This is a genomic window from Cyanobium sp. WAJ14-Wanaka (genome assembly GCF_024345375.1).
GTDB lineage: Bacteria > Cyanobacteriota > Cyanobacteriia > PCC-6307 > Cyanobiaceae > Cyanobium_A.
This window is the reverse complement of record NZ_JAGQAZ010000002.1, coordinates 452280-507572: the sequence shown is the minus strand read 5'-3', so window position 1 is coordinate 507572 and position 55293 is coordinate 452280. Positions and strand designations below refer to the sequence as shown.

General features: G+C 63.1%; 56 protein-coding genes, 2 tRNA genes, 1 other RNA gene, 1 pseudogene and 1 riboswitch (2 of these 61 running past the window's edge). Of the genes and pseudogenes, 27 read left to right on the top strand and 33 right to left on the bottom strand.

What is annotated here, in order from left to right:
• On the top strand, positions 1-250 hold the end of the coding sequence (locus KBY49_RS09235; RefSeq protein WP_254934487.1) for an FAD-binding oxidoreductase. It extends 965 nt beyond the left edge of the window; 250 of the gene's 1215 nt are visible here — the last part of the coding sequence; its start codon lies beyond the left edge, outside the window; it ends in the stop codon at positions 248-250.
• Here KBY49_RS09235 and KBY49_RS09230 read toward each other — a convergent pair.
• Complete coding sequence (locus KBY49_RS09230; protein ID WP_254934486.1) at positions 180-1124, bottom strand: alpha/beta fold hydrolase; 945 nt, start codon at positions 1122-1124, stop codon at positions 180-182. The genes KBY49_RS09235 and KBY49_RS09230 overlap by 71 nt on opposite strands.
• Positions 1125-1149: 25 nt before the next feature.
• Here KBY49_RS09230 and KBY49_RS09225 point away from each other — a divergent pair, with 25 nt between their 5' ends.
• Entirely contained in the window at positions 1150-1497 is a 348-nt protein-coding gene (locus KBY49_RS09225) for a hypothetical protein (RefSeq protein ID WP_396099729.1), read from the top strand.
• Here KBY49_RS09225 and KBY49_RS09220 read toward each other — a convergent pair.
• Positions 1457-2011, bottom strand: a complete 555-nt coding sequence (locus KBY49_RS09220; protein ID WP_254934485.1) for an isoprenylcysteine carboxylmethyltransferase family protein — start codon at positions 2009-2011, stop codon at positions 1457-1459. The two genes, KBY49_RS09225 and KBY49_RS09220, sit on opposite strands and share 41 nt — an antisense overlap.
• Before the next feature lie 89 nt (positions 2012-2100).
• Between KBY49_RS09220 and KBY49_RS09215 the strand changes: the two genes are divergently transcribed.
• Together KBY49_RS09215 and KBY49_RS09210 are read left to right on the top strand one after the other, a co-directional pair.
• Positions 2101-2241: a hypothetical protein gene (locus KBY49_RS09215; RefSeq protein WP_254934484.1), complete on the top strand. Its 141-nt coding sequence runs from the start codon at positions 2101-2103 to the stop codon at positions 2239-2241.
• Positions 2241-4757: a glycogen/starch/alpha-glucan phosphorylase gene (locus KBY49_RS09210; RefSeq protein ID WP_254934483.1), complete on the top strand. Its 2517-nt coding sequence runs from the start codon at positions 2241-2243 to the stop codon at positions 4755-4757. Before KBY49_RS09215 ends, KBY49_RS09210 begins: the two co-directional genes overlap by 1 nt.
• On the opposite strand, the gene KBY49_RS09205 is transcribed toward KBY49_RS09210, so the two are convergent.
• From KBY49_RS09205 to KBY49_RS09195, 3 genes are all read right to left on the bottom strand, one after another.
• Positions 4754-5275, bottom strand: a complete 522-nt coding sequence (locus KBY49_RS09205) for a hypothetical protein (protein ID WP_254934482.1) — start codon at positions 5273-5275, stop codon at positions 4754-4756. The genes KBY49_RS09210 and KBY49_RS09205 overlap by 4 nt on opposite strands.
• A 36-nt stretch (positions 5276-5311) precedes the next feature.
• On the bottom strand, positions 5312-5656 hold the full coding sequence (locus KBY49_RS09200) for a hypothetical protein (RefSeq protein ID WP_254934481.1): 345 nt from the start codon (positions 5654-5656) through the stop codon (positions 5312-5314).
• Between the two features lie 96 nt (positions 5657-5752).
• Positions 5753-5826, bottom strand: a tRNA-Arg gene (locus KBY49_RS09195).
• Positions 5827-5859: 33 nt separating this feature from the next.
• Here KBY49_RS09195 and rnpB point away from each other — a divergent pair.
• An RNA gene (gene rnpB, locus KBY49_RS09190) (RNase P RNA component class A) lies at positions 5860-6276 on the top strand.
• 6 nt (positions 6277-6282) lie between these two features.
• The gene (gene rnc / locus KBY49_RS09185; protein ID WP_254934480.1) at positions 6283-7050 is read left to right on the top strand and encodes a ribonuclease III; all 768 of its coding nucleotides are present in this window, start codon (positions 6283-6285) and stop codon (positions 7048-7050) included.
• Here rnc and KBY49_RS09180 read toward each other — a convergent pair.
• The gene (locus KBY49_RS09180; RefSeq protein WP_254934479.1) at positions 7028-7207 is read right to left on the bottom strand and encodes an NAD(P)H dehydrogenase subunit NdhS; all 180 of its coding nucleotides are present in this window, start codon (positions 7205-7207) and stop codon (positions 7028-7030) included. The genes rnc and KBY49_RS09180 overlap by 23 nt on opposite strands.
• A 52-nt stretch (positions 7208-7259) precedes the next feature.
• On the opposite strand from KBY49_RS09180, the gene rimM reads away from it, so the two are divergent.
• Together rimM and KBY49_RS09170 are read left to right on the top strand one after the other, a co-directional pair.
• On the top strand, positions 7260-7799 hold the full coding sequence (gene rimM, locus KBY49_RS09175; protein ID WP_254934478.1) for a ribosome maturation factor RimM: 540 nt from the start codon (positions 7260-7262) through the stop codon (positions 7797-7799).
• 45 nt (positions 7800-7844) lie between these two features.
• Positions 7845-9302 carry a mannose-1-phosphate guanylyltransferase/mannose-6-phosphate isomerase gene (locus KBY49_RS09170; RefSeq protein ID WP_254934477.1) on the top strand — a complete coding sequence of 486 codons (1458 nt, stop codon included), beginning with the start codon at positions 7845-7847 and terminating at the stop codon, positions 9300-9302.
• On the opposite strand, the gene glmS is transcribed toward KBY49_RS09170, so the two are convergent.
• Both glmS and psaC read right to left on the bottom strand, forming a co-directional pair.
• Positions 9289-11205, bottom strand: coding sequence for a glutamine--fructose-6-phosphate transaminase (isomerizing) (gene glmS / locus KBY49_RS09165; RefSeq protein ID WP_254934650.1), 1917 nt, complete (start codon positions 11203-11205; stop codon positions 9289-9291). The genes KBY49_RS09170 and glmS overlap by 14 nt on opposite strands.
• A gap of 86 nt (positions 11206-11291) precedes the next feature.
• Positions 11292-11537: a photosystem I iron-sulfur center protein PsaC gene (gene psaC / locus KBY49_RS09160; RefSeq protein WP_007099573.1), complete on the bottom strand. Its 246-nt coding sequence runs from the start codon at positions 11535-11537 to the stop codon at positions 11292-11294.
• 161 nt (positions 11538-11698) lie between these two features.
• Between psaC and acpP the strand changes: the two genes are divergently transcribed.
• From acpP to KBY49_RS09130, 6 genes are read left to right on the top strand one after another with little or no spacing between them, the layout of a single operon-like run.
• On the top strand, positions 11699-11941 hold the full coding sequence (gene acpP / locus KBY49_RS09155; protein WP_254934476.1) for an acyl carrier protein: 243 nt from the start codon (positions 11699-11701) through the stop codon (positions 11939-11941).
• A gap of 8 nt (positions 11942-11949) precedes the next feature.
• Complete coding sequence (gene fabF, locus KBY49_RS09150) at positions 11950-13197, top strand: beta-ketoacyl-ACP synthase II (RefSeq protein ID WP_254934475.1); 1248 nt, start codon at positions 11950-11952, stop codon at positions 13195-13197.
• Positions 13198-13232: 35 nt separating this feature from the next.
• Positions 13233-15239 carry a transketolase gene (tkt, locus tag KBY49_RS09145; protein WP_254934474.1) on the top strand — a complete coding sequence of 669 codons (2007 nt, stop codon included), beginning with the start codon at positions 13233-13235 and terminating at the stop codon, positions 15237-15239.
• Positions 15236-15703, top strand: coding sequence for a GtrA family protein (locus KBY49_RS09140; RefSeq protein WP_254934473.1), 468 nt, complete (start codon positions 15236-15238; stop codon positions 15701-15703). Before tkt ends, KBY49_RS09140 begins: the two co-directional genes overlap by 4 nt.
• Entirely contained in the window at positions 15703-16398 is a 696-nt protein-coding gene (locus KBY49_RS09135) for a glycosyltransferase family 2 protein (protein ID WP_254934472.1), read from the top strand. Before KBY49_RS09140 ends, KBY49_RS09135 begins: the two co-directional genes overlap by 1 nt.
• Complete coding sequence (locus tag KBY49_RS09130; protein WP_254934471.1) at positions 16388-18214, top strand: hypothetical protein; 1827 nt, start codon at positions 16388-16390, stop codon at positions 18212-18214. Before KBY49_RS09135 ends, KBY49_RS09130 begins: the two co-directional genes overlap by 11 nt.
• A gap of 24 nt (positions 18215-18238) precedes the next feature.
• Here the strand turns inward: KBY49_RS09130 and thiC are convergent, their stop codons facing one another.
• From thiC to ruvB, 6 genes are all read right to left on the bottom strand, one after another.
• Positions 18239-19621 carry a phosphomethylpyrimidine synthase ThiC gene (gene thiC / locus KBY49_RS09125; protein ID WP_254934470.1) on the bottom strand — a complete coding sequence of 461 codons (1383 nt, stop codon included), beginning with the start codon at positions 19619-19621 and terminating at the stop codon, positions 18239-18241.
• Positions 19622-19663: 42 nt separating this feature from the next.
• Positions 19664-19767: riboswitch (TPP riboswitch) on the bottom strand.
• A 29-nt stretch (positions 19768-19796) separates the two neighbouring features.
• Positions 19797-20387 carry a HEAT repeat domain-containing protein gene (locus KBY49_RS09120; RefSeq protein WP_254934469.1) on the bottom strand — a complete coding sequence of 197 codons (591 nt, stop codon included), beginning with the start codon at positions 20385-20387 and terminating at the stop codon, positions 19797-19799.
• Positions 20368-20613, bottom strand: coding sequence for a DUF3188 domain-containing protein (locus KBY49_RS09115; RefSeq protein ID WP_254934468.1), 246 nt, complete (start codon positions 20611-20613; stop codon positions 20368-20370). The genes KBY49_RS09120 and KBY49_RS09115 overlap by 20 nt, the downstream gene beginning before the upstream one ends.
• The gene (locus KBY49_RS09110; protein ID WP_254934467.1) at positions 20610-21851 is read right to left on the bottom strand and encodes an amidohydrolase; all 1242 of its coding nucleotides are present in this window, start codon (positions 21849-21851) and stop codon (positions 20610-20612) included. The genes KBY49_RS09115 and KBY49_RS09110 overlap by 4 nt, the downstream gene beginning before the upstream one ends.
• Positions 21851-22600, bottom strand: coding sequence for a tetratricopeptide repeat protein (locus KBY49_RS09105; RefSeq protein ID WP_254934649.1), 750 nt, complete (start codon positions 22598-22600; stop codon positions 21851-21853). Before KBY49_RS09105 ends, KBY49_RS09110 begins: the two co-directional genes overlap by 1 nt.
• Before the next feature lie 17 nt (positions 22601-22617).
• Entirely contained in the window at positions 22618-23688 is a 1071-nt protein-coding gene (gene ruvB, locus KBY49_RS09100; RefSeq protein ID WP_254934466.1) for a Holliday junction branch migration DNA helicase RuvB, read from the bottom strand.
• A gap of 62 nt (positions 23689-23750) precedes the next feature.
• Here ruvB and smpB point away from each other — a divergent pair, with 62 nt between their 5' ends.
• Entirely contained in the window at positions 23751-24248 is a 498-nt protein-coding gene (smpB, locus tag KBY49_RS09095) for an SsrA-binding protein SmpB (RefSeq protein WP_254934465.1), read from the top strand.
• Here the strand turns inward: smpB and KBY49_RS09090 are convergent.
• A complete protein-coding gene (locus KBY49_RS09090) occupies positions 24245-26212 on the bottom strand; it encodes a protein kinase domain-containing protein (protein WP_254934464.1) in 1968 nt (655 codons plus the stop codon). The genes smpB and KBY49_RS09090 overlap by 4 nt on opposite strands.
• Positions 26212-27240, bottom strand: coding sequence for a cysteine synthase A (locus KBY49_RS09085; protein ID WP_254934463.1), 1029 nt, complete (start codon positions 27238-27240; stop codon positions 26212-26214). Before KBY49_RS09085 ends, KBY49_RS09090 begins: the two co-directional genes overlap by 1 nt.
• Positions 27241-27306: 66 nt before the next feature.
• On the opposite strand from KBY49_RS09085, the gene egtB reads away from it, so the two are divergent.
• From egtB to KBY49_RS09070, 3 genes are read left to right on the top strand one after another with little or no spacing between them, the layout of a single operon-like run.
• Entirely contained in the window at positions 27307-28608 is a 1302-nt protein-coding gene (gene egtB / locus KBY49_RS09080; RefSeq protein ID WP_254934462.1) for an ergothioneine biosynthesis protein EgtB, read from the top strand.
• A gap of 19 nt (positions 28609-28627) precedes the next feature.
• Positions 28628-29599 (top strand): L-histidine N(alpha)-methyltransferase, encoded by a 972-nt coding sequence (gene egtD / locus KBY49_RS09075; protein WP_254934461.1) that lies wholly within the window; start codon positions 28628-28630, stop codon positions 29597-29599.
• 18 nt (positions 29600-29617) lie between these two features.
• Positions 29618-29848, top strand: coding sequence for a hercynine metabolism small protein (locus KBY49_RS09070; protein WP_254934460.1), 231 nt, complete (start codon positions 29618-29620; stop codon positions 29846-29848).
• A 3-nt stretch (positions 29849-29851) separates the two neighbouring features.
• On the opposite strand, the gene KBY49_RS09065 is transcribed toward KBY49_RS09070, so the two are convergent.
• The 7 genes from KBY49_RS09065 to KBY49_RS09035 form a co-directional block, all read right to left on the bottom strand.
• Positions 29852-30115 (bottom strand): hypothetical protein, encoded by a 264-nt coding sequence (locus KBY49_RS09065; RefSeq protein WP_048016474.1) that lies wholly within the window; start codon positions 30113-30115, stop codon positions 29852-29854.
• A 43-nt stretch (positions 30116-30158) separates the two neighbouring features.
• Entirely contained in the window at positions 30159-31655 is a 1497-nt protein-coding gene (gene lysS, locus KBY49_RS09060; RefSeq protein WP_254934459.1) for a lysine--tRNA ligase, read from the bottom strand.
• A 39-nt stretch (positions 31656-31694) separates the two neighbouring features.
• The gene (rpaB, locus tag KBY49_RS09055; RefSeq protein WP_254934458.1) at positions 31695-32498 is read right to left on the bottom strand and encodes a response regulator transcription factor RpaB; all 804 of its coding nucleotides are present in this window, start codon (positions 32496-32498) and stop codon (positions 31695-31697) included.
• 164 nt (positions 32499-32662) lie between these two features.
• Positions 32663-33991 (bottom strand): ABC transporter substrate-binding protein, encoded by a 1329-nt coding sequence (locus tag KBY49_RS09050; protein WP_254934457.1) that lies wholly within the window; start codon positions 33989-33991, stop codon positions 32663-32665.
• Complete coding sequence (locus tag KBY49_RS09045) at positions 33988-34554, bottom strand: rod shape-determining protein MreD (RefSeq protein WP_254934456.1); 567 nt, start codon at positions 34552-34554, stop codon at positions 33988-33990. The genes KBY49_RS09050 and KBY49_RS09045 overlap by 4 nt, the downstream gene beginning before the upstream one ends.
• Positions 34551-35297: a rod shape-determining protein MreC gene (gene mreC / locus KBY49_RS09040; protein ID WP_254934455.1), complete on the bottom strand. Its 747-nt coding sequence runs from the start codon at positions 35295-35297 to the stop codon at positions 34551-34553. Before mreC ends, KBY49_RS09045 begins: the two co-directional genes overlap by 4 nt.
• 5 nt (positions 35298-35302) lie before the next feature.
• Positions 35303-36349 (bottom strand): rod shape-determining protein, encoded by a 1047-nt coding sequence (locus KBY49_RS09035; protein WP_254934454.1) that lies wholly within the window; start codon positions 36347-36349, stop codon positions 35303-35305.
• Between the two features lie 127 nt (positions 36350-36476).
• Here KBY49_RS09035 and KBY49_RS09030 point away from each other — a divergent pair, with 127 nt between their 5' ends.
• Entirely contained in the window at positions 36477-36875 is a 399-nt protein-coding gene (locus tag KBY49_RS09030; RefSeq protein WP_254934453.1) for a single-stranded DNA-binding protein, read from the top strand.
• A gap of 5 nt (positions 36876-36880) precedes the next feature.
• Here KBY49_RS09030 and KBY49_RS09025 read toward each other — a convergent pair whose 3' ends face one another.
• Together KBY49_RS09025 and ahcY are read right to left on the bottom strand one after the other, a co-directional pair.
• Positions 36881-37516: a DedA family protein gene (locus KBY49_RS09025; RefSeq protein ID WP_254934452.1), complete on the bottom strand. Its 636-nt coding sequence runs from the start codon at positions 37514-37516 to the stop codon at positions 36881-36883.
• 8 nt (positions 37517-37524) lie between these two features.
• Positions 37525-38952, bottom strand: a complete 1428-nt coding sequence (gene ahcY / locus KBY49_RS09020) for an adenosylhomocysteinase (protein ID WP_254934451.1) — start codon at positions 38950-38952, stop codon at positions 37525-37527.
• 122 nt (positions 38953-39074) lie between these two features.
• Between ahcY and tsaE the strand changes: the two genes are divergently transcribed.
• Positions 39075-39527, top strand: a complete 453-nt coding sequence (tsaE, locus tag KBY49_RS09015; RefSeq protein ID WP_315857021.1) for a tRNA (adenosine(37)-N6)-threonylcarbamoyltransferase complex ATPase subunit type 1 TsaE — start codon at positions 39075-39077, stop codon at positions 39525-39527.
• Here tsaE and mutT read toward each other — a convergent pair.
• From mutT to mgtE, 3 genes and pseudogenes are all read right to left on the bottom strand, one after another.
• A pseudogene (mutT, locus tag KBY49_RS09010) lies at positions 39524-39910 on the bottom strand (8-oxo-dGTP diphosphatase MutT); the annotation flags it as partial. The gene tsaE and the pseudogene mutT overlap by 4 nt on opposite strands.
• A 25-nt stretch (positions 39911-39935) precedes the next feature.
• Positions 39936-40955, bottom strand: a complete 1020-nt coding sequence (locus KBY49_RS09005; protein ID WP_254934647.1) for an RpoD/SigA family RNA polymerase sigma factor — start codon at positions 40953-40955, stop codon at positions 39936-39938.
• A gap of 109 nt (positions 40956-41064) precedes the next feature.
• Entirely contained in the window at positions 41065-42441 is a 1377-nt protein-coding gene (mgtE, locus tag KBY49_RS09000; RefSeq protein WP_254934450.1) for a magnesium transporter, read from the bottom strand.
• 90 nt (positions 42442-42531) lie between these two features.
• Here mgtE and KBY49_RS08995 point away from each other — a divergent pair, with 90 nt between their 5' ends.
• Complete coding sequence (locus tag KBY49_RS08995) at positions 42532-43017, top strand: glutathione peroxidase (protein WP_254934449.1); 486 nt, start codon at positions 42532-42534, stop codon at positions 43015-43017.
• Between the two features lie 20 nt (positions 43018-43037).
• Here the strand turns inward: KBY49_RS08995 and KBY49_RS08990 are convergent, their stop codons facing one another.
• Positions 43038-43364: an SH3 domain-containing protein gene (locus tag KBY49_RS08990; protein WP_254934448.1), complete on the bottom strand. Its 327-nt coding sequence runs from the start codon at positions 43362-43364 to the stop codon at positions 43038-43040.
• Between the two features lie 5 nt (positions 43365-43369).
• Positions 43370-45328, bottom strand: a complete 1959-nt coding sequence (gyrB, locus tag KBY49_RS08985) for a DNA topoisomerase (ATP-hydrolyzing) subunit B (RefSeq protein WP_254934447.1) — start codon at positions 45326-45328, stop codon at positions 43370-43372.
• A 114-nt stretch (positions 45329-45442) separates the two neighbouring features.
• Between gyrB and miaA the strand changes: the two genes are divergently transcribed.
• The 5 genes from miaA (at position 45443) to KBY49_RS08960 (ending at position 49888) form a co-directional block, all read left to right on the top strand.
• Positions 45443-46351 (top strand): tRNA (adenosine(37)-N6)-dimethylallyltransferase MiaA, encoded by a 909-nt coding sequence (miaA, locus tag KBY49_RS08980; RefSeq protein ID WP_254934446.1) that lies wholly within the window; start codon positions 45443-45445, stop codon positions 46349-46351.
• 63 nt (positions 46352-46414) lie between these two features.
• The gene (gene infC, locus KBY49_RS08975; protein WP_261346442.1) at positions 46415-46987 is read left to right on the top strand and encodes a translation initiation factor IF-3; all 573 of its coding nucleotides are present in this window, start codon (positions 46415-46417) and stop codon (positions 46985-46987) included.
• A gap of 74 nt (positions 46988-47061) precedes the next feature.
• Positions 47062-48051, top strand: coding sequence for a GntR family transcriptional regulator (locus KBY49_RS08970; protein WP_254934445.1), 990 nt, complete (start codon positions 47062-47064; stop codon positions 48049-48051).
• Between the two features lie 22 nt (positions 48052-48073).
• Positions 48074-48832, top strand: coding sequence for a serine O-acetyltransferase (gene cysE, locus KBY49_RS08965; protein WP_254934444.1), 759 nt, complete (start codon positions 48074-48076; stop codon positions 48830-48832).
• A 15-nt stretch (positions 48833-48847) separates the two neighbouring features.
• A complete protein-coding gene (locus KBY49_RS08960; RefSeq protein WP_254934443.1) occupies positions 48848-49888 on the top strand; it encodes a glycosyltransferase in 1041 nt (346 codons plus the stop codon).
• On the opposite strand, the gene secA is transcribed toward KBY49_RS08960, so the two are convergent.
• Together secA and KBY49_RS08950 are read right to left on the bottom strand one after the other, a co-directional pair.
• Positions 49889-52714 carry a preprotein translocase subunit SecA gene (gene secA, locus KBY49_RS08955; RefSeq protein ID WP_254934442.1) on the bottom strand — a complete coding sequence of 942 codons (2826 nt, stop codon included), beginning with the start codon at positions 52712-52714 and terminating at the stop codon, positions 49889-49891.
• 90 nt (positions 52715-52804) lie between these two features.
• Positions 52805-52876 (bottom strand) — tRNA-Gly (locus KBY49_RS08950).
• 293 nt (positions 52877-53169) lie between these two features.
• Between KBY49_RS08950 and KBY49_RS08945 the strand changes: the two genes are divergently transcribed.
• Positions 53170-54549 carry a glycosyltransferase gene (locus KBY49_RS08945; protein WP_254934441.1) on the top strand — a complete coding sequence of 460 codons (1380 nt, stop codon included), beginning with the start codon at positions 53170-53172 and terminating at the stop codon, positions 54547-54549.
• Between the two features lie 35 nt (positions 54550-54584).
• Here the strand turns inward: KBY49_RS08945 and KBY49_RS08940 are convergent, their stop codons facing one another.
• A protein-coding gene (locus KBY49_RS08940) for an ABC transporter permease (RefSeq protein ID WP_254934440.1) crosses the window boundary here: on the bottom strand, positions 54585-55293 show its 3' portion. 74 nt of this gene lie beyond the right edge of the window; only the last 709 of its 783 coding nucleotides appear in the window; its start codon lies beyond the right edge, outside the window; its stop codon occupies positions 54585-54587.

Below are 55293 nucleotides of genomic sequence, written 5' to 3'. Positions count from 1 at the left end.
TGGCCTGGGTTATGCCTGGTGCGACAAGCATTCGGCTACGGCCATGCCGGCCTACCGGGTGGAGGCCCTGCGGCGGCTCTGCACGGAGCTGGGGGGTTACCTCAACGTGCTTAAGCAACCGCCCACCAGCAGGATTCCAGCCTGGCTGGATACCCCGGCGCGGCCCATGGTCGAAGCGATCAAGCGCCAGTTCGATCCAAAGCAACAGCTGGCCCGGGGCCGCCTGCCTGGGGTTCAGCCACTGCCCTAGGCAGGCCAGGAAGCCCCGCCAGCCAGTCGAGCAGGGCGGCATTGACCTGCTCTGGCACCTCATCGTGGGGGCAGTGGCCCGCCTCCAGCACCACCTCCTTGGTGCCCTCGGGCGCATGGCGCTGGAATACCGAACGCCGGCCCACCGCATTGATCCAGGGGTCACGGATCCCCCAAAGCAACAACAGGGGCGAGCGCAGCTCGGCAAACAATTCATCGAGGGGCTGGCCCTGGGGAATATCAAACACGGTGCGGAACACGCCAAAGGCGCCCGGATCGAGTGATGGCAGGCGAATTGCCTCCACCAGGGCATCGTCGACGTTGGTTTTGTCGATATAAACCTGGTTGAGGGTGCGGCGAATCGTGGCGGGGCGGCGCAGGTTTTCAAATAGCAGCCTTTGCAGCACCGGGCTTTTCAGCAGGGCCCCACCAATTGTTTGGCGGGCAATCGCCCCCCAGCCCTTGGGCGGTGCCTTCTCGTCGCTGAAGGGGCCCGCCGCATTCAGCAGCACCACCCCGGCCGACTGCTCCGCCAGGGCTGCCCCAGCTGCCAGGGCGGCAAAGCCCCCCAGGGAATTGCCCACCAGCACCGTGGGCCGGCCGATCTGTTCAGCCACATAGGCGCAAAGTTGGTCGCGCCAGAGCGCTCCGCCGTAGCTGAGCTCAGCCGGCTTGGCGCTGCGGCCAAAGCCCAGTAGGTCGATGGCGTGCACCTCATGGCGCTCGGCCAACACTGGGATGTTGTGGCGCCAATGGTCGGTGGAGGCGCCAAAGCCATGCACCAGCAGGATCGCCGGGCCCTCGGGCTGGGCAGGTGCCGCCGTCACGGCATAGACAGGATGGCCGGCGTAGCTCCAGGGCTGCGGATTCGACACAGGAGCCACCACGCAGGTCGCCAGGGTGGTTGATGCTAGGGAGATCCGCAGCGCACCATTGCCCCTCACCAGCCCGGACTGGATCCCCTTCCTGCCGGGGATCGCCCTCTGGGCCCTGGCGCTCTATCTGCCCTTGAGCGTCCCCCTTGCCCGCCTGGAGGAAGTGCTAGCGGCAGGCTCCCTGCCGGAGGCGGTCCAGCAGGTGGTGCTGGTGATCAGCAGCCTGCTGCTAGCCCTCACCATCGGGGTGCTGGCGGACCTCGCCCTGAGCTGGGCCCTTGGCCCCGACTGGGCCAGCAGCCTCGGCCTGATCGCCGCCGGCTGGGGGTTGTTCACAGCACTCGCCAGTCGAGCCAGGGAAGGTGGGGAATAATGGCCGGCGTGCGGCGGCGGTAATCCAGATAGCTGGGGTGAACCGCCGCCAGGGCCCGCTCCTCCCGGCGCGCCTTGCCACCCAGCACGGCCGCCAGACCCAGCAACAAGCCCAGATGCAAAAGGCTGCCCAGGGCCATGGCCACCCCCAGCGAGCACAACAGCACCGCTTGATAGAGGGGATGGCGGCAGCGGCCATAGGCACCGCTGATCACCAGAGGGGCGCCCGGGATCGGATCGGGCAGGGGCGTAAGGCTGGCTCCGAGCCCCAAGAATGCCTGGGCCGCCAGGGTTAGGCCCACCAAGAAGAGAACAGCTCCGCCGAGGGCCAGCGGCAGGGGCCAGGCATAGCCAAAGGCTCCCGGGGCCGGCCAGGGGGGCAGCAGGTGCGCCGTGATTAGGCCCAACTGGGCCAGCAGCCACCACTCGCCATGGCGGTTGTCGAACCAGCCGGCCCAGGTGAAGCCCCAGGCAGTGCGCCAGTTAGGGGCGCAGCCATCCTTTTTGTTCGGCATCGCTGAGCTGGCCGGAAAGCGCCAGCCTGAGAAAGCAGCAGTCTGAGAAAGCAGCAGTCTGAGCAGGATCGCCCCCAGGCAATTTTGATGTGCTGTTCACCACCAAAGGGCCTTTGATCCGCAATTTCCATGGCCACCCGTGGCACATTCATCGCCTGACCCATGTCTTCCCAGCTGAGCCGGCGATGAACAATCAAATCGACCGCTGGCGCTGGGAGCTTGCAGCCTGATGACCACACCACGCAACCTGCGCCTGCCCACCCCGGGCTGCTTCGCCGACCCTGACCGCAGCGGCCTCGCTGCGGAAGACGTGTTCGACGGCATGACCGAACACCTTTTTTTCACCCTCGGGAAACTGGCAACCACCGCCAGCCGCCATGACCTCTACATGGCCCTCAGCTTCGCGGTGCGCGACCGGCTGATGACCCGCTACCTGGCGGGTATCGAAGCGCTCAGCGCCACTCCCACCCGCGTGGTGGCCTACCTATCGGCCGAATTCCTGATCGGTCCCCAGCTGGGCAACAACCTGCTGATGCTGGGCATCCAAGAGGAGGCGGCAGAGGCCCTGCGCCGTTTTGGCATCGACGACATCAACGACATCCTCGACGTAGAAGAGGAGCCGGGCCTGGGCAATGGGGGCCTCGGGCGGCTGGCGGCCTGCTTCCTCGAATCCCTGGCATCCCTGGAAATCCCTGCCACCGGCTACGGAATTCGCTACGAATTCGGCATCTTCGACCAGCTAATTCGTGACGGCTGGCAGGTTGAAATCACCGACAAATGGCTCAAGGGTGGATGGCCCTGGGAAATCCCCCACCCAGACCAGGCCTGCTTTGTGGGCTTTGGCGGCCGTTCCGAAAGCTACAAAGACGAGCAGGGCGCCTACCGGGTGCGCTGGATCCCTGAAGAACATGCGATTGGCATCCCCCACGATGTGCCCGTCCTGGGTTATCGGGTCAACACCTGCGACCGGCTGCGGCTGTGGCGGGCCGATGCCACCGAATCGTTTGACTTTTACGCCTTCAACAGCGGCGACTACTACGGCGCCGTCGAAGAGAAGGTGGGTTCGGAAACCCTCTCGAAGGTGCTGTATCCCAACGATGGCACCGATGAGGGCCGGCGCCTGCGCCTCAAGCAGCAGCACTTCTTCGTTTCCTGCTCCCTGCAGGACATGATCCGCAACCTCGATGCCCGGGGCATCCCAATCACCGACTTCCCCGACCACTGGGCGGTCCAGCTGAACGACACCCACCCCTCGATTGCGGTGGCCGAGCTGATGCGGCTACTGATCGACGACAAGCACCTCGAGTGGGATGCGGCCTGGGACATCACCAGCCGCTCCCTGGCTTACACCAACCACACCCTGCTGCCGGAAGCCCTGGAGAAGTGGGGCCTGCCCCTGTTTGGCTCCCTGCTGCCGAGGCACCTGGAGCTGATCTATGAGATCAACAACCGCTTCCTCCAACAGGTTCGGCTCAAGTACCCCGCCAATGAGGCGATCCTGCGCAAGGTTTCGATCATTGATGAGGACGGCACCAAGGCCGTGCGCATGGCCCATCTGGCCACGGTGGCCTCGCACCACGTCAACGGCGTGGCCGCCCTGCACAGCGACCTGGTCAAAAGTGAGCTGTTCCCCGAATTTGCGGCCCTCTGGCCGGAGAAATTCACCAATGTGACCAATGGGGTCACCCCCAGGCGCTGGATCGCCCTGGCCAACCCCCAGCTCTCAGCTCTGCTCAATGAGGCCATCGGCGATGGCTGGGTCAACGACCTCGACCAGCTCAAGGGCCTGGAGCGCTTCAGCGAAGACAGTGCCTTCCTGGAGCGTTGGGGCGCCACCAAGCTGGCGGTGAAGACCCATCTCAGCAACTACATCCATCGCCACAACGGAGTTTTGGTGGATCCGGCCTCGCTCTTCGACGTGCAGGTAAAGCGGATCCACGAATACAAGCGCCAGCACCTCAATGCCCTGCAGGTGATTGCCCACTACCTGCGCATCAAGAACGGCACCGCCGGAGATGCCGCCCCCCGCACCGTGATCTTTGGCGGCAAGGCCGCCCCGGGTTACGCCATGGCCAAGCTGATTATTCGCCTGATCAACGGCATCGCCGAAACGATCAATGCCGACCCCGAGATGGAGGGTCGGCTGAAGGTGATCTTCCTGGCGGATTACAACGTCAAGCTGGGGGAAAGGGTCTATCCCGCCTCCGATCTTTCGGAGCAGATCTCCACCGCCGGCAAGGAGGCCTCCGGCACCGGCAACATGAAATTTGCCATGAATGGGGCGCTCACCATCGGCACCCTCGATGGCGCCAACGTGGAAATTCGTGAGCAGGTGGGAGCTGAAAACTTCTTCCTGTTTGGCAAAACCGCAGAGGAAATTGCCGCCCTGGGCAGTGCCGGCTACCGCCCCTGGGAGCTGATTGGCAGCATGCCCGAGCTGACCGAGATCCTGCGGTTGATCGAGCAGGGCCACTTCAGCCATGGCGACAGCGACCTATTCCGGCAGCTGCTGCAAAACCTCACCGGCAGCGATCCCTTCTTTGTGCTGACCGATTTCAACGACTACCTGCGTGCCCAGGGGGAAGTGGACCAGGCCTGGCTCAACCGGCCCCACTGGAACCGGATGTCGCTGTTGAACACCGCCCGCACTGGCTTTTTCTCCTCCGATCGCTCGATCAAGGATTACGCCAAGCGGATTTGGAAGGCCGAGAGCTACCCGGTCACGATCACCTCCGAACTCGACTAGTTCGGCAGGTCCGGGGTTTGGTGCAGCAGGCGGTTCAAGCGCAGCCGGTCCGCATTGAGTGGATCGGGGGCCAGTTCGCCGGCCAACTCCCGGAAGGCCTGCTCCACTTCCTCGGGCACCCGCACATCAAAGATGCGCTCCATCAGGGCCTCGATCGAAAAGAGGTGGGCATTGATGTTTTCCAGGTCAGCCATGGCCTGCTGGAGCTGGTCGGGCCCATCTTCAGCCGATTCAGAGCTGGCTTGATGGCTCTCTGCAGCGATCGCCCTCGGGGCCGGGGCCAGGTTGGCCGCACCCTCCTGATCTTTATTTAGCTCTTCCTGCTTCTCGTCTTGCTTTTGGAGCTCTTCGCGTTTCTGGAGTTCTTCCATCACCCGGCCCGCCAGGGTGCGAAAAGATTGCAAGGCAGCCCAATTGAGCTCCTGCTGCTGGCGCAGGGTGGGATTTTCACGGATCAATCGGTCGTGTTCCCGATAAAACCGTTGGCAATCAGGGCATTGGCAGGGCTCTTCTGGCACCGCAGTCCCTAGACCTTTGAAGGACCATCATGGCATTCAGGCGGCCAGGGGTCCGTCATCAAGGAAGTTATCGCCGTAGGCATCGCCTAGGTCATCGGTCAAGTCACTGGCTGCGGGCAGCGGAATCTCGATAGTGGTGACCACGTTGATCACGTCGCGCAACCGCATCGAATCGGCAAACCAACCCATGGCCTGCTCCACATCCCCGCGCTTTTCAGCATCGGTGGCCTGTTCTTCGTGGGCCTCAGCCAGCAACGCCAACCAACAGAGGCAACGGGCCTGCACCACCGAGAGATCGAGCTCATCGGGCTGGCTATCGGCAATCCGCTCACTTTCCTGTTGCACCAGCAAACGCAGGCGCAGATCGTGGAGCTGGGTCATCGCAGTGAAACGATTCTCCTTACGCTAGCGGCGGTGACCGAAATGGCCAAGCCACCACCGGTAGCGGTGGCTACCGAGTTGCTAGCAAGCTGATTACGGGGCTGGCGGGACTCGAACCCACGACCTACGGTTTAGGAAACCGTCGCTCTATCCGGCTGAGCTACAGCCCCCCGCGGAAAACCCGCAGGGGCATTATGGGATGTGAAAGCAGGCGAGGTGGTCGCGATCAAGGTGGGCAGGCCCTTGGGCCCAGCCACACTTGATTGAGGAAAGTCCGGGCTCCCCAATGGCCAGGCTTGCTGGGTAACGCCCAGTGCGGGTGACCGTGAGGAGAGTGCCACAGAAACACACCGCCGATGGCCCGGGTTTACCCGTGGCACAGGTAAGGGTGCAAGGGTGCGGTAAGAGCGCACCAGCAGCATCGAGAGGTGCTGGCTAGGTAAACCCCGGCTAGGAGCAAGGCCCAGGGACAACGGTTGGCCATGGAACCAGTCCCGACAAAAGTGCGCCGCTTGAGGCCACCGGCAACGGTGGTCCTAGACAGATGATCACCCCCAAGGTGCAAGGCTTTTGCCACGGACCAAGGTGAACAGAACCCGGCTTATGTCCTGCTTTCACCCCATTAAATGAACCCAGATCGCCGCCAGCAACTGGTTGCCTTTCTGCAGACGCTTGGGGTCGATCCCCTCGCCCCTGGCGGGCCCGGCGCTGCGGATCAGGCCCTGGCGCCGGTGGAGGAGGCCCTGACCCACAGCTCCACCGGCAGGGTCCAAAACCACGAGCGGTTGGAATTTTTAGGCGATGCGGTGCTGCGGCTGGCGGCCTCGGATTTTCTGCAGCAGCAGCATGGCGAGCTGAGCGTGGGGCGCTGCTCAGCCCTACGGGCCCAACTGGTCAGTGACCGCTGGCTGGCCGAGCTGGGGGAGCGCTGCGGCATTGATGCGGTGCTGCAGCTGGGGCCGATGGCCAGCGGCGACCTGGCGGGTAAAGCCACCGTGCGGGCCGAGTGTGCAGAAGCCCTGATCGGTGCCCTCTATGAGGCCTGGGGCGGCAGAGACGGTGGCGGGCTACAACCCGTGCACCAATGGCTCACGCCCCACTGGCAGGCAGCAAGCCGGGAGCTCCTGGCCGATCCCGACCTACACAACTGGAAATCGGCCCTACAGGAATGGAGCCAGGCCCAGGCCGCAGGTTTGCCCAGCTACAGCTGCAGCGAACAAAGCCAGGTGCATGCCGATCCAAAACGGTTTCGCTGCACGGTGGCGATCAATGGCGAGCAAAGGGGCGAGGGATCCGGGCCCTCTAGGCGCGCCGCCGAACAGGACGCGGCCCGGGTGGCCATCGCATCGATCCGCAAAGGCGGCCCTGGGCTCAGGCCTGCTCGAGGGTCTTGAGCGGCAGGGTCACCAGCTTGTCCCAGTTGCCACCCTCAAACAGCACCGCGGCCCGGCTGCCGCTGATCCGCTGCACAAAGCCCTTGTAGCCGTTGTAAATCGAGCGGCCATCGCGCACCACCACCGTGGAACCGGGAAGGATCGGCAGAGCGGCCATGGAAGCCAAGGGGACGTGTTGCCATTATCGACTTAACCAAGGCCGGCTGGCGATGGAAAACGGTCAAAGTGCCGACTTGAACGAAGAGTTGATGGTGGTGGGCAAGCTGGTGGCGGCCCAAGGGCTCAAGGGTGAGCTGCGCATTTTGCCCCTGAGCGATTTTTCCCAGCGCTTCACCGAGGCGGGTCAACGCTGGTTGCAACGCCGCCAGGATCCCCCGCGCAGCATCGAGCTAATCAGCGGCAGACAGCTGCCGGGCAAGGAGCTTTTTGTGGTGCGATTGGCCGGGGTGGAGAGCCGAGAAGCCGCTGAAGCCCTGGTGGGGGAGCAGCTCCTGGTGCCCGCCAACGATCGCCCCCAGCTGGCCGAGGGGGAATTTCACCTGCTCGATCTGGTGGGGCTTGAGGTGCGGCTCGAGGGCGAAAAGATTGGCACCATCAGCGACCTGATCCACGCCGGCAACGATCTGCTGGAAATCGACCTGGGCGTGCGCAAGATCCTGGTGCCCTTTGTGGAGGCGATCGTGCCCCAGGTGGAGATCAAGGCCGGCTGGGTGGCAATCACTCCACCGCCTGGCTTGCTGGAGCTCTAGGCCCAAGAACCGTTTGAATGGTGCTGCCTCCAGCAACCGGCCGCCGTGAGCACCCTGGTACCCGTAATCCTCTGCGGTGGCACCGGCACCCGGCTGTGGCCCCTGTCTAGGGCCAGCTATCCCAAGCAGTATTGGCCCCTCGCTGGCGCCGGGGATGAAACCCTGCTCCAGCAAACCCAGCTGCGGCTTAAGGGCCTCGCGGGCCTGGCGCCGCCGCTGCTGATCTGCAACGAAGACCACCGCTTCATCGTGGCCGAGCAAATGCGCCAGATCGACGTGGAACCGGCGGCGATCCTGCTCGAACCGATTGGTCGTAACACCGCACCGGCCGTGGCGGTGGCAGCACTGCAGGCCACGGCCTGGGGCGAGGACCCACTGCTTTTGATCCTGGCCGCAGACCACGTGATCCGCGATGCCGCCCAATTCCGCCGCACCGTGGCCGCCGGCATGGCTGCCGCAGAAAACGGCCAACTGGTGACCTTTGGCATCGTGCCGACTGCCCCGGAAACGGGCTATGGCTACATCGAGGCGACCGAACCCCTCCCGACCGGCTCAGGCGACCAGGCCCCCATACCGATTGCCCGGTTCGTGGAAAAACCCGACCGCGCCACGGCCGAGCAGTTTTTGGCCAGCGGTCGCTTCACCTGGAACAGCGGCATGTTCCTGTTTAAGGCCAGCACCATCCTGGCGGAGCTGGAACGCCTGGTACCCGAGGTGGTGGGCGCCTGTCGGGCCGCCATCGCCAACGATTCGGCGGACCTGGAATTTTTAAGGCTGGAGCGGGAAGCCTTCGCCAACTGCCCCAACATCGCCATCGACGTGGCCGTGATGGAGCAGACCCAACTCGGTGCCGTGCTGCCCCTGGCCGCCGGCTGGAGTGATGTGGGCAGCTGGAGTGCCCTCTGGGAAACCGCCGACCAGGACGGCGAGGGCAACGTGCTGCGGGGCCGGGTAATCAGCGAAGGCAGCCGCAACTGCTACCTGCGCAGCGAACACCGGCTGGTAGTAGGCCTGGGCGTGGAGGATCTGGTGGTGGTCGAAACCGACGACGTGGTGCTGGTCGCCCACCGCGATCGGGCCCAGGAGATCAAGGGGATCGTCGGGCAGCTGGAGCGCAGCGGGGCACCGGAAAGCAAGGCCCATCGCCGCATCTACCGGCCCTGGGGCCACTACGACGGCGTCACCGAAGGGGAGCGCTGGCAGGTGAAAAAAATCGAGGTAAAGCCGGGTGCCAGCCTGTCGCTACAGATGCACCACCACCGGGCGGAGCACTGGATCGTGGTCAAGGGCACGGCGGTGGTGGAAAAAGATGGCTCCCAGGAGCTGGTGGGTGAAAACCAGAGCACCTACATCCCCCTGGGCTGCAAGCACCGGCTTTCAAACCCCGGCCAAATCCCCGTGCAGCTGATCGAGGTGCAGAGCGGCCCCTACCTGGGCGAAGACGACATCGTGCGCTTTGAGGATCGCTACGGCCGCACCGACCCAGTGCCTACTCCACGGTGACGCTCTTGGCCAGGTTGCGGGGTTGATCCACATCCAGGCCCCGATGGGCAGCGATGTGATAACTCAGCAGCTGCATTGGAATCACCGTCAGCAGGGGGCTCAAGAGCTCATCCACCACCGGCACCGGCAGCAGCTCATCAAACAAATCGGTGTCTGGGCCAACGGGAGCCACACCAATCAAACGGGCATCACGGGCCTTGGCCTCCTGGGCGTTGCTGAGCACCTTGTCGAAGACAGTGCCTGGCACCGCAATCGACACCACCGGCACTTTGGCATCGAGCAGGGCGATCGGACCATGCTTCATCTCACCGGCGGGATAGCCCTCGGCGTGGATGTAGCTGATTTCCTTGAGCTTTAGGGCCCCTTCCAGGGCAATCGGGAAGTTGATGCCCCGCCCCAGGAAGATCACATCCTGGGTGCCCTCAAATTGGTGGGCCAGCTGGGCGCAGCGGCGATCGCAATCCTGCACCAGTTGCTCGAGCTGTTGGGGGATCAGGCGTAGCTGGGCCACCAGGGAATGGAGTTGCCCAAGCCTGGCTGGGTCTTGCCCTTGGCGCCGCTCGGCAAAAGCCAGGGCCAGGGCGTAGAAGGCCAACAGTTGGCCCAGGAAGGTTTTGGTGGCGGCCACACCCACCTCAATGCCCGCTCCGATATCGAGGATGTGGGGCACCAGCCGGCCCAGGGAGCTCTCGGGGCGGTTGGTGATCCCCAGGAACCTGGGGGCAAAGGCGGGATCTGCCGCCCGCTGGCGGCGCTCCTGCTCCATGGCCAAGGCAGCCAGGGTGTCGGCCGTTTCTCCCGATTGGGTTACCCCGATCGTGAGGGTGTTGGGCGCCAGCGGCGGCGGCGAATAGCGAAATTCACTGGCGTAAAACACGCTGGTGGGGATGCCGGCCAGTTGCTCCAGCAGGTAGGCCCCCACCTGGGCCGCATGGCGACTGGTGCCACAGGCCAGGATCTGGATGCGCTCCACCCCCTCGTAAACCGACTCATCCAGCGGAAGGGCCACCAGGGCGTCTTCTGGCAGATGGCGGGCCACCCAAAGTGCCGCCGTTTCGGGCTGCTCGTGGATCTCCTTGAGCATGAAGTGGCGGAAACTGCGCTTGTCGGCCACATGCTCGGTGCCGCTGAGCAGGCTGGGGCTGCGCTGCACCCGCTCGCCTGCCGCGTCGTAGAGCTCAATCCCCAAGGGCGTCAGCAGGGCCACCTCGCCGTCCTCCATCGGCAGGATTGTGCGGGTGAATCCCGCCAGGGCGGGGGTGTCGCTGGCGCAGAGAAATTCACCCTCGCCAAGGCCAATCAGCAGCGGCGCCGCCCTGCGGGCCACCACCAGGGCCCCCGGGGCCCCAGCCCAAACCACCGCCAGGGCATAGGCCCCATGCAGCAGGGGCAACACCTCCTGCACCGCCTGCAATAGCAGGCTGCCGCCGCCAACCCTGCCGGCTGCCAGCCCGTCGCCGCCCTGGAGCCGGGCCAGCTGGCGGGCCAGGAGATGGGGAATCACCTCGGTGTCGGTCTCGGAGAGGAAAACCACCCCCTCCGCCTGCAGTTCTTCCCTGAGGCTGCGGTGGTTCTCGATGATTCCGTTCTGCACCACCGCCAACTGGCCGCTGCCATCTAGGTGGGGGTGGGCGTTGCGCTCTTCTGGTTTGCCGTGGGTGGCCCAGCGGGTATGGCCAATGCCGCAGTGGCCGGGGGCCCCATGGGCCTCGAAGCGGGCCGTGAGGTTTACGAGCTTGCCTTCGGCCTTGAGGCAATGGAGCTGGCCGGCGTTGCTGCCGGCTTGCAAATCAATGGTGGCGATGCCCGCGGAGTCGTAGCCCCGATATTCCAGCTGGCGCAGGCCCTCCAACAACTGGGGGGCCGCCTCCCGCGAACCAATTAGGGCAACGATGCCGCACATAGGGGGTATATCTACAAAAAAGCCCGGCACTGCGGCCGGGCTTGAGCTTATGGGAGCTTGGCGTTGAGTTCGCCAGATGGCCCGAATTAATAGGCGAGACCCATCGAGCGGCTGGTCTCGTCGCCGAGGTAGACGCGAATGCTGAGGAAGTCGGTGGGGCAGGCGGTTTCGCAGCGCTTGCAGCCCACACAGTCTTCGGTGCGGGGCGAAGAGGCGATCTGGCCCGCCTTACAGCCGTCCCAGGGCACCATTTCGAGCACGTCTAGGGGGCAAGCACGAACGCACTGGGTGCAGCCGATGCAGGTGTCGTAGATCTTGACGGCGTGGGACATGTGCCTCGGTACGGAGTTGCCGGGAACAGACGGCGAGGGTTCCAAATTACCGAGAGCGCCCACCTTCTATCTGCGGCCCAGCTGAGGCCGTCACCCTTGTTCATACGCCGGGGTGAACTGGACAGAACGACCCGTAGAGTGCATCGACTCTCACAGCGGCCATGTCCCAGGAAGCGATCTACGAGAAAGTGCGCTCGATCGTTGCCGAGCAGCTCAGCGTTGACGCTGAGGAAGTGAAGCCCGAATCAAACTTTCAGAATGACCTGGGTGCCGACTCCCTCGACACCGTCGAGCTGGTGATGGCCCTGGAAGAGGCTTTCGACATCGAAATCCCCGACGAAGCTGCTGAAGGCATCACCACCGTTGGTGACGCCGTCAAGTTCATCCAGGAAAAGCAGGCCTGAGCCGCTCCATGGTGCAGGGTCTCCACCGCGTCGTCGTCACTGGCCTGGGCGCGGTCACACCAATTGGCAACGACGTTTCCAGCTACTGGGAAGGGTTGAGCACGGGCCGCAATGGCGTGGCAGCGATCACCCTGTTCGACGCCTCCCGGCACGCCTGTCGCTTCGCCGCCGAAGTGAAGGGTTTTGATCCCTCGGGTTGGCTTGAACCCAAGGAAGCAAAGCGCTGGGATCGCTTCTGCCAGTTCGGGGTGGTGGCGGCCAAGCAGGCCATTGCCCACGCGGGCCTCACCATTGATGAGAGCAACCAGCACCGGGTAGGTACGGCCATCGGCTCGGGCGTGGGTGGGCTGTTGATGATGGAAACCCAGGCCCAGGTGATGAGCGAACGGGGGCCCGATCGGGTCAGCCCGTTCTGCGTGCCGATGATGATCCCCAACATGGCCACGGGCCTGGCCGCCATTGCCCTGGGGGCCAAGGGTCCCAGCAGCGCCGTGGCCACCGCCTGCGCCGCCGGCTCCAACGCCATCGGCGACGCCTTCCGGCTGATCCAGATGGGTTACGCCGATGTAATGGTCTGCGGGGGCGCCGAATCGGCGATCACGCCCTTGGGCGTGGCTGGGTTTGCCAGTGCCAAGGCCCTTTCCTTCCGCAACGACGACCCCGCCACGGCCAGCCGCCCCTTCGATGCGGAGCGCAATGGCTTTGTGATCGGTGAGGGCGCTGGAATTGTGGTGCTCGAAAGTCTGGAGCACGCCCAGGCCCGAGGCGCCCAGGTGCTTGCTGAGGTGGTGGGTTATGGCATGACCTGCGATGCCCACCACATCACCTCCCCCTCCCCCGGCGGCGTGGGTGGGGCTGAAGCAATGCGCCTGGCCATCCAGGACGCTGGCTTGGAAGCCAAGGACGTCGACTACGTCAACGCCCATGGCACCAGCACCCAGGCCAACGACAGCAACGAGAGCTCGGCGATCAAAAGCGCCCTGGGCGAGCGGGCTTACCAAATCCCGGTGAGTTCCACCAAGTCAATGACCGGCCACCTTCTCGGTGGCAGTGGCGGCATTGAGGCGGTTGCTGCCGTTCTGGCGATGGAGCACGGCCTTGTGCCGCCTACCATCAATTACCAAAATCCCGATCCCAACTGTGATCTGGATGTCGTTCCCAACCAGGCCCGGGAACACAAACTAAACGTGGTGCTCTCCAATTCCTTTGGTTTTGGTGGCCACAACGTCTGCCTGGCCTTCCGCCGCATGGCGTAAGCCAAGCCACTCCTTCCCCCTAACCCCGTCGTCCCATGGTTGCTGCCCCATCCACCTCTGTTGAGTCGCTCTGCGTCAACAGCATTCGCTTTCTGGCGATCGACGCCGTCAACAAGTCGAATTCGGGGCACCCGGGGCTGCCCATGGGTTGCGCACCCATGGCATTTGCCCTCTGGGACAAGGTTCTTCAGCACAACCCCAAGAACCCCAAGTGGTTCAACCGCGACCGCTTCGTGCTCTCGGCCGGCCACGGCTGCATGTTGCTCTACGCCCTGCTGCACCTGAGCGGCTATGACTCCGTCTCGATCGAGGACATCAAGCAGTTCCGCCAGTGGGGATCGGCCACCCCAGGCCACCCGGAAACATTTGAAACCGCGGGCGTCGAAGTAACCACAGGCCCCCTCGGCCAGGGCATCTCCAACGCCGTGGGCCTGGCCCTGGCGGAGGCCCACCTGGCCGCAAAATTCAACAAGCCTGGCCTCAAGCTCGTCGATCACCACACCTTCGTGATCATGGGTGACGGCTGTCATCAGGAGGGTGTTTCCAGTGAGGCCGCCTCCCTGGCCGGCCACCTGGGCCTGGGCAAGCTGATCGCCCTCTACGACGACAACCACATCACCATCGACGGAAACACCAACGTTTCCTTCACAGAGGATGTGCTCAAGCGCTACGACGCCTACGGCTGGCACACCATCCACGTGAAGGATGGCAACACCGATGTGGCCGCCATTGCCAAAGCCATCGAGGAAGCCAAGGCCGTCACCGATCGGCCCTCGATGATCAAGGTGACCACCACGATCGGCTACGGCTCCCCCAACAAAGCCAACACCGCCGGCGTCCACGGCGCCGCCCTCGGTGCTGAGGAAGCAGCCCTAACCCGTAAGGCCCTTGACTGGAACTACGGCGACTTTGAAGTACCCCAGGAGGCCTACGACCACTGGCGTCAGGCGATTAACCGCGGCGCAGCCCTTGAATCCGAGTGGAACCAAACCCTGGCTGATTACCGCAGCCAATATTCCGCGGAAGCCGCTGAATTCGAGCGCCAGCTGCGGGGCGAACTGCCCGCCAACTGGGACGCCAGCCTGCCCAGCTATGGCGCCGATGACAAGGGACTGGCCACCCGCCAGCACTCCTACAACTGCCTGAACGCCTTTGGTCCTGGCCTGCCGGAATTGATCGGCGGTTCCGCCGACCTCACCCACTCCAACCTGACCGACATCAAGGGGGAGAAGGGCTTCCAGAAGGGATCCGAGGCCAATCGCTACCTGCACTTCGGGGTGCGCGAGCACGCCATGGCGGCGATCATGAATGGCATCGCCTATCACGGCAGCGGCCTGATCCCCTACGGCGGCACCTTCGCCGTGTTCGCTGGCTACATGGTGGGCGCCATGCGTCTTTCCGCCCTCAGCGAACTGGGTGTGATCTATGTGCTCACCCACGACTCGATTGGCCTGGGTGAGGACGGCCCGACCCACCAGCCGATCGAAACCCTGGCCAGCCTGCGGGCGATCCCCAACATGCTGGTGATCCGCCCCGGTGATGGCAACGAAACCAGCGGCGCTTACCAGGTGGCAATCACCAACCGCAAGCGGCCCACGGTGATGTTCCTCAGCCGCCAGGCAATGGCCAACCAGGCCAACTCCAAGGCAGCCCATGTGGCCAAGGGTGGTTACATCCTGGAAGACAGCAACGGCAGCCCCGACCTGATCCTGATCGGCTCAGGCACGGAGCTGGAGCTCTGCACCAAGGCAGCAACCCAACTGCGCGCCGAAGGTAAAAACGTGCGGGTGGTTTCGATGCCCTGCGTTGAGCTGTTTGAAGAGCAGGATGCCGCCTACCGCGAAAGCGTGCTGCCCGCGGCCTGCCGCAAGCGCCTGGTGGTGGAGGCCTCCAGCTCCTTTGGCTGGCATAAGTACACCGGCTTCGATGGCGACACCGTCTCGATCGATCGCTTTGGTGCCTCTGCCCCAGGCCCCCTAGTGCTCGAGAAGTTCGGCTTCACCGTCGAAAACGTGGTGGCCAAGGCGAAAGCCCTGGGTTGAGCCCCGAGGCCAACAGCATCTCTTCCCCCACGCCGGAGAGCAACGGCTGGCACCGCAAGGTGCGCAGCCGTTTTTTCACATGGCGCCCCAGCGGAAGTGGTCGTAAACGGCGGTTTGGAGCCGCCGGCGTGGCCAACGTGCTGGTCACGAATCTGCTGCTGCAGCTGCTGCTCTGGGAGCACAGCCTGCCGGCCTGGCTATGCACCCTCACCAGCCAACTGGTGAACGGCGGCATCGGTTATGTGCTGTACGGCAAATGGGTGTTCAAGGCCAGCGGCCTACGCCAGAGCCAGCCAGCCCTGCGCTATGCGCTCAGCCAGGCCCTGCTCTGGCTGCTGAACTGGGCCCTGATCAGCGGCGGCCATCAGTTGGCACTCAATCGGAATTTTGCCGCGCTGCTGGCCGTGCCGCCGCTTGCCGTAATGTCGTACCTTATTCAGAAGCAGTGGATCTTCAGGAGCTGATGAAACTCAGCGTCATCATTCCCTGTTACAACGAGGTTCACACCATTGCGTCGCTGCTGCAGGCCGTTCGCCAGGCACCGGTGCAGGACATGGAGCTGGTGGTGGTCGACGATGGCTCCACCGATGGAACACGGGACATCCTGCAGGCCATGTCACAACGCCATGAACCCGACTTGCGCATCCTGTTTCATGCGATGAATCAGGGTAAAGGCGCAGCCTTGCGCACCGGCTTTCAAGCCGCCACAGGCGACATCTGCATCGTGCAGGATGCCGACCTGGAATATGACCCCCAGGAATTTCCCCTAGTGATCGGTCCCATCCTCGACAACAAAGCCGATGTGGTGTTCGGCAGTCGCTTCCAGGGTGGACGACCGCATCGCGTGGTCTACTTCTGGCACAGCATGGGCAATTCGTTCCTGACCCTGCTCAGCAACATGTTCACGGATCTGAATCTCACCGACATGGAGACCTGCTACAAGGCCTTCAGACGGGAAATCATTCAATCCATCCAAATCCGGGAGAACAGATTCGGGTTCGAACCGGAGGTCACCGCCAAGGTGGCAAAAATGCACTGCCGCATCTATGAAGTAGGCATCTCCTATTACGGCCGCACCTACGACGAAGGCAAGAAGATCGGCTGGAAAGATGGTGTTCGAGCTATTTGGTGCATTGTGAAATACAATCTTGGACGCTGACGATAAGCGGCAGTTGCTCAGACTGCCCCCCAAGCAGCTTTACGCATGGCTTGCCGGAATCCTGGGCTGCCTGTTCAGCTTTGGCTTGGGGGCCAGAGGCATCCTGGGTCGGCTGTTTACCTGGATTCCAGGTGATCAGGGTGATGCAGCACTGAACAATTGGATCCTGGAACGCAACCTGCAATACGGATTGCAGGGGGGCCAAGGGCTGAACCTCACGGCTCTGTTCACCACCAACACCTTCTGGCCCGAGACCAACACCCTGGCCTGGAGTGACAACTGGCTGGCCCTGACTCCGGTCTACAGCCTGCTGCGGTTGGCCGCACCTCCAGGTCAGGCTTTTGCGCTGCTGATCACCCTGTGCATCAGCGCCAATGTGGCCGCCTGCTACAGGCTCTGCCGACACGCCACATCGCGGAGCGGCGATCGCCTGCTCGCCGCCTGCCTGGCCGGCTTCAGTCTCACGATGCTGGCGCGTCTGGGACACGCTCAGTTGATGCCGGCCTTTGCCGGCGTCCTGGCCATCGATGCCGCCCTCGCCGCCATGAGCCGTGAAGCAGCAACAGGGAGGGTGGATCCGGCCTCCAACCCCAGCGCTGCCGCGCGCCGAACTGGCGCACCGCAATGGCGGCTCCTGATCCACGCGGATGGTGCTCTCACCGCCCTGTTGTGGCTGTTGCTGCAACTGGCGATCGGCTTCTACCAGGGGGTGTTCTTCGCCGTGGCGAGCGCCTGTCTGCTGGCAGCAGTCCTGTGCCAACCCTGGATGACGCGGTGCACGGTACTCCGATTCACATGGAGCGGCCTCACCCAGGCAGCCCAGCGCACCAACCTGGTGCTGCGCCTGGTGGGCCTGGGCGTGCTGGTGGGGCTGAACGGCGTCATCTACCGCCAATACCTCCTGTTCTCTCGGCAGGTGGGGCGCCGGCCCTGGGATGAAGTCGCCAGCATGATTCCCAAGGTGTGGTCCTTCGGGTTCAACAGCCTGTCGAATCCGAGCAGCGTGTCGTTGCCAGCGCCGATCCAATCGATCGATGGCACCAGCTACCCAGGTGCATTCTGGGAACACTCACTTTTTCCCGGCTACACCTATGCCCTATTGCTGGGCCTTGGCATCTGGCTGGGGTGGCGCAGCCTGAAGGCCAACGGAGAGGGCTGGCCGTGGCCGTTGATGCTGCTGGGTCAGACCTGCCTGCTGATGCTGGTGGTGAGCCTCGGGATCGGCGGGCGCCACCAGCTGATCACCGCCTGGGCCCTGCTCTACCAATGGATTCCCGGCTTCTCAGCCCTGCGGGCGGTCAGTCGGATCGGCCTGCCCCTGGTGCTGTTGGCAGCACCGATCCTGGCCTGGACCCTGGCTGAGCTGCAGAGCCGAGTCGATCGCCAGCGGCGGTTGGCCGTTCTGGCAACGCTGCTGGCCCTGTACGTGGCCGGCAACGTGATCACCCCAGGTGTTCCGCGCTTCGCCTCCAGGCCTTACGAAGCTCGGGTGAAGACTGTGAGCCAGCGGGTGAGCCGGCTGGTCCGCAAAGGCGACTGCCGTGCCTTTTATCTGGCTGCCAGCACGCAGACCCTGCCCGCGGCCCTGGATTCCCAGCTGATGGCGATGTGGGCCTCCCTGCGGACCGGCTATCCCACCGTCAGCGGCTACAGCGGCCACACACCGACTGACGGCTGGACCGCGCACATGAGCAAGGACGAGCTACGCAACTGGCTCCGTCAGCGGGGGCTCGACGACAGGGCCGTTGCCTCGGTGTGCTGGATTCCCGCGGACCGCGTCTTCGATCGGGGCGTCCGTCAACCGGACAGCCCCTGATCGCGATCGAACGCGGGGGGAGCGTCAGACCGCCGCCGCCTCCCCGGCCTTCTGCTCCGCCAACATCTTCTCCAAACCGAGTAGATCCTCATCGGTGATCTTGGTTTGCATCGGGCAGTGCTTGGGGCCGCACATCGAACAAAACTCGGCCTGCTTATAGATGTCGGCCGGCAGGGTTTCGTCGTGGTATTCCCGAGCCCGTTCGGGATCAAGCGACAGATCAAACTGCTTGTTCCAGTCGAAGGCGTAGCGGGCCCGGCTCAGTTCGTCGTCGCGGTCGCGGGCACCCGGGCGGTGGCGGGCAATGTCGGCGGCGTGGGCGGCGATCTTGTAGGCGATCAGGCCCTCCCGTACGTCTTCAGCATTGGGCAGACCCAGGTGCTCCTTGGGGGTCACGTAGCAAAGCATGGCCGTGCCGTACCAGCCGGCCATGGCCGCGCCGATGGCGCTGGTGATGTGGTCGTAGCCGGGGGCAATGTCGGTGACAAGGGGGCCGAGCACATAGAAGGGGGCCTCGCTGCACTCCTCCATCTGCTTCTTGACGTTGAACTCGATTTGGTCCATTGGCACATGGCCCGGACCCTCCACCATCACCTGGATGTCGTGCTCCCAGGCGCGGCGGGTTAGCTGGCCCAGGGTTTTCAGCTCAGCCAGCTGGGCGGCATCGGAGGCGTCGTGCTGGCAGCCGGGCCGCAGCGAATCGCCAAGGGAGAAGCTGCAGTCGTAGCGCTTGAAGATTTCGATGATGTCATCGAAATGGGTGAACAGGGGGTTTTGTTTGTGGTGATACAACATCCACTGGGCCAGGATGCCGCCGCCCCGGCTGACGATGCCAGTTAGGCGCCCCTTGACCAGGGGTAGGTGCTCGATCAGCAGGCCGGCGTGGATTGTCTGGTAGTCGACCCCCTGCTGGCAATGCTTTTCGATGATGTGCAGGAAGTCGTCGGCATCGAGCTTCTCGATCGAGCCATGCACGCTCTCGAGGGCCTGGTAGACGGGCACCGTGCCGATAGGTACCGGCGAGGCATTGATGATTGCCGTGCGCACCTCATCGAGGTTGACGCCGCCGGTGGAGAGGTCCATCACCGTGTCGGCGCCGTATTTCACCGCCAGGCGCAGCTTGGCCACCTCCTCATCCAAATCGGAAGCGTTGGGCGAGGCGCCAATGTTGGCGTTGACCTTGCACCTGCTGGCAATGCCGATCGCCATCGGCTTCAGGTTGGGGTGGTTGATGTTGGCCGGGATGATCATCCGGCCCCGGGCCACCTCCTCCATCACCAGGGATTCGGGCAGGTTTTCCAGCTTGGCCACAAAGGCCATTTCCTCAGTGACCACCCCCTTACGGGCGTAGTGCATCTGGGAGACATTGGCTTGGCCGCGACGCTTCTCGATCCAGGCGCTACGCATGACAGGGCTACAAAAAAGGCGGGGCGCAGCCTGAGATGTCTTCACATTCCTGATCCACTTCCCGGCGCCGGCATTACCCGGATCAGGTTCGGAGGGTGTGATCTCAGCCCAAGGCGAAAATTCGCCGGGCACCCCTAGTGACTTCCACAACTTAGCAAGGTTGGCCTGGGGCCGCCTAGGCCTGCAATCCGTTGAGGGCCGCCGCCACCACCCTGTGGTCGGAATCGCTTTGCATCGCTTGCAGGGCCAGACGGGCCTCGCCATGGCCGTTGTCGCGCACCAAGCGGCCAAGGATCTCGGTGCCCCCCACTCGCACGGTGCCATCGCCATCGGCGATGGCCATTTCGGCCAGCTCAAACAGCCAGGCGGCCTCAATCCCGGGCTGCTCCGCCAGGGCCGAAAGGATGCTGCAGCGCACCAGCCACTGCTCGTCGGCGGCAAACACATCCCGCACCAGGGGCCAGGAGCGCTCCAGGGAATGGCTCACCAGGGAATTGGCCGCCTCGGCGCGCACATTGGCGTCATCGTCATGCTGGAGGGCCCGCACCAGGGCCAGCCAGCCAACCTCGCTCTGCTTCACGCCCAGGCCCGCACAGCTCAGGGAGCGCACCATGAACTCCTGCTGCTCCAGCCCCAACAGCAGCAGGGGAATGGCCTGGGCCTCGGGCAGGGTTCGCAGACCAACCAAAGCGGGCATCGCTCGACTGGGGTCGCCGGAACCAATGGCGTCCCGCAGGGCATCGAGATCAGGGGAGGGATTCGCCATGGGGTTCCTGCTTGTCTTCATCCTGGCGGAGGGCGAGCAGCAACTCGCGGCGCCAGCGGCGGCGGTGCACCCCACTGCTGATCAAAAGGCCGGAGCCAATCAAAAGGGCCGGCAGCGCCTGGAGTTTGTCGACCCCCTGGCGCTGCAGCAGCACCACAACCGCCAGGGCAATCAACAGGGGCGAGGAGAGGGCCAGCAGGCCCTGGAGCAGGGGGCGTTGCTTCATGGCGCTGGCTCCGGCGCTGGTTGGCTGGACCCGGCCATCCAACGCAACAGGCTGGCAGTGAGCACCCTGATGCCCACGGCAATGGCAGCCTCGTCGGGGGCAAAGGTGTTGCTGTGTAAGGGGGTGCAGCCCTGGGGGCCGGCCACCCCCAGGCGAAACATCGTGCCGCGGGTGCCCTCGAGCAGGTGGGCAAAATCCTCGGCCCCCAAAGAGGGTTGATCCAGCCACTGCACCTGGCTGGCCCCCAGCACCTCAGTGGCTGCGGCAGCCACCAACTGGGTGAGCTCGGGATCGTTGTGCACCGGCGGCGAAATGCAGCGATAGCGCACCCGGGCCTGGCCGCCATGGCCTTGGCAAAGGGCCTGGACCGTGTCCTCAATCCAGGCCGGTAGCTGGGCATGGAGCTCGGTGTCGAGGCAGCGCACCGTGCCCAACAGGCGCACGTGGTCGGCAATCACATTGAAGGCCTTGCCGCCCTCAATGCGGCCAAAGCTCACCACCACGGGTTGCAGGGCATCCAGGCGGCGACTGATCGCCTCCTGCAAACCACTCACCACCCGGGCCGCAATCCAAATCGCATCGGTGGATTGGTGGGGTCTGGCGCCATGGCCGCCCTCGCCGATCACCTCCACCTCCAATTCACCCGCCGCCGCGGTCAAGCTGCCGCTGCGCACCCCAACCGTACCCACCGCCAAACTCGGAAAGACATGCACGCCAAATAGGGCGTCCACCCCATCCATCGCCCCGGCATCGCGCATCCAGCTGGCCCCCTGGGCCGTTTCCTCGGCCGGTTGAAACAGCAGCCGCACCCTGGCGCCGAGCTGGCCGAGCTGGCGTTGGTCCAGGTCCGCCAGGAGCTGGGCCACTCCCAGGCCCACCACCGTGTGTAGGTCGTGGCCACAGGCATGCATCAGGCCCTGGTGGATGGAGGCGTAATCCAAGCCACTGCGCTCCTCAATAGGCAGGGCATCCATGTCGACCCGCAGGGCCACCAAAGGAACCCCTTCGCCGCTCGGCCCCAGTTCCGCCACCACCCCCGTGCGGCCCACCCCTTCCTGGACCTGCCAGCCCCAGCGCCGCAACTCGCCGGCCACCAGGGCCGCGGTTTGCTGCTCATGGCCACTGAGTTCGGGGTGGCGGTGGAGATGGCGGCGCAGCTGGATCAAATCCGGCAAAGCCTCCTGGAGGCTCGCCTCAAGGCCAAGCTTTTCCAGTACGGGAGTTGCCAATCCGTTCATCACGCCTCCAGGGCCAGGAAATGGCCAAGGGCCTGCACCGGTTTAGGGGGCCAGCGCCGGGTCTGCAGTAACCATTCTCCCTGGCGATAGCGGGGATCGAGGCCCGAGGCCGCGGCCCAGTTGCTCTCCGCCTCTCCAAAGGCACCCTTTTGCCAGAGCAGGGCCGTCAGGGCAGCGCGAGCATCGGCAAACAGGGGATAGCGGCGGATCAGATTGCGAAGCTCCCTTTCGGCCGAATCCAGCTCCCCCAATTGAAAGGTGGCCAGGGCGAGGCTGGAGCGGGCCATGGCAAAACCGGGTCGCTCATCTGCCGCCGCCTGGAAGGCATCCCGGGCCGCTGGCCAATCGCCCAGGGAACCCTGGACGTTGCCGAGGTTGTAGAGGGCAGAGGCCCGCACTTCGCCGGCTTGTTCTGGCGGCAGGGCCAAAATCCAGCGGTAATCGGCTTCTGCCGCCTGCCACTGGCCCAGGGCCTCCTCGGCGGTGCCCCGGTTGAGGTGGGGGTCGGGGCTTTCGGGCTCCAGCCCAATAGCCTCGGTTTGGTCGGCAATTGCGGCCTCGGGGTCCCCCAGGGCGAGCTGCACATTGCCCCGGTTGCTCCAGGCCGCCGCATCCCTGGGGGCCACCTCGATCACCTGGTCCCAGAGCGCCAGGGCATCGGCAAAGCTGCCCTCGCGGCTGGCTGCCAGGGCCTGGTCAAAGAGCTGGGGGAGGGCCAGCTGGGTCGCCAGCTGCACCGCTAGAAGCATCGCCAAAAGGGAAGGAATCACGCCGCCGCCCAGCCCAGGTGCGCCCGGCCCGCGGGGGTGACGATCCGGCCCCGGGGAGTGCGCTGCAAAAAGCCCAATTGGAGCAGGTAGGGCTCCACCACCGCCTCCAGGGTGGAGGCGTCTTCCCCAAGGCCCGCCGCCAGGGTGTCGAGGCCCACCGGTCCGCCGCCATAGCCCTCAAGCACCAGGGTGAGTAGGCGCCGATCGCTGGCATCCAGGCCCCGCCCATCGACCCGGTGCAGGCTCAGGGCCTCATCCACCAGGGCCTGGCCAATCTGCTGATGGCCGCGCACGGAGGCCACGTCCCGCACCCGCCTAAGCAGGCGATTGGCGATGCGGGGGGTGCCGCGGCAACGGCGGGCCACCTCCAGGGCTGCCTCCTGCTCCAGCTGCAACTCCAAAATTCCGGCTGCCCGTTGCACGATCGCCTGCAGGTCGTCAAGTCCGTAGAACTCCAGCCGCTGGATCAGGCCAAAACGATCCCTGAGGGGCGAACTCAAGGAACCCGCCCGGGTGGTGGCGCCCACCAGGGTGAAGGGGGCCAGGGGCAGGCTGCGGGTGCGGGCCGTGGTGCCCTTGCCCACGGTTAGATCGAGGCGGAAATCCTCCATCGCGGGGTAGAGGATTTCCTCAGCCACCCTGTTAAGCCGGTGGATTTCGTCGATAAACAGCAGCTCCCGGGGCTGCAAATTGACCAGCAGACCCACGATGTCGCGGGGGCGCTCCAGGGCCGGGGCACTGGTTATGCGGCAACGGACCCCCAACTCCTCGGCGAGCACCAGGGCCATGGTGGTTTTGCCCAGGCCGGGGGGGCCATAGAGCAAAACATGGTCTAGGGCCTCTTCACGGCTGCGGGTGGCCTCAATCGCGATGGCCAATACCTGCTTCAACTCGGCCTGGCCGATGTAGTCGGCAAAGCGCTTGGGGCGCAGGCCGTCCTCCCGCTGAATCAACTCCGGATTTGCCCCTGGATTTTCTTCTGAAGCCCCTGGAGTCGGATTCGGATCCACCAGCCGCGGCGTCGGCTTGGCCGGCTCCCGGCCGGCGGTGGAGGAAACGATCGCCATCTAGCGAGGGTAACGGGGGCTCCCTAGGGTCGGAAGTGCAAGGGGACGCTTAGGAAGCAGCAATGGCAAAGGGGGGAGGCAAAAAAAGCGCTAAGGCCCTGCGCGATGCCGCCAACAAATTGCTTTCCGACAACCGGTTCGCGCGCCACCAATACGAGATCCTCGAAACCGTGGAATGCGGCCTGGAGTTGCTGGGCACCGAGGTGAAATCAATTCGGGCCGGCAGCGCCAACCTCCGCGACGGCTTTTGCCTGATCCGTAAGGGCGAGCTGCAACTGCACAACGTGCACATCTCCCCCCACAGCCAAGCTGGCGCCTTCTTCAACCACGAACCCCTGAGGGTGCGCAAGCTGCTGGCCCACCGCAAGGAAATCGACAAGCTGCGCATTGCCCTCGATCAAAAGGGCCTGACCCTGATCCCCCTAAACCTGCACCTGAAAGGTTCCTGGATCAAGGCCACCATCGGCCTGGGCAAGGGCCGAAAACTGCACGACAAGCGCAATGAGGAGCGCCACAAACAGGACATCAAGGACGCAAAGCAGGCAATCGCCAGGCTTTAACCCGGCGGTGCTGCTGGTGGTGCCACTGGTGGTGGTTCGTTGATCGGTGGCAACACCTCAGGCGTTACGGGCGCCACTGGCTGGATCCGGGGGGCTGGCGGATCGGCCCGCAAAGAAAGGGTGATCAGCCCAGGTGCCACCCCCTCATTGGTAACGAGCAGCTGCACCGGAGAGCGGGATTGGGCGCCCAGGCTCACCACCCGCAGCGGACCCTTGGCCTCCAGCAAGTTGCCTTCGGCGCCAAAGACACTCATCTGCATCAATGGGGACCCATTTACCCCCAACACCAACCGGTAACCGGCCGGCAGTCGCACGGGGAACAGGCGTGCTCCACCCGCATCCACCTGGGCCGAGAGAACCCGGGTTTCCAGGGGCTGGGCCTGAATCGCCTCGATCTGCACGTTGGCAAGGCTCTGCTCAGCCGCCGCAAACCAGAGCTGCCGGAAGGGTTCTGGGGGAATGTCTTCGCCGGGGCGCCCCGGTAACAGGTTTTGGGCACTGCCGGAAACCAGCTGGCGCAGCACCGCCGAACTAAGGCCCTGGCTGAGCAGGGAGCTTTGGCGCCGCTGCCAATCGCCTTCGCTATAGGTGCCAAGCCGCTGGCGAATGGCGAGGGGCAACTGCTCCACCCGCGCCAACCACTCCTCTGCCAGCTCGTTCCAAACCTTGCGCAGGGGGGCGTCGTCGAGGGAGTCGCTGGGCAAACGGCCACCCCGCTCGGGGAATTGGGCCAGCAAACCGGCATCCACCAATTTGAGGAACCAGGCCCGGTCGACCTGGAGTGCCCGTAGGCGGTTGAGCAATTGCTGGCGCTGGTCCACCTCCGCCGAGGGCAGGCTGCGGGGCAGCTGCAGGCCCGTTTGGGGGAGGGGCAGGGAAAACTTGCCGCGGCTCAACCACAGCCAACCGAGGGCCGTGCCCACGATCGCTGAGATCACCAGGGCGATAATCACCGGCCAAACCCCACCCTCGGCGGCCCTCTCCCGCTCTTCGCTGCGGCTCTGGTTGCGGCTGGATCTGCGGCTGGGGGCTGGTGCCGAAGCAGGCTCTGGAGAGGGAGCCGGTTCTGGCGGTGCTGCTGGTGCCGGTTCAGGCGCAGGGGTGCTGGCTTCGGGTTGCACCGCAACCGGTGGCACCAAAACCACCGTGCGATCGGCCCGGGGCACCGGACCAGTGCTCTCGGGCATCGGCAGGGTTTGGAAGGCCGCCAGGGCCTGGGCAGCAGAGCCAAAACGCTCGCCAGGATCCCGGCTCAACAGGCGCGCCAACAGGGGCTGGAGCTCCGGGCTCTCCTTCAAGGTGCCGGGCCAGCGCCACTCCAGGCTGAGGGGATCGAGCAGCTGGGCCGGAGCCTCGCCACTGAGCAACACCAAGCTGATCACCCCCAGGGCGTGGAGATCCATCCAGGGCTCCGGACTGCAGCCCCGGGCCAATTCCGGCGGCCCGTAGCCGGGCGTAACGCAGGCCAGGCCGCAAACCAGCCCGAAATCCAGCAGCACCGGCAGGCCATCGCGGTCGCGGCGCAGCAAATTGGCCGGGCAGAGATCGCCATGCACCAGCTCCTGGCCATGGAGCACGGTCAAAACGGGCAGGAGCTGGCGCAGCAGCAATAAAACCTCGCCGGCACCAAACACCAACTGGCGCTCGGATCGGGCCTCAAGCAACTGCTGATAGGTACGGCCCTCCTGCCATTCGCGCACCAACCAGAGCTGGTCTCCAGCAGTTATGGCAGCCCCCAGCCGGGGCACCTGGGGATGGAGCAACCCCTGCAGCCGACTCCACAGCTGCAGGGCCTGGCCCCGATCCTGGTTGGCCCCAAGTTGGCGCAGGGCCACGGGGGAATCACCAGCAAGGGTGTCGGTGGCGCGCCACAGCCTGCCCTGCACCCCGTCGCTGAGGCACTGCTCAAGCCGGTAGCGCTCGGCGATCAACTGGCCCGTCAACATCTCCACAGACAAATCCATCAGCCCGCCTCCAGCCCAAACCTTTGGGGTTGGCGCAGTCCCATGCCCGCCAGCCAGTCGCCGTCGTAGAGGCGGGAGCGGTAGCGATCACCGCTGTCGCAGAGCACGGTCACGATCGTGTGGCCAGGACCCAGGCGCCTGGCCGTTTCTACGGCCGCGGCCACATTGATGCCCACCGAGCCCCCCAAAAACAGCCCCTCCTGCCAGAGCAAGCCGTAGATGGTGTCGAGGGCGGATTGGTCGTCGATGCGCACGGCGTCGTCGATCGGGGCACCCTCCAGGTTGGCGGTGACCCGGCTGTTGCCAATCCCCTCGGTGATCGAACTTCCCGAAATGCTGAGGTCGCCAGACTTTGCCCAGCCATAGAGGCCGCTGCCATGGGGATCGGCCAGGACGCAGCGCACCTTGGGGTTCTGCTCCTTCAGGTAGAGGGCCACCCCGGCATAGGTGCCGCCGGTGCCGGTGGCGGCCACCCAGGCATCGACGCCGCCACCGGTTTGCCGCCAAATCTCCGGGCCGGTGCTGTTGTAGTGGGCGCGGCGGTTGGCCAGGTTGTCGAACTGGTTTGCCCAAACTGCACCGGGGGTTTCCTCGGCAATGCGGCCGGAGAGTTTTACGTAGTTGTTGGGGTCCCGGTAGGGCACTGCGGGCACCGTGCGCACCTCGGCACCGAGGCTGCGCAACAGGCCGATCTTCTCGGCCGACTGGGTCTCGGGGATCACGATCAGGGCCCTGTAGCCCCTGGCATTGCAGAGGTGGGTGAGGCCAATGCCGGTGTTGCCAGCCGTGCCCTCCACGATCGTGCCCCCCGGCTTCAGCAGCCCCTCCTGCTCGGCCTCCAACAGGATCCCCAGGGCCGCCCGATCCTTCACCGAACCGCCGGGGTTCATGAATTCGGCCTTGCCCAAAATCGTGCAACCGGTGAGCTCACTGGGCCCATGCAGCCGAATCAGCGGGGTATCGCCAACCGCGCCCACAAAACCATTGGTAATTCCGGAAGCGCTTTCGCCCATGGCGCTGGCCTGCATCAAACAATCTGGCTGTGGCGCGATCGTAGGCAAGCTCCCTAAGGTCGGGCCTTTGGTAGGGGATTGATGGCTGTGGCGACGGGCACCAGCACGGCCCCCCAAGAGCTGCTGGCTCGCCTGCAAATGGTGCGCCACCACAGCGTGGCGCTGATCGCCCCCCTCGGCCCGGAGGATCTCTGCCTGCAGGGGATGGCGGATGCCAGCCCACCCAAATGGCACCTGGGCCATACCACCTGGTTTTTTGAAACCTTCCTGCTGGAGGCAGCCTGTTTTAAGGCCCATTTCAGGGGGGCGTTGGCGGCATTTGAGGCGGCCGATCCCCGCTGGGGATTCCTGTTCAACAGCTACTACGACAGCGTTGGCGCCCGCCACCCCAGGCCGGAGCGCGGTCTATTGACCCGCCCGCCAATCGATGGGGTTTTGGCCTGGCGTAAGCGGGTGGATCGGGCCCTGGAGGCCGTTTTGGATGCTGCCCTGGCCGAGCCCAGCACTCCAGAGGCAGTCCGCTGGCTGCAGCTACTGGAATTGGGCCTGCAACACGAGCAGCAACACCAGGAACTGCTGCTAACAGACCTGCTCGATGGGTTCAGCCGCAACCCGCTCGAGCCCGCCTACGGAGGCGCCTACGAAAGCCATTACGAAAGCTTTTACCAACAGGACTGGGGCCCGGAGCCTGGCCCATGGCTAAACCATCCCGGCGGCTTGGTGAGCATCGGCCATGGTGGTTTGGCGAGCATCGGCAAAGACAGCGAAGCTTTCCATTTCGACAACGAAACCCCCCGGCACCGCCAGTGGCTGGAGCCCTTTGCCCTGGCCAGTCGGCTGGTTACCAATGGCGAGTACGCCAGCTTCATCGCCGACGGGGGCTACGAACGGCCCGAGCTGTGGATGAGCGAGGGCTGGGCCAGGGCGCAGCAGCAACAGTGGCAGGCACCCCGCTACTGGCGCGGGGAGTGGGAATTCAGCTTGGGTGGTCGCCAGGCACGGCAAGCCCAGGCACCGGTGCGCCACCTCAGCTGGTTTGAGGCCGATGCCTACGCCCGCTGGGCCGGGGCACGCCTACCAACGGAGGCCGAGTGGGAGGTGGCAGCTAGCCAAGCCCAATCGCCACTGGCCCAGGCAGAGCTTCCCCAGGCAAATGGACTGCTCTGGCAATGGACCGCCAGCCCCTACCGCCCTTACCCGGGCTTTGCTCCGGCAGCAGGGGCCGTCGGGGAATACAACGGCAAATTCATGAGTTCGCAGATGGTGCTTAGGGGTAGTTCCTTCCTCACACCGCCCGGCCATGCCCGGCCCAGCTACCGCAACTACTACCCTCCTGCATGCCGCTGGATGGCCTCCGGCCTGCGGCTCGCCAAAGACACCTGAACAGGGCCCTGCCAATTGCATGCTGATCGACCTGCACCCCCAACCGGCCGACGTGGCTCGGCTGGTCAGCCTGGGCATGGCCAAACGACCCAAGCAGCTGCCAGCCTGGCTGCTCTACGACGCCGAGGGTTCCAGGCTGTTTGAGGCGATCTGTGAGCAGCCGGAATACGGCCTGACCCGCACCGAAACAGCCCTGCTCGAGCGCCATGCCCCTGCCCTAGCCCAGGCCCTGGGCCCGGGGGTGTTGGTGGAATTTGGCGCCGGCAGCGCCCGCAAAGTCGGCCCCCTGCTCAGGTCGCTCAAACCGCCCGCCTACGTACCCCTCGACATCAGCGCCAAGCACCTAGCAAACGCCTGCGTCGAATTGCGCCAGCACTTCCCCCAGGTGCCCGTGCTGGGTATCTGCTGCGACTACAGCCAGCTGGACCAACTGCCGGCCCATCCCCTGCTGGAGGGCCAAGCCCGGCTGGGTTTCTACCCAGGCAGCTCCCTCGGCAATTTCACCCCAACGGATGCCCAGGCCCTGCTTTGCCAGCTCTCCAAGCTGCTGGGCCCCGGGGGGAAACTGTTGATCGGCATCGACCAACCCAAGGCCGTGGAGCGGCTCGAAGCGGCCTACAACGATGCGGCAGGGGTATCGGCGGCCTTTGCCAAAAACCTGTTGGTGCGACTCAACCGCGACCTGGCCGGCAATTTTGATCCCCAATTATTTAGCTATCGGGCCCGCTGGGAGGCGGAGCACAGCCGGATCGCCATGGCCCTGGTGAGTGCAAAGGAGCAATCGGTGCAACTGGCGGGCCAGGTCTGGAGCTTCGGCGCCGGCGAGGAATTGATCACCGAATACAGCTTCAAATACGACCCCGAGGCCTTTAGGGCCCTGGCCGCGGCCGCAGGCTGGAGCTGCAGCCAAAGCTGGAGTGATCCCCAGGGGGATTTGTCGTTGCACCTGCTGGTGCAAGCAGACCCCGCCATTGCGGGCAGACTCTGCTGAGGCAGCACGGAGCTAGGAATGGGCAGGGAAGAGCAGCGGGCGGCCATGCGCCAGGTGCGCGAAGGCTTGATTGACGAGCTCGAGGATCTCTACCGAGAAGCCTTTGATCGAATCAGCGAACAGGACCTCGGCGAAGGGGCCATCGCCCGCCTGACCCAGTTGCTGCTTCGCTCCAGGGAGGCCGCGATTACGCCCCTACTGGAGGAAATCGAAGCGCCCCTGATCACCCGCGCCCCGGAAAGCGCCTAAACCCTATTTCTTGGGTGCTGGGGGCACCAGGCTGACGCCTTCAGGGGGAGGGGTGGGATCGGGATCGGCGATCAGCATGTGCTGGAGCACAATCTCGGGGCGTTCACTGTCTCGCCAGCGAATCCGATAGGCGGGCATCTTGGTGCCGCGGCTGGTGGTTTGCTCCACCGGCTCCATCACCCAGCCGCGCCGCGAGCGACCCTGGGGGTTGCGCTTCACCACCGCATCAGCGTGTTTGAAGCGAAAACCGACGCGCTCACCGCTCATTGGTTAGAGGTTCCCGTGGTGGGACATGTCCTATTAAGGATCATTATCCCACTGCGCCCGGCCGCAACAGCGGGAAGGCAATCACATCGCGAATGGAGGGGCTGTCGGTGAGCAGCATCACCAGCCGATCAATGCCAATGCCCAGGCCGCCGGTGGGGGGCATCCCCACCTCCAGGGCCTGGATGAAGTCCTCGTCTACCCCCTGGGCCTCCAGGTCACCGGCTGCCCTGCGGGCCTGCTGGGACTCCAACCGCTGGCGCTGATCCACCGGATCAATCAACTCGCTAAATGCATTGGCGGTCTCGCGGCCCACGATGAACAACTCAAAACGCTCCACCATCCCGGGCTTACTGCGGTGGGCGCGGGCAAGGGGGGAGTTTTCCACCGGATAATCGATCACGAAGGTGGGCTGGATCAGATCCGCTTCCACCTTCTGCTCAAAGGCCTCCACCAACAGCCGTCCCACCGAATCAGCCAAGGCCGGCACCTCCAACCCCTGGGCCCCCATCGCTGCTGCTGCTTGATCGCGGCTGCCGAACTGGGTGAAATCAAGGCCAGTGGCGTCCTCGACAAGCTGGTGCATCGTGGCCCGCCGCCAGGGCGGAGCCAGATCGATCTCCGTGCCCTGGTAGGTGATCTGGGTGCTGCCGCACACCTGTAGGCAGACGTGGGCCAGCAGCTGCTCGGTGAGCTCCATCATGTCGGTGTAGTCGGCGTAGGCCTGGTAGACCTCCACGGAAGTGAATTCGGGGTTGTGGCGAGTGCTCACCCCCTCATTGCGGAAGATCCGGCCGAGCTCATAGACCCGCTCAAAACCTCCCACCACCAGCCTCTTGAGGTGCAACTCGGTGGCAATCCGCAGGGTGAGTGGCAGGTCGAGGGCGTTGTGGTGCGTTTCAAAGGGCCGGGCATCGGCACCGCCCGGCACGCTTTGCAGCACCGGCGTTTCGATCTCCAGGAAATCGCGATCGTCAAGCCAGCGGCGCATGGCACTCACCGCCTGGGCCCGGCGCCGGAAGGTTTCCCGGGTATGGGGTGAAACGATCAGGTCTAGATAGCGCTGGCGATAGCGCTTCTCCACATCGGCCAGGCCATGCCACTTATCCGGCAGGGGCTGGAGGCTCTTGCTGAGCATGGTCCAGCCCTTCACCTTCACCGAGAGCTCGCCCCGATCGGTGCGCCGCAGGCTGCCCTGCACCCCAATTAGGTCGCCCGCATCCACCAGGGAGGTGAGGTGGGCAAAGGCCTCGGGATCGTCCAGAATCTCGGCTTCGAGGGTGGCCTTCTCAATAAATAATTGGATTGGGCCGGTTTCATCGGCCAAGGTGAAAAAGGCGAGCTTGCCCATCACCCGACGGGTCATCACTCGGCCGGCCACGGAAACAGCCAGATCCCGCTCGGTGCCGTTGGCCAAGTCGGCATGGGCCTGCTGGAGCTGGGCCGTGCGGTGGCTGGGCTCAAAGCGCAGGGCATAGGGACCCTGACCCAAGGCCGATAGGGCTTCGGCTTTTTCAAGGCGGGTCTCGCGCAGATCCGACAAGGCAGGCAGCGATCAGCTGGGTCCATCCTGCAGGAGCACTCAGCCGGCGCTAGCCAGGGCCGCATCGCCCATGCGCTGGGAGGCGTAGCCGGTGCCACGCACGGTGAGGATCAACTCAGGATTGCGGGGATCGGGCTCGAGCTTGCCGCGCAGGCGGGCCACGTAAACATCCACGACCCGCAGGTCGGCGGCACGGCGCGGCGGATAGCCCCAAAGCTGCTCAAGGATTTCTGCCCTGGGAACCACCCGGCCTGGCTCGCGAAAGAGCAGCTCTAGCAGGCTGAATTCGGTATAGGTGAGGGCAATGCGCTCGCCATCGCGGGTCACCTGGCGGCGGTTGGTGTCGACCACCAGATCGCCAACCCGCAAAACACCACTGCCGGCAGGCACTTCCCTGGGCTCGTTGGCGGCGGAGCCCCGGCCCACCCGGCGCAGGATCGTGGCAATGCGGGCCTCCAGCTCCTTGGGGCTAAAGGGCTTGGGCAGGAAGTCATCGGCGCCTAGGTCGAGGCCAGAAACCCTTTCGGCAATGGCATCGAGGGCGGAGAGAAAAATGATCGGCACGCAGGATTCAGCCCGCAACCGCCGACAGACCGCAAAGCCATCGAGCTTGGGCAACATCACATCGAGCACCACCAGATCGGGCTGCTCCTGGTGGAAAAGGGTGAGGGCCTCCTCGCCGTCTTCTGCGCAAACCACCCGGTAACCAGCCAATTGCAGGCGCATCACCAGCACCCGGCGCACGGCCGCCTCGTCGTCGACCACCAGCACGGTTGCCTTGGCATCAGCACCCCCATCTGCCCCTGGAATCTGGCCCTGATTCAGCCTTTCCTCCAGGAGCATCTAGTCGGACCCGCGATTAAGAATCACAACATTAGCCTGCAGCCCCTCTTACGGTCATCCCCCAAAGCCTCTCCAGCAGAGGCGATCTAGGCAGATTTAAGGATTTCTTCAGGAACCGAACTGCCGATTCTTTGCTGTGATTTCCATTTAATTCACCAATTAATTCACCAGCGGGCGCTGGCATAGAGATTCCACTGGTGCTCCGCCGCGGCCAGGGCCGCATCACTGGAGAGCTCTCCCAACATTGCCCGCTGCAACTGGGTGTAGAGGATCGCCTGCAGGCGCTTCACCCCGGGGATGGAGGGCACCAGCACCTTGGCGTAACGCAGGGTTTGGGCAGAAAGCAGGCGCGCCTTTTGGACCAAAGGCCCCGATGAACCCGGCTGATCCAGATCCTTTTCGAGCTCCTCTAGGGCTGCCACTGCTGAGGGCAACACCCGGGCCTGCTGGGCAAAGGCGAGTTGGTTGGGGGCGTTGGTGAGCATCAGGCCAAAGCTGATCGCTTCAGGGGCCATGGCACTTTGCTTGGGCACCGCCAGGTTCATCATCGCCACGTTGGCGTCACCACTGGCACCCAAAAGCGGCGGATAGGGGGCCGTATGGGCGGCAACGCCGGGGGCATTGGTTTGCAGATTGGCGAGGAAATCCGGGCCCGTGGCCACCTGGGCCAGGTCCCCCGCTTGATAGAGCTCCACCGCCCGCCGATAGCCCTGGCTGACCACCTCCTTGGGCAGCAAACCGCGGCGGTAGAGATCACTCCAAAAACCAAAGGCCTGGCGCCCTGCCGGGCTGTTGAAGGCGGCTTGGTGGTCGCCATCCAGCAGCTGCACCCCCATCTGCACAAAGGTTTCCAGCAGCTCGGCCGAATCGTCGGGCACCACTGAGATGAAGAGGGCGTAGCGACCGGTGCGCTTGCGCATGACCTGGGCGTAGGCCGGCACCTGCTCCCAATGGCTAGGTGGCTGCTCCAAACCCGCCTGCTCCAGCAGGCGCCGGTTGGCCATGGTGATCCGGGTGGTGAGATACCAGGGCAGGGCGAATTGGGCGCCAGCCGCCTGGCCCGCCTGCCAGATCTGGGGCAAATAGGTGGAGGCTGCGCCGGAGGGGAGCAGGGGCATGAGATCCAACAGGCCGCCCTTGCTGGCCAGGTTGGCGGCAAAGGGGGGATTGAGGTTGACCAAATCGGGGGCAGTACGGGCAAACACCGCCGCCAGCAATTTGCGCTCGGCCGAGCCCCAGGGCACATCGGTCCAGCGCACCCGCACCCCGGGATTTTGGCTTTCCCAGGCCTGGATCACGCCATTGATGTAGCCGTTGAACTTGGGGGCCAGATCCAGGGTCCACACATTCAAGATGCGATTCCCGTCTGCTCCCGGGCCGGCCCCGTTACCACCCTTGCCCCGGCCACAACTGGCCAATGCCGCTGCCGCCGAGCCGCCGGCCAGCAGGGCCATTAATTGGCGCCTACTGAGACGTTGCACTTGCTGATTCATTGCTTAGGTAAGGGTGAACGGCGCCCACCCAGGCTCTTGCGGCGCCAGAACAGCAGCTGCAGGGAGCACAAAGGCGGGGCCAGTAGGGCCGTAAGCAGGGTTTGGGCAAACCAGGTGTAGGTGGTCTGGTGGAAAGCCTGACTGAAAAGCTGGCCAGGGGGTTGGCCGGCCCAGCAGAAGGCCACCAGCTCCTGAACCAGCACGCTGAAACCCAACAGCAAACTGCCCAGCAGGGCCAACAGACCCAGGCTGAAACTGCGCTCAATTGGCAAGCCCTTACTGCCCAAGCGACCCCACCACCAGCCCAGGAGTAGCAGCGCCGGCACCTGGCTGCTGAAGCCCAAGTGCAGGCCATCAAGCAGCAGGGCCAAACCCAGGCCCGCCAAGGCCCCCGCCAGCGGTCCGCCAACCAGGGCCCAAGGCAACAACCACAGCACCGACCAGGCCGGGGCCACACCCCCCAGCTTCAGCAGCCAGGGCGAGGCCAGGCTGAGAAAGGGCACCACCAGGGCCGTGGCCAGCCACCAGCCAGGCCCCTGGGCGATCCGGCCCCAGCCAGTCATCGCTCACCCACCAGCACCTTGACCCAATCGAGGGCATCGGAGCGCACCGCCAACTGCACAATCGCCTCTGGCGCCGGAGATGCCAGGCCGTTTACCGTTTGGACTACGCCAACGGCGATGTTGGGGGGCACCAGGCTGCTGGCCGGGGAGGTGAACACCAGATCACCGGGCCTCACGCCCGGATCCTTCTCCACAAAGTGCAGCACGGACCGGCCGCTGCCCACCCCCACCAGCAAACCCTGTTGGCGGGTGCGGGGCACCCAGACGCCCACATGGCTACGGCGATCGGTGAGCAGGGTGACGCTGGAGGTGGTGGGGGTCACGCTGGCCACACGGCCCACCAGGCCCCCGGGCGCCAGCACCGAATCGCCGGGGCTCACACCCTTCAGGGAGCCTTGGCCGATTAGCAGTTGCTGCCACCAGCCACCGCTATCCCTGGAAATCACCGGGGCCTCGAGGGAGCCATTTGCTGAGGATCGCAACTGAAGAACTGCCCTCAGCCGGTCGTTGTCGGCCTTGAGCTGTTGCAGCTGGCCCTGGTCCTCGAGGCGCTGGGCCTGCCTCACCCATTCACCCTGGGCCGTTCCTGGCCAAAAGGGGCGACTGAGCAGGGCATAGGCATCCAAAATCCCGGCCCCCTTGCTGAGCCGAATCCCCACCAAGGCCAGCAACAACACCGCCCAAGGCCAGGCCTGGCGGATCTGCCGCAGGGGCGGAAGGCGAAGCCTGCGGCCGGCCGGCATCAAATTCAGGTGGAATGGCGGGCGAAGTCAGGGGTATCGAGCACCCTCTGCAGCCGGACGTAGTCCTCTAGGACCATGCCGCAACCATTGACGACGCAAAGGAGGGGGTCTTCCGCCACATGGGTGAGGATCCCGGTCTCGTGGCTGATCAGGTCGCTGATGCCGCGAACGAGGGCACCACCGCCCGCCAGCATGATGCCGCGATCCACGATGTCGGCGGCCAACTCGGGTGGGGTGCGCTCCAGGGTCCGTTTCACCGCTTCGACGATCACGTTGAGGGGCTCGGCCATGGCCTCCCGGATGTCTCCGGCGCGCACGTTGATGGTGCGGGGTAGGCCCGAAAGCAGGTGCAGGCCCCTCACATCCATGGAGGTGTTGTCGTGGGCGTCGTCGCGGAAAGCGGAACCGATCCGGATCTTGATGTCTTCTGCAGTGCGCTCGCCCACTACCAGGTTGTGGACCTTCTTGAGATAGACGCCAATGGCATCACTGAGCTCATCGCCGGCAACCCGCACCGACTCACTCATCACCGTGCCACCCAGGCTGAGCACAGCCACTTCAGTGGTTCCGCCGCCGATGTCCACAATCATGGTGCCGACGGGCTCGGTGACGGGCAGGCCCGCCCCAATGGCTGCCGCCACGGGCTCATCGATCAGGTGCACCTCGCGGGCACCAGCCAGGCCTGCTTCACGCACGGCACGACGCTCGACGCCGGTGACCCCACTGGGGATGCCAATCACCAAGCGGGGGGCGACGATGCCGCGGCCCTCGTTGCCCTTCTGGATAAAGGCCTTAATCATCTGCTCGGCCGCATCGAAGTCGGCGATGACGCCATCGCGCAGGGGCCGAATGGCCCGGATATTGCCCGGAGTGCGGCCCAGCATCAACTTGGCCTCGTTGCCCACGGCCAAGGGCACGCCGCGCTCCAGATCCAAGGCCACCACTGAGGGCTCCTGCAGAACAATCCCCTTCCCTGACACGTACATCAGGGTGTTGGCCGTTCCCAGGTCGATACCGATATCGCGCGAGAACTGGAAACGACGGAAAAACACAGAAAACCTGGTCTGTAGCCCTAAATCATACGGCGGTGGTACAGCCGGGCTTAAGGGTGGAACTGATGTTGCGTGGCTCCCTAACCGGGTGCCGCATCATTAAGTCAATCGAACAGGAGACAACGCCATGGGCGTCAATTCCATCACCCTCGTGGGCCGAGCAGGCCGCGACCCCGAAGTGCGCTACTTCGAATCGGGAAGCATGGTCGCCAACCTCACCCTTGCGGTGAACCGCCGCAGCGCCAACGACGAACCGGACTGGTTCAACCTGGAGGTCTGGGGCAAGCAGGCCCAGGTAGCCGCGGACTATGTCCGCAAGGGCTCCCTGGTGGGGATCATCGGCAGCTTCAAGCTCGACCGCTGGACCGATCGGGCCAGCGGCGAAGAGCGCACCAAACCCGTGATTCGGGTTGATCGGCTCGAACTGCTGGGCTCCAAGCGCGATGCCGAAGCAGGCGGCGGCAGCGACGGCAATGCCGGTGGCTTTGGGGGCGGTGAGCCCAGCGAAGAAGAAGTGCCCTTCTGAACCAGTTAGGTGCTGGAGTTGCGCTGTTTCCAAAGGCGCAGCCCCAGCCAGGCCACCACAGCCAGAATCGCCAAAGCAATCAGCTTATTTACCAAGCCCTCCACAGGCTTGATCGCCAGGAGCACCTGTTGCCAGTTGCGGCCCAGGGCCCAGCCGGCAGTTGTCAGGGCCAAGTTCCAGACCAGACTGCCGGCCGTGGTCCAAAACAAAAAGGGGCCAAAGGGCATCAGCTCAACACCCGCTGGCACAGAAATCAGGGTGCGGATAGCTGGAATCAGCCGTCCCCAAAACACCACCGCAGCACCGTGGTTCTTGAACCAGACGCGGGATTTATCAAGATCCTCCACAGACAGGCCCACCCAGCGACCATGGCGGGCTGTCCATTGTTTGAGGCGTTCCTCATTCACCAGCCGGCCAATGCCATACCAGGGCAAGGTCCCAAGCACCGTGCCAAGTAGACCTGCTAGCACCACACCCACAAAATTGAGGTGCCCCTGGCCCACATAAAAGCCAGCCAGGGGCATGATCAGCTCCGATGGAATCGGAGGGATCACGTTCTCAAGCACCATCGCCGCAATGATTCCCAGGTAACCCCATTGGGTCACCAGTTGCCCCACAAAGCCATTGAGGTCATGAAGCATGGGATTGCTCAGTAGCGGTAGTGGTCCAGTTTGTAGGGACCGGCCACCGGCACGTTGATGTAGGCGGCCTGCTCGGAGCTGAGCTCGGTGAGCTTGGCGCCGATCTTCTCGAGGTGGAGGCGAGCCACCATCTCATCGAGCTGCTTGGGCAGCACGTAGACCTCCTTGGCGTATTGGTCGCCCTTGGTGAACAGCTCGATCTGGGCCAACACCTGGTTGGTGAAGGAGGCGCTCATCACGAAGCTGGGGTGGCCGGTGGCGCAACCCAGGTTCACCAGCCGGCCCTCGGCCAGCAGGATGATCTTGTTGCCGCTGGGCAGCACGATGTGGTCCACCTGGGGCTTGATGTTGTCCCAGGGGTACTGCTTGAGCGAAGCCACATCGATCTCGTTGTCGAAGTGGCCGATGTTGCAAACGATCGCCTGATCCTTCATCTGGATCAGGTGCTCGTGCTTGATCACCTTGAAGTTGCCGGTGGCGGTCACAAAGATGTCGACATCACCCACCACGTCGTCGAGGCGCACCACCCGGTAGCCCTCCATCGCCGCCTGCAGGGCGCAGATCGGATCGATCTCGGCAATCATCACGGTGGCGCCAAGGCCCCGCAGCGACTGGGCCGAACCCTTGCCCACGTCGCCGTAGCCCATCACCAGGGCCACCTTGCCCGCCACCATCACATCGGTGGCGCGCTTGATCGAATCCACCAGCGACTCACGGCAGCCGTAGAGGTTGTCGAACTTGCTCTTAGTGACTGAATCGTTGACGTTGATAGCGGGGAAAGGCAGTTCGCCGCTCTTCTGCATTTGATAGAGACGTGCCACACCAGTGGTGGTCTCCTCGGTGACGCCCTGGATGTTGGCGTAGATGCGGGAATAGAAGCCGGGCTGGGCAGCCAGCTTCTGGCGAATGCTGTTGAAGAGGGCGGTCTCCTCTTCGTTGGAGGGGTTGTTGAGAACGGAAGGATCCTTTTCAGCCTTGGTGCCAAGCACCACCAGGCCAGTGGCATCGCCGCCGTCGTCGAGGATCATGTTGGGCGTGCCGCCATCGCCCCACTCGAGGATGCGGTGGGTGAAGGCCCAGTACTCATCAAGGGTTTCACCCTTGTAGGCGAACACCGGAACGTTGGCGGCCGCAATCGCGGCGGCGGCGTGGTCCTGGGTGGAGAAGATGTTGCAGCTGGCCCAGCGCACCTCAGCACCGAGAACCGTGAGGGTCTCGATCAGAACGGCGGTCTGGATCGTCATGTGCAGGGAACCCGCGATGCGGGCGCCCTTGAGGGGTTGGCTGGCGCCGTATTTGGAGCGCAGGGCCATCAGGCCAGGCATCTCGGTTTCGGCAATTGCCATCTCCTTGCGGCCGAAATCGGCCAGGCCAAGGTCGGCGATCACATAGGTACTGGTGCTCTGCAGGGCAGGAGCAGTGGGGGAAGCCACCATGGTTTTTTTTAGGGGGGATCAACTCTCTCCCGGCTGGGAGGAGTGGGAAATATCTGCAGAGACGCCGAGGCTTCGGGCTCGCTTAAGGCCAATCTAACTTGGTGAATAGCGGCTAGCGCGAGCTGGATTCCCTGAAGCGCCACCTGGCCAATGCGGCGGCAACCCAGGCCCTGGGGGCCGAGCTGGCCCAGCTGCTGCCCGCTGGAGCCCTACTGCTGCTGTTTGGCGATCTTGGAGCCGGCAAAACCTGCCTGGTGCAGGGTCTGGCGGTGGGTTTGGGCATCGAGGAGCCGATCACCAGCCCGACCTTTGCCCTCGCCCAGCACTACCTGGCGCCCGATGGCGGTGGCGCCCTGGTGCACCTGGATCTCTACCGGCTGGAGCAGGCCGCCGCCGCCGACGAACTCTTTGCCCAGGAAGAGGAGGAGGCCCTGGCCCTTGGGGCCCTGCTGGCGGTGGAGTGGCCCGGACGGCTCAGCCGCCTGCCCCAGGCTTGCTGGAGGATCCAGCTCAGCCTGGCCGACGCCAATGATCCAGAAGCGGGCCGGGTGGCGGAATTAATTACCCCTTTTTAATTACCCCTAACTAAAAGCAGGGCCTCAATTATCTGGGCGTTGGCTGCTGGGAAGGGGTAATCGCCAAGCTGCTCAGGCCGCACCCAGCGCACCTGTTGGGATGCCAGGGGCTGGGGCTCACCGCTGAGCCAGGTGCACAGGTGAACCACAAAGCGCAGCTTCTTTGGGCCGTAGGCGTGCTCCACCACGATCAGTTGGGCGCCCACCGCCACCTCGATCGCCAGCTCTTCGGACAGCTCCCGGCGAATCGTCTCAGGGATTGCTTCTCCAGGCTCCTGCTTGCCGCCCGGAAATTCCCAGAGCCCACCCAGCAGGCCGCCTTCGAGGCGCTGGTCGATCAGCACCTCACCGGCCCGATTGAGCACCACCCCAACGCCGATCAGCCGATAGGTCACTGGAAATTGGGACTCAGCTGGCTACGTAGGCCTCAACCGCATCGCTAAGGCGACGCAAACCTGCCAGGCCATCACGCTCCAGGTTGCGAACCCGATCACGGCTAATGCCCAGGATGCGGCCAATGCCGGTGAGGCTCATCGGTTCTTCCAGGCCAATGCCAGCCGCTATGCCAGCCGCTATGCCGCCATTCATGCCGGCCGCACCAAGCTCACTGCCCGTATCGATCCCATAGCGCATCTTTAAAACCCTTCCCTGCAGCTCTGGCAGTTGCTCCAGCAACGCCCGCAGGTCTCCCTTCAGGCATTCACCGTTCAGTTGATCCTCTGGCAGTTCACCATCACCCGCCAGTAAATCCAGCAGTTCGGTGTCGTCGCCATCTCCCACCTTCGTTTCCAGGCTCACCGGTTGGCGCGCCCGGCACAGCAGGTCCTTCACCTCCTCCTCAGGCAGCTCCACGTAGCTCGCCAACTCCGTCACCGTTGGGGTACGGCCCAGCTCCTGGCTCAGTTCCCGTTGGCCCTTTTTCAGCTTGTTCAGGGTTTCGGTGATGTGGATCGGCAGGCGGATTGTTCTGCTCTTCTCAGCAATCGCCCTGGTGATCCCCTGGCGGATCCACCAGTAGGCATAGGTCGAAAACTTATAGCCACGGGTGGGGTCAAATTTCTCCACTCCCCTCACCAGGCCGATCGTTCCCTCCTGGATCAGATCCAGCAATTCCATATTCCGCTTGGTGTACTTCTTGGCCACACTCACCACCAGCCGCAAATTGGCAGCCACCATCCGCTCCTTGGCCCGGCGACCGCCCTTTAAACGCTTCTTTAAAAGGGCAGCCTCCATGCCCGCAGCAGCAGCCAGTTGGTCCTGGCTGGGCTTGGCACCAAGCTTCTGCTCCAAGTCCTGTTCGATCTCCTCAATCGACATGAGCTCCTGCACCTGGCGGCCCAGGGTGATCTCCTGCTCATGGCTGAGCAACGGCACACGGCCGATGTCACGCAAATAGGAGCGCACAAGGTCGCCATCGACATGGGGCATCTGGCGATCGGCTTTTAGAGGGGCTACGGCGACAACCACTGGACTGGCCCTTGAAGATGTGTGAAGCCTAACCTAAAGAAGTGTGAAGCTCTCTCATCTTGCCTCGGCTTTAAGCATATTTGCTCAAAAGCCAGGTGGCGGTCTGCAGATAGATGAATACCCCGGCCACGTCCGTGGCCGTGGCGATGAAGGGCGCCGACATCAGGGCCGGATCAAGGCCAATCCGATCAAAGAGCAGGGGCAGGGCCGATCCGGCGGTGGCCGCCAGGGTGGTGATGGCCACCAGGCTGAAGCCAGCGGCGCCGGCGACGATCCAGCTGTGGGACACATAAAAAGCCCAGGGCACCACCACCAACACCATCAAAAGGCCCAGCAGCGCCCCTGCCACCGACTCCCGCCAGATCACCTGCCAATGGCCCAGGGCCTGGATGCGCTGGGTACTCAAGCCCCTAATCACCACGGTGGAGCTCTGGGCGCCCACGTTGCCACCGGTGCCGATCAACAGGGGAATGAAGGCCGCCAGAAGCACCACCTGCTTGAGCACGTGGTCGTTGGAGGCAATTACTGCGGCGGTGCCGCTATTGGCCAATAGCAACACCAACAGCCACAACACCCGCCGGCGGGCAACGGTAAAAAGGTTGCTTTGGAAGTAGTCGTCATCGTCACCGGCCTGCACAGCACCGGCGGCGTAGAGGTCGCGGGTGGCCTCCTGCTCGATCACGTCAATCACGTCGTCGACGGTGACAATCCCCACCAAGCGCTCCTCGCGGTCCACCACCGGCACCGCCAGAAAGTCGTAGCGCTGGATTGCCCGGGCCACCTCCTCCTGGTCGGTTTCGGTGGAAACGCTCACCACCTCGCGGGTCATCACCGCACCGATGCGTTGGTCGGGTTCGGCCACCACCAGATCCCGCAGGGAAAGAATGCCCGTGAGGTGGCGGGAGGCATCGGTCACGTAGAGGCTGTAAACCGTTTCGGTTTCACGGGCCCTACAGCGCACGATCTCCAGGGCCTGGGCGGCGGTTTGCACCTCCTTGAGGTCGATGAATTCGGTGGTCATCAAGCGACCTGCCGTTTCGGCCTGGTAGCCCAAAAGCTCGGCCGTAATCCGCCGCTCCGCCGGGCTCAGCTCGGCCAACAGCCGCCGCACCACCTTGGCGGGCAACTCATCAAATAGACGCACCCGATCATCCGGCGACATCTCCTCGACCAGCTCAAGCACCTCGCCGGACCGGAGCCGTTCCAGCAGGCTCTGCTGGACAGAGGGCTCGAGGTATTCGTAGACGGCAATGGCCTCATCCTTGGGCAGCAGGCGAAAGGCCAGGGCCTGCAGGGTGCGCGGCAGGCTGCCGATCGCCTCTGCCGTATCGACCTCCTGCACCGGTTGGAGCAGCAGCTTTGCCCCGTCATAGTTGCCCACCTGCAGGAGGGCCTCCAGCTGCTGGGCCACCACCTCGGCGACCTGGGCCCCATTTGCTTCGCTCATCAGCCTGGTGCACCCGTAAGCACGAGTTTATGGAGCGGTGGCTAGGGTCGATTTTCCCAGAGCCGCGGCAGTTCCCCTGCCCCAACCCAGATGAGCAGCCTGCAAAACCCTGTTTCCGTAAGTGATGTGGCGGTGCGTGATGCCCAAGGGGCGGAACGCAAGCTCGGTGAATGGGGCGGCAAGGTGTTGTTGATCGTGAATGTGGCAAGCCGCTGCGGCTTCACCCGCCAATACGCCGGCCTGCAGGGCCTGCAGGAGAGCTACGGCCCCCAGGGATTTGAGGTGCTGGGCTTCCCCTGCAACGATTTTGGCGCCCAGGAGCCGGGAACCATGGCCGAGATCCAGCAGTTCTGCAGCACCACCTACGGCGCCAACTTCAGCCTGTTTGAAAAGGTGGAGATGACCGATGAGCCCTACACCACCCTGACCAAGGCCGAACCGGCCGGTGCCGTGGCATGGAACTTTGAGAAATTCCTGATCGGCAAGGACGGCAGCGTGCTGGGCCGCTACAAGAGCAATGTGGAGCCCGATTCCGCCGAACTGAAGGCCGCGATCGAAGCTGCCCTAGCTGGTTAGTTAGCTGCCTGGTTAGGCCCTTAAGCCGGCAACCAGCCGCGGCGGGCCAGGCCGGCCCGATCAGCCAGCTCGACCTGTAGCCAGCGCTCACCCCCTGGGGCCTGCCAATGCCGCAGCACCCTCAGGGGGGCGTCCGCCCCTATGGCCGCCAGGACGGGGGCCTGCTGGCGGGGAGCACAGAGGAGCTGGGCGGGGGCCTCGCTCAGCAGGGGTTCCATCGTCGATTGACGGCGCCGCACCTCAGGTTGGCGCCGATCGGCACCACCTGCGGGCAAGCCAGCCGGAGCCAACAGGGCAAAACCCAACAGGGCCACCCAGCGCCATGCCGGGATGGGCCGGAGCTGCAAAGGCCTCAAATGTCGAGCTGGGCGAGATCCAGCGAGGCACTGTGGGTTTCGATGAACTCGCGGCGGGGGGCCACCTTGTCGCCCATCAGGATTGTGAAGATCCGGTCGGCCTCGAGGGCATCTTCAATTTCCACCCGTTTCATCATGCGGGTGGTGGGATCCATGGTGGTTTCCCAGAGCTGCTTGGGCATCATTTCGCCGAGGCCCTTAAAGCGCTGGATCGTGTAGTTGGCCTTCTCGCCAAAACCCTCGATCGTCTTTTTTAGATCGCCTTCGTTGTAGCAATAGGTGTGGTTCTTACCGCGCTCAACCTTGTAAAGCGGCGGGCAGGCGATGTAGATGTAGCCGCCTTCCACCAAGGCCCGCTGGTAGCGGAAGAAGAAGGTAAGGATCAGGGTACGGATGTGGGCGCCGTCAACGTCGGCGTCGGTCATGATCACGATCCGGTGGTAGCGAAGACTCTTTTCATCGAATTCTTCGCCCTTAATGCCCAGGCCCAGTCCAGTGATTAGGGCCTGGATCTCGGTGTTTTTGTAGATCTTGGCGTCGTCGGTTTTCTCAATGTTGAGGATCTTGCCCCGCAGGGGGAGGATCGCCTGGAAGCGACGGTCGCGGCCCTGCTTAGCGGAGCCGCCAGCGGAGTCGCCCTCCACGATATAGATCTCAGATTCGCTTGGATCGCGGGAGCTGCAATCGGCCAACTTGCCCGGCAGGGTGGAGCTCTCCAGCACCGATTTGCGGCGCACCAATTCCCGGGCCCGGCGGGCGGCTTCAGCAGCATTGAAAGCCTGGATGGCCTTCTCAAGGATCAAATCAATTACGCCTGGATTGAATTCCAGGTATTCGGCCAGGGCCTCACCCACCAGGGTGTCAACAATGCCCCGCACTTCGGTGTTGCCCAGCTTGGTTTTGGTTTGGCCCTCAAATTCCGGATCCGGAACCTTGACCGACAACACGGCTGTGAGGCCTTCGCGGATGTTTTCACCGGCCAAGTTGCCATCGGCCTCCTTGCGCTTACCGCGCTTTTTGGCAAAGGTGTTGAGGGTGCGGGTTAGCACCGTTTTGAGGCCCTCAATGTGGGTGCCCCCATCCACGGTGCGGATGTTATTGGCAAAGCCTAGAATGCTGTCGGAGTAAGCATCAACGCACCACTGCAGGGCGGCCTCCACCTGCACGCCCTCCTTTTCGGAGTTCACATAGATGATGTCGGGATGGAGGGGATCCTTCTCGGCATTCATGTACGCCACGTATTCCTTGATGCCGCCCTCGTAGCAATAGATCTCCTCATGGGGAGAGCCATCGGCGCCGCGGGCGCTGGCTCGATTGTCCTGGAAGATGATCCGCACACCGCCATTGAGATAGGCGAGTTCCCGGAGGCGCGAAGAGAGGGTTTGGTAATCAAATTCAATGCCGACTGAGAAGATCTCGATATCGGGCTTAAAGCAAATAGAAGTACCAGTGCGGCCCTTGTCGCCGGGGGCGGATTTAAGGATGTCGATCGGTGCACCCCGCTCGAAGCGCTGGGTGTGCACCTGGTCTTGGCGGTGCACCGTGACCTCCACCCACTCACTAAGCGCGTTGACCACCGAGACGCCCACACCGTGCAGGCCGCCGGACACCTTGTAGCCACCGGATCCAAACTTGCCACCCGCGTGGAGCACGGTCAGCACCGTTTCCAGGGCGCTCTTGCCGGTGCGCGGGTGAATGTCGGTGGGGATGCCGCGGCCGTTGTCGGTAACTGCGCAGGATCCATCCTCGTTGAGGACCACCAGGATTTGGTCGCAATGGCCGGCTAGGGCTTCGTCGACGGAGTTGTCGACCACCTCATAGACCAGGTGGTGCAGACCGCGGGGACCGGTGGTACCGATGTACATCCCCGGCCGTTTACGGACCGGTTCCAGGCCCTCCAGCACCTGAATCTGCTCGGCGCCATAGGCGGCTTGGACTTTGCTGGCGTCGCTCATGCAGGAAGATTTCCCCAGGGATTTGGCATCAGGACAGCGAAATCCCGGGGCAGGACTAGCGAGGAATGGTTTTTCAGAACCTTCTTCGATGGCCAATTTACCACCGGCAAACACGTGCAGACCACCTCACCACTTGTGATCGTGCTGCTGGGGCCCACCGCCAGCGGCAAGACCGCCCTGGCCATCGAACTGGCCCAGGCCCTGGATCTGGCGGTGCTGAACGTGGATTCGCGCCAGCTCTACCGATATATGAATGTGGGCACGGCCAAGCCCAGCCCCGAGCAGCAGGCCCTGGTGCGCCACGAGCTGCTGGACCTGCGCGATCCAGACGCACCGATCAACCTGCAGGAATTTGCAGCCCTGGCCGGCCCCGCCATCGAGGCCGAGCTGCAGCGCAGGGGTATGGCCCTGCTGGCCGGCGGCAGTGGCCTGTATCTCAAAAGCCTGACCCAGGGGCTCCAACCGCCTGCGGTGCCCCCCCAGCCGGAACTGCGCCAGCAGCTCAGCATCCTGGGCCAGGCCAGCTGCCACCAACTGCTTTGCCAGGCCGATCCCGTCGCCGCCGCCCGGATTGGTGGCGCCGATGCGGTACGCACCCAACGGGCCCTGGAGGTGATCTATGCCACCGGCCGCAGCCTCAGCAGCCAGCAAACCCACCAGGCGCCGCCCTGGCGGGTGCTGGAACTGGGCCTAAATCCGGCAGACGGCCAGGGGCGCATCGCCCAGCGCACCAGGGCGATCTACGGCGAGGGGCTGTTGCCAGAAACCCAGGCCCTAATCAGCCGATTTGGGGCCGAGCTACCCCTGCTGGAAACGATTGGCTATGGCGAGGCCAAGCTAGTGCTTTCAGGGGATCTGGCCGAAAGCGAGGCGATTGCACTCACCGAGCAGCGCACCCGCCAATTAGCCAAGCGCCAGCGCACCTGGTTTCGCCGCCAACATCAGCCGATCTGGCTGGAGGGCGCAGAACCGAGCCAGCAGTGCAACCAATGCCTGCAAGAAATCGCACGCGTTCTAGGCTGAGTTGTTGCTACGTGGCTTTGTCGGCCACTTTTGTGGCGCAACAGCCAACCTTCGCCCCCCTGAATGCCTCCTCGTCCCCGGTTTGACCGTCGTGCTCCCGTGCGGGAGCTGCCCAACATCAACGACCGCATCAGCTACCCCAACCTGCGGGTGGTGGATGCAGACGGCAGCCAACTGGGGGTGATCACTCGGGAAGAGGCCCTTGAGGTCGCCAAGGACCGGGAACTGGATCTGGTGCTGGTGAGCGAAAAGGCCGATCCACCGGTTTGCCGGATCATGGATTACGGCAAATACAAGTTTGAGCAGGAAAAGAAGGCCAAGGAGGCCAAGAAAAAGTCGCACCAGACCGAGGTCAAGGAGGTCAAGATGCGCTACAAGATCGACTCGCACGACTATCAGGTGCGGATCGGTCAGGCAAGCCGCTTCCTCAAGGACGGCGACAAGGTGAAGTGCACGGTGATCTTCCGCGGCCGGGAAATCCAGCACACGGCCCTGGCCGAAGTGCTGCTGTACCGGATGGCCAAGGACCTCGAAGAAAACGCCGACGTCCAACAGACCCCCAAGCGGGAAGGTCGCAACATGATCATGTTCCTCAGCCCCCGCAAAGGCTCCGCCAGCAAGGCTGCGGCCGAATAGGGGCCAAAGCGGCAATTGTCACCAGGGCCGAAGCTTCGTATGGTGGCCACCAGCCCATCTGGCCCAACCCCGGCGTGCGATTCCACATCCAGCAGGAAAGCGACATTCCGGCGTCGACCCAGCTGTACAACCAAATCTGCTTCGCCATCGCTGCCAGGCACTACCCGCCCGGCCATCGCTTGCCCAGTACGCGCCAACTGGCGATGCAGACGGGCCTGCACCGCAACACGATCAGCAAGGTTTACCGGCAGCTGGAGACCGATGGCGTCGTGGAGGCGATGGCCGGCTCGGGCATCTACGTGCGCGACCAACAGAACCCGCGCGAACTAAAAGCCCCTCCAGGCCCCCGCAGCCGGGCCCTGCCAGACATCGACAAGGACGTGCGCCAAAGTGTGGATGGCCTGCTCAATGCGGGTTGCACCCTGCAGCAGGCCCGCGATCTATTCACCCGGGAAATCGATTGGCGACTGCGCTGTGGCGCCCGCATCCTGGTGAGTACCCCCAGGGAAGACATCGGCGCCTCGATGCTGATCGCAGAGGAGCTCACACCCCACCTGGAGGTGCCCGTGGAGGTGGTGCAGATGGAGGAGCTCGAGGCGGTGCTCCAGGCATCCAGCAACGGCACCGTGGTGACCAGCCGTTATTTTCTCCAGCCGGTGGAGGAGATCGCCAAGCGCCATGGGGTGCGGGCGGTGCCGGTGGACCTCAACGACTTCCGCCACGAGCTGGATTTACTCAAGGAACTGCGCGCTGGCAGCTGCGTGGGACTGGTGAGCATCAGCCCCGGCATCCTCAGGGCCGCGGAAGTGATCCTGCACAGCCTGCGGGGCAGCGAACTGTTGGTGATGACGGCCAGCCCCGATGGGGGCAGCCGCCTGCTGGCCCTACTGCGGGCCTCCAGCCACGTGCTCTGCGACAGGCCAAGCCTGGCCCTCGTGGAGCAAAGCCTGCGCCAAAACCGCAGCCAGCTGATGCGCATGCCCGTGGTGCACTGCGCCCAGAGCTACCTAGGGGAGGCCACCATTGATGCCCTGCGCAAGGAAATAGGGCTGCTGCAGGGGTAGGCCACACTCCAGACTCCTCACCATGTTCAATGCCCTGCGCGCCGATCTGGCGATCATCAAGCAACGGGATCCGGCCGCCCGCGGCACCCTGGAGATCCTGCTTTGCTATCCGGGGCTCCATGCCCTGTCGCTGCATCGCCTGAGCCATTGGCTGTGGGGCAGCCGCCTGCCCCTGCTGCCCCTAGCGGCCAGGCTGCTGGCCCAGTTGGGCCGATTTATCACGGGGATTGAGATCCACCCCGGGGCCCGGATCGGCCAGGGCGTGTTTATCGACCACGGCATGGGGGTGGTGATTGGTGAAACGGCGGTGATCGGTAACCAGTGCCTGCTGTACCAGGGGGTGAGCCTGGGGGGCACGGGCAAGGCCCACGGCAAGCGCCACCCAACCCTGGGGGAAAACGTGGTGGTAGGTGCCGGCGCCAAGGTGCTTGGCGCGATCAGCGTGGGGGCCAATACCCGCATTGGGGCCGGCTCGGTGGTGGTGAAGGATGTGGCCGCCGACAGCACGGTGGTGGGCATACCTGGCCGGGTAATCCACCAAAGCGGCGTGCGCATCGATCCCCTGGCCCACTCGGCCCTGCCCGATACGGAGGCCAATGTGATTCGCAACCTGATGGAGCGCATCGATGCCCTGGAAGGCGAGCTGGCCCGCACCCAAACCTGCCTGCGGGAGCTGGCGGCTGGCCGGCCACTAATGGAAGACTGCCGGGGCGCAGCCCAAAACCTCAAGGACCGGGAGATCCTTGAGTTTCTAGGCGACAATCAGGGCATTACGGGCTGAGGCTAAGCTTCAGCAATGAAGTACACCAAAATAAACATGGACGAATCTGCAATGGAAGCAACAATTAAAGTGTCAGTGTTAGTGGTATCACGGAGCACTGACCTGCTCAATCAAATGCTTAAAAGCCTAGAAGCAGGCTACACGGGCTCAGCCGACTCCATTGAGGTGATAATTTCATGGAATGGCACAGCAGAAGAGGAAGCCCTAATTAATTCAGGCCCATTTGGGGCAGAGATTGCCAACCGAAAGCCATACCACTTTGCTAGCAATATTAACACGCTGGCCCACAAAGCCACCGGCGATGTGCTGATCTTTGCCAATGATGATCTGATTATGGATCCAGGCTCAGTGGATGCGGCAATCAATCGCTTGAATACTCAACCTGAGGTGGGGATAGTTGGCGCTCGATTGCGCACAAGCTCAGGCCAGCTCGCCCATGCAGGAATCCATTTCACTTCCGACGGCCGCCCGTATCATCAGCTAGGGCTCTTGGTAAATGAACACCATCAAGCAAGCCAAAGGGAAAGACTGGTGCCAGCGGTTACCGGTGCATTCTTTGCCATGCGCAGAACTGAATTCCTGGGAATAAAACTCGATGAAAATTTCCAGGTTTGTGGAGAAGACGTTTTGCTCTGCCTGAAAACACGCACTCAGCTAAATAAAGACGTGCTTTATTGCCCTGCGATGGCCGGCATCCACGACGCAGAAACCACCCGCCGCCAACAAGCCGAGCAAGAAGCAAACCCGCTCGACATGCAGAAGATGAGGGAGGGCTGGCTAGAAATGGTTCAACTGGCCAGCAATAAAAGCCTGGGGATAGAATTAAAGGCCGCTCAGCATGAGGCAGAAGACCTTAGAAAACGCTGTTTAGGGCTAATGAAGTTAGAATCAGAGAATTTGCTTTTAAAAGCACAGATTAAAATCCAGAGCTGCCAACTAGAGGCCTTACATACAAAACAGTCGCTGGAGCTATCCCTAAAAGAGGGAGAAAGCAAACGTCTTCAATCCCGCATTCAGCAGCTTGAAAACCAGCTTGAGCACTCTGGCCGCCAATAATCAGGCCGTTGCTCCCTCAGGCGCCGCTGTCGGCGCCGGCTGGAACATGAACATCGAATAGATCACGTTGCGGCGCATCTGGGTCATCATCTCGAGGAACATGTCGTAGCCCTCATTTTTATATTCAATTAGGGGATCCTTCTGGCCATAGCCCCGCAGACCCACCGATTCGCGCAGGGCCTCCATCGCCTGGAGGTGCTCCCGCCAGAGGGTATCGATCTGCTGGAGAATGAAGAAGCGCTCGGCCTCGCGCATCAAGCCTGGGCGCTGCTGGTCTATTTGGCCTTCCTTGATGTCGTAGGCATTGCGCAGCTGCTCTTGGAGGAAGGCCTTTAGCTCCTCCATTTGCAAGCCCTGTACCTGGTCTGGGGTGAGATCTTCGAGGAGATAAACAAACTCCTTCACCTTCGACAAAAGATTGCCCAAATCCCACTCCTCTGGCGGCAGGTCGGGATTTACATAGGCCTCCACGATGTCTTCAATGGTGCGCTCGCCGTAGCCGATCACCTGCTGCTTGAGCTCGCGGCCCTCCAGCACCCGGCGGCGCTCGGTGTAAACGGCCTTGCGCTGGTTGTTCATCACTTCGTCGTACTCAAACACCTGCTTGCGGATGTCGTAGTAATAGGTTTCAACCTTTTTCTGGGCCCCCTCCAGGGAGCGGGTGAGCATGCCCGATTCGATCGGCATGTCTTCCTCCACCCGGAAGGCATTCATCAGGCCCGCCACCCGATCGCCGCCAAAGATGCGCAGGAGGTTGTCTTCTAGGGAAAGGAAAAAGCGGGTGGAGCCGGGGTCGCCTTGGCGGCCGGCCCGGCCCCGCAGTTGGTTATCAACCCGGCGGGATTCGTGGCGCTCCGTGCCGATCACATGCAGGCCGCCGGTTTCGCGTACGCGGCCATCTTCCTGTTTGACGACGGCGTCGTATTCCGCCTTCACCAGGGCAATCGATTCGCGCAGGGCCTGGATCTGGGGATCGTCGGTGGGGGCCTTTTCAGCCGCCTGGGCAATGCGATCCTCCAACTCCAGCAGGGTGAGGGCCCGATCACCCCAGGCCGCCACCAACTGCTTGGTCAAGGCCAGCAGGCCGGCACTTACTTCTTCGCTAAGCACACAGGGATAGAGACCTCCCATGGTCTTCGCCTCCTTGGCGGGGCGGCGGGCCGGGATCGGCCGATGTTCGTTTTCTGGGCGCACCAGCTGGGGCAGCAACTGCTCGCGCACCTTCAGGCGGGCCATGTAGTCGCTGTTGCCGCCGAGAATGATGTCGGTGCCCCGGCCAGCCATGTTGGTGGCGATGGTCACGGCGCCGGAGCGTCCGGCCTGGGCAATGATTTCGGCCTCCCGCTCCACGTTTTCCGGCTTGGCATTGAGCAGGTTGTGGGGGATTTCTTGCTCCGCCAGCAGGGCCGACAGCAGCTCGCTCTTCTCAACGCTGGTGGTGCCCACCAGCACGGGCCGGCCATCTTTGTGGATCGCGGCGGTTTCATTGGCCACCGCCTGCCACTTGGCGGGTTCGGTTTTGTACACCTGGTCGGTCCAATCGGCGCGGGAGCGCAGCCGGTTGGTGGGCACGATCGTGACCTCGAGCTTGTAGGTCTTCTCGAATTCCACCTCCTCGGTTTTGGCGGTGCCGGTCATGCCGGCCAGGCGCGGATAGAGCAGGAAGAAGTTTTGATAGGTGATCGAGGCGAGCGTCTGGGTTTCGGGCTGGATCGGCAGACTCTCCTTGGCCTCGATCGCCTGGTGCTGGCCATCACTCCAGCGGCGCCCGGGCATCACCCGCCCGGTGAATTCATCGACGATCACCGCATCGCTGCCGCGCACGATGTAGTTGACGTCCTTAACGAAAAGCTCCTTGGCCTTGAGGGCATTGGTGATGAAGTGGGCCCAGGGGTCGGCGGGATCAAACAGATCAAGTACGCCAATCAGCTGTTCGGCCTTGGCGTAGCCCTCATCGGTGAGGGTGCAGCTGCGCTGCTTTTCATCCACCTCGTAGTCGCCTTCCGGGTCGATGCCGTCCTTGCCCATCTCCTCAGAGCGCTGCAGGGCAGCCGCCACCTCCGCCGCCTTTTGGTATTTCTCCTGGGGCCGCTCGATTTGGCCGGAAATGATCAGGGGGGTGCGGGCCTCATCGATCAGGATCGAGTCGACTTCGTCGATCACGCAGTAGTTGGGCTGGCGCTGCACCACCTCGGCGATGTCGCTCGCCATGTTGTCGCGCAGGTAATCGAAGCCCAGTTCCGAGTTGGTGGCGTAGGTGATGTCGCAGTTGTAGTTGGTCCGCCGGGTGGCGGGGTCCATGTCCTGCTGGATCAGGCCCACCGAAAGGCCCAGGAAGCGATGCACCTGGCCCATCCACTCGGCGTCGCGGCGGGCCAGGTAGTCGTTGACCGTCACCACGTGCACACCCCGGCCCGAGAGGGCGTTGAGGTAGGCCGGCAGGGTGGCTACCAGGGTTTTGCCCTCGCCAGTCTTCATCTCGGCGATCTGGCCCTCGTGCAGCACCATGCCGCCGATCAGCTGCACATCGAAGTGGCGCATTCCAAGAACCCGCTTGCCGGCTTCCCGCACCACGGCAAAGGCCTGGGGCAGCAGCTCATCGAGCACCTTGCGCTCCCGCTCGAGGGTGGCCTCAGTGCCCAGACCCCGGTTTTGGCAATCCAGCTGCAGGGCGGCGAGCTTGCCGCGAAACTCCACGGTGAGGCCCCTCAGTTCGTCGTCTGAGAGGGGCGCGATCTCCTCCTCCAGCAGGCTGATGTCGGAAACCAGGGGCTGGTAACGCTTCAGCTTGCGGGCATTGGGATCACCCAGCAGGAGCTTGAGCATGGAGAGGGCAGAGGTGCGCTTTTGCCAGCCTACTGAGGGCGAGCTTCACAACTGCTGCTGGAGCCTCAGCCACCCCTGGAGCTTCTTGAAAGCGGATGAAGAGATTCGAACTCTCGACCCTCTCCTTGGCAAGGAGATGCTCTACCACTGAGCTACATCCGCAAACGTTGCAAGGATCCGGAGTATCCCGGGCTGCAACGCTGGTCGGCGAACATGCCGACAAGACGAGCATGCCCTACGGCCCGCCCCTGGGTCAACCGTCAGGGGAAAGGACAACAAGTAAGGTGTGATCAAACAAGTGTCTGCTTGCTGTGCCGGAGGAAGTTCAGCAGGAAAACTCCCCTTCTGCAGATCCGGCGCCGATGGGCCAGCCCCTGAGGGGTTTGAGGCTGCTGGTGACAGATCTGGATCTACAGCAGAGGGAGCATCGGGGCATTGCGGTTTTCAGCAAGGCCATGCTGAAGGCCCTAAAGGATTCTGGTGCTGAGATTTGGCTGCTCACGGACTTTGAGCCAAGGCTTGAGAAATCTGTCTACAAAAATCTGCCCAAGCGGGCCTGCGACCTGATCTATGCAGCTCGAGTAATGGAGGGCTTAATGGAGGGCCACAATTGGCTGCACAGCCCCTATTGGGAAACAAAGCTCAGCAAGTGGCAGGCCTTGGCAAGGCTGCACAAAAAATGGCTGAGACTCTTGGAGATCTTGGATTGGCTGGCGCACCGCAATTATGCCACTGACGCAATGGTGAAGGTAAATTTATTGGAGCAATTCGACAGCCCCTATTTCCGACAGGAAAAGCTGAGCTATTTTGGAAATCTCGATGGCATCCTGTGTGCCCGCTATCTCTACTTGAATGCCTCACGGCGAGCACTTGCCCGCCGCCCATCATCCCTACCAATCAAGTTGGGCAATGAATTTGATGGGCTAATCACCACCTGCCCGATCAACATCAGAGTTGAGGGAAAAGGCTGTCTTGTTCAAACTGTGCATGATTTGATTCCCCTCGAATATGTACAAACTAGTGATCATGTAGCTAATTTTGGCCAGCGGCTAAACAGCTGTCTACCGGCCAGAAAGTTGTATGTATCACAGGCAACCCGCAAGAAATTTGAACAGGCCTATGGATCCGCGAATGATGCTGGCGGCATAGTGATTCTACAGCCCCCATCGCTAAAATTTCCTGCAAAGGAGCACCGAGGGCTACTGGAACAAAAAGTTTTGAGACCATCGCTGCGAACAAAAAATCACCATGGCGAGTTGGTTCCATTTCGATATCTTCTATTTAATTCCTCAGTGGAGCCCAGGAAGAACCTCTTATTTGCGGTTAAGGCGTTCCGCATCTCAGGCCTGGCTGAACATGGAATCCGGCTCTGCGTGACTGGAATGCTTAAAAAAGACTCCTATAGCAGGGAAGTCGCAAAGCAAGCCGATGAATCTGTACTGCTAACTGGCTATATCGACGAAGCCACTAAATCAAATTTATTTTTACATGCCATGGCGGTCATCAGTCCTTCTTTGGTGGAGGGCTTCGGAATCCCAGTGCTCGATGGCGCCTGCATTGGTGCACCGGTCATCGCCAGCCCTTCTGTGGCCCACCGGGAAATCCAAGCAAGCCAAGATTTCAGGGAGCTGATTTGGCTGTGCGACACCCTCGATCCAACAACCTGGGCAGAAGCCATGGGGCAAATCGCCAAGGCTGAAATGGCAAGGATCGGCGATCCCCAGGCGGAAAGGCAAAGGCGACTTAGCCGCTACGACACCGTCTCTGCTGCAATCCTAGAAGACTTCCGCCGGAAAATCTGCGAGCAGGTTAAGCCTGATCAACTAAGCAAGTGATGAGCCAGTCGGGATTTCGCCGAGGGTAAGCAAATTTAGATTAAAAAAGGCAGGTGGCGCCGCTCCCGATTAAGCAGTGAGATGGCAAACCAAATACCAGCAAAGTTTATTAGAAGCAGGAGCAGATCAATCCAGCCTGGCGGTGAGCCCTCAATCAAACAGCGGCGCAAAGGATTTAACACTTGATAGAGCAAATTTAAATCGGCTGTCCAGGCCAGGGAGCCAAGATTTTTCTGCTCATACAGGATGGGGGAAAGAAGAAATACTAATTGCAAAACTATTGGGACAAGCTGATACAAATCCCTGTATCGGGCTCCCACAAGGCACAAAAATACCGGAAGCCAATACAAAAACAGCAGCAAATTAATCAAGGGCAGCCAGCCCACAAGTAGCAAATTAGGAATAAGGTTAATTTTAAAAAAAGAAAGACCTAACAAGACCAAGGCAAACGACTGGGCAAACGTTTGAACCTGGAAAGCCCATTCCTCAAGGGTATAGAAAATTGGATTGAGATTATTGTTATGCAAGTGGGCGGCATTATGTTCAAACAGATTTGGAGCAGTGCTAATTGCCGCAGCCAAGCTATTCCAGATCACTAGGCCAAGACCGAGATACACCACGTAGTGGTTGAAATCTTGGACCTTGAAAACAGTGCCGTATACCAGCGCAAGTACGGCAATGGACAGCAGATTGGAGAGGCCTAGCCAAAAACTACCCAGCAGGGTGCGGGCAAATCGAGCCTTA

Bases quoted from the DNA above. Each gene is read 5' to 3' on its own strand.
- KBY49_RS09220 (WP_254934485.1), bottom strand. From the start codon at position 2,011: ATGCCGAACAAAAAGGATGGCTGCGCCCCTAACTGGCGCACTGCCTGG.
- KBY49_RS09210 (WP_254934483.1), top strand. From the start codon at position 2,241: ATGACCACACCACGCAACCTGCGCCTGCCCACCCCGGGCTGCTTCGCC.
- KBY49_RS09200 (WP_254934481.1), bottom strand. From the start codon at position 5,656: ATGACCCAGCTCCACGATCTGCGCCTGCGTTTGCTGGTGCAACAGGAA.
- rnc (WP_254934480.1), top strand. From the start codon at position 6,283: ATGAACCCAGATCGCCGCCAGCAACTGGTTGCCTTTCTGCAGACGCTT.
- KBY49_RS09180 (WP_254934479.1), bottom strand. From the start codon at position 7,207: ATGGCCGCTCTGCCGATCCTTCCCGGTTCCACGGTGGTGGTGCGCGAT.
- rimM (WP_254934478.1), top strand. From the start codon at position 7,260: ATGGAAAACGGTCAAAGTGCCGACTTGAACGAAGAGTTGATGGTGGTG.
- glmS (WP_254934650.1), bottom strand. From the start codon at position 11,205: ATGTGCGGCATCGTTGCCCTAATTGGTTCGCGGGAGGCGGCCCCCCAG.
- psaC (WP_007099573.1), bottom strand. From the start codon at position 11,537: ATGTCCCACGCCGTCAAGATCTACGACACCTGCATCGGCTGCACCCAG.
- acpP (WP_254934476.1), top strand. From the start codon at position 11,699: ATGTCCCAGGAAGCGATCTACGAGAAAGTGCGCTCGATCGTTGCCGAG.
- fabF (WP_254934475.1), top strand. From the start codon at position 11,950: ATGGTGCAGGGTCTCCACCGCGTCGTCGTCACTGGCCTGGGCGCGGTC.
- tkt (WP_254934474.1), top strand. From the start codon at position 13,233: ATGGTTGCTGCCCCATCCACCTCTGTTGAGTCGCTCTGCGTCAACAGC.
- KBY49_RS09135 (WP_254934472.1), top strand. From the start codon at position 15,703: ATGAAACTCAGCGTCATCATTCCCTGTTACAACGAGGTTCACACCATT.
- thiC (WP_254934470.1), bottom strand. From the start codon at position 19,621: ATGCGTAGCGCCTGGATCGAGAAGCGTCGCGGCCAAGCCAATGTCTCC.
- KBY49_RS09120 (WP_254934469.1), bottom strand. From the start codon at position 20,387: ATGGCGAATCCCTCCCCTGATCTCGATGCCCTGCGGGACGCCATTGGT.
- KBY49_RS09115 (WP_254934468.1), bottom strand. From the start codon at position 20,613: ATGAAGCAACGCCCCCTGCTCCAGGGCCTGCTGGCCCTCTCCTCGCCC.
- KBY49_RS09110 (WP_254934467.1), bottom strand. From the start codon at position 21,851: ATGAACGGATTGGCAACTCCCGTACTGGAAAAGCTTGGCCTTGAGGCG.
- KBY49_RS09105 (WP_254934649.1), bottom strand. From the start codon at position 22,600: ATGCTTCTAGCGGTGCAGCTGGCGACCCAGCTGGCCCTCCCCCAGCTC.
- ruvB (WP_254934466.1), bottom strand. From the start codon at position 23,688: ATGGCGATCGTTTCCTCCACCGCCGGCCGGGAGCCGGCCAAGCCGACG.
- smpB (WP_254934465.1), top strand. From the start codon at position 23,751: ATGGCAAAGGGGGGAGGCAAAAAAAGCGCTAAGGCCCTGCGCGATGCC.
- KBY49_RS09090 (WP_254934464.1), bottom strand. From the start codon at position 26,212: ATGGATTTGTCTGTGGAGATGTTGACGGGCCAGTTGATCGCCGAGCGC.
- KBY49_RS09085 (WP_254934463.1), bottom strand. From the start codon at position 27,240: ATGCAGGCCAGCGCCATGGGCGAAAGCGCTTCCGGAATTACCAATGGT.
- egtB (WP_254934462.1), top strand. From the start codon at position 27,307: ATGGCTGTGGCGACGGGCACCAGCACGGCCCCCCAAGAGCTGCTGGCT.
- egtD (WP_254934461.1), top strand. From the start codon at position 28,628: ATGCTGATCGACCTGCACCCCCAACCGGCCGACGTGGCTCGGCTGGTC.
- KBY49_RS09070 (WP_254934460.1), top strand. From the start codon at position 29,618: ATGGGCAGGGAAGAGCAGCGGGCGGCCATGCGCCAGGTGCGCGAAGGC.
- KBY49_RS09065 (WP_048016474.1), bottom strand. From the start codon at position 30,115: ATGAGCGGTGAGCGCGTCGGTTTTCGCTTCAAACACGCTGATGCGGTG.
- rpaB (WP_254934458.1), bottom strand. From the start codon at position 32,498: ATGCTCCTGGAGGAAAGGCTGAATCAGGGCCAGATTCCAGGGGCAGAT.
- KBY49_RS09050 (WP_254934457.1), bottom strand. From the start codon at position 33,991: ATGAATCAGCAAGTGCAACGTCTCAGTAGGCGCCAATTAATGGCCCTG.
- KBY49_RS09045 (WP_254934456.1), bottom strand. From the start codon at position 34,554: ATGACTGGCTGGGGCCGGATCGCCCAGGGGCCTGGCTGGTGGCTGGCC.
- mreC (WP_254934455.1), bottom strand. From the start codon at position 35,297: ATGCCGGCCGGCCGCAGGCTTCGCCTTCCGCCCCTGCGGCAGATCCGC.
- KBY49_RS09030 (WP_254934453.1), top strand. From the start codon at position 36,477: ATGGGCGTCAATTCCATCACCCTCGTGGGCCGAGCAGGCCGCGACCCC.
- KBY49_RS09025 (WP_254934452.1), bottom strand. From the start codon at position 37,516: ATGCTTCATGACCTCAATGGCTTTGTGGGGCAACTGGTGACCCAATGG.
- ahcY (WP_254934451.1), bottom strand. From the start codon at position 38,952: ATGGTGGCTTCCCCCACTGCTCCTGCCCTGCAGAGCACCAGTACCTAT.
- KBY49_RS09005 (WP_254934647.1), bottom strand. From the start codon at position 40,955: ATGCCCCATGTCGATGGCGACCTTGTGCGCTCCTATTTGCGTGACATC.
- mgtE (WP_254934450.1), bottom strand. From the start codon at position 42,441: ATGAGCGAAGCAAATGGGGCCCAGGTCGCCGAGGTGGTGGCCCAGCAG.
- KBY49_RS08995 (WP_254934449.1), top strand. From the start codon at position 42,532: ATGAGCAGCCTGCAAAACCCTGTTTCCGTAAGTGATGTGGCGGTGCGT.
- gyrB (WP_254934447.1), bottom strand. From the start codon at position 45,328: ATGAGCGACGCCAGCAAAGTCCAAGCCGCCTATGGCGCCGAGCAGATT.
- infC (WP_261346442.1), top strand. From the start codon at position 46,415: ATGCCTCCTCGTCCCCGGTTTGACCGTCGTGCTCCCGTGCGGGAGCTG.
- cysE (WP_254934444.1), top strand. From the start codon at position 48,074: ATGTTCAATGCCCTGCGCGCCGATCTGGCGATCATCAAGCAACGGGAT.
- KBY49_RS08960 (WP_254934443.1), top strand. From the start codon at position 48,848: ATGAAGTACACCAAAATAAACATGGACGAATCTGCAATGGAAGCAACA.
- secA (WP_254934442.1), bottom strand. From the start codon at position 52,714: ATGCTCAAGCTCCTGCTGGGTGATCCCAATGCCCGCAAGCTGAAGCGT.
- KBY49_RS08945 (WP_254934441.1), top strand. From the start codon at position 53,170: ATGCTGAAGGCCCTAAAGGATTCTGGTGCTGAGATTTGGCTGCTCACG.